General features: G+C 60.7%; 58 protein-coding genes and 1 pseudogene (1 of these 59 only partly in view). 26 read left to right on the forward strand and 33 right to left on the reverse strand.

Annotation, left to right across the window (positions count from 1 at the left end; translation table 11 throughout):
- Both ACFWW2_RS22665 and ACFWW2_RS22670 read left to right on the forward strand, forming a co-directional pair.
- A protein-coding gene (locus ACFWW2_RS22665; protein ID WP_393932150.1) for a hypothetical protein crosses the window boundary here: on the forward strand, positions 1-84 show its 3' end. It extends 435 nt beyond the left edge of the window; 84 of the gene's 519 nt are visible here — the last part of the coding sequence; the start codon falls outside the window, past its left edge; it ends in the stop codon at positions 82-84.
- Positions 85-143: 59 nt separating this feature from the next.
- Complete coding sequence (locus tag ACFWW2_RS22670; RefSeq protein ID WP_393932152.1) at positions 144-1,514, forward strand: glutamate--cysteine ligase; 1,371 nt, start codon at positions 144-146, stop codon at positions 1,512-1,514.
- A gap of 11 nt (positions 1,515-1,525) precedes the next feature.
- On the opposite strand, the gene ACFWW2_RS22675 is transcribed toward ACFWW2_RS22670, so the two are convergent.
- Positions 1,526-1,867 (reverse strand): hypothetical protein, encoded by a 342-nt coding sequence (locus ACFWW2_RS22675; RefSeq protein ID WP_393932153.1) that lies wholly within the window; start codon positions 1,865-1,867, stop codon positions 1,526-1,528.
- 14 nt (positions 1,868-1,881) lie between these two features.
- On the reverse strand, positions 1,882-2,322 hold the full coding sequence (locus ACFWW2_RS22680) for a hypothetical protein (RefSeq protein WP_393932155.1): 441 nt from the start codon (positions 2,320-2,322) through the stop codon (positions 1,882-1,884).
- Positions 2,323-2,520: 198 nt separating this feature from the next.
- On the opposite strand from ACFWW2_RS22680, the gene ACFWW2_RS22685 reads away from it, so the two are divergent.
- Positions 2,521-2,796, forward strand: coding sequence for a hypothetical protein (locus tag ACFWW2_RS22685; RefSeq protein WP_393932157.1), 276 nt, complete (start codon positions 2,521-2,523; stop codon positions 2,794-2,796).
- A 28-nt stretch (positions 2,797-2,824) separates the two neighbouring features.
- On the opposite strand, the gene plsY is transcribed toward ACFWW2_RS22685, so the two are convergent.
- The 7 genes from plsY to ACFWW2_RS22720 form a co-directional block, all read right to left on the reverse strand.
- A complete protein-coding gene (gene plsY, locus ACFWW2_RS22690) occupies positions 2,825-3,448 on the reverse strand; it encodes a glycerol-3-phosphate 1-O-acyltransferase PlsY (RefSeq protein WP_393932159.1) in 624 nt (207 codons plus the stop codon).
- Positions 3,449-4,732: a dihydroorotase gene (gene pyrC / locus ACFWW2_RS22695; protein WP_393932161.1), complete on the reverse strand. Its 1,284-nt coding sequence runs from the start codon at positions 4,730-4,732 to the stop codon at positions 3,449-3,451.
- Between the two features lie 92 nt (positions 4,733-4,824).
- A complete protein-coding gene (locus ACFWW2_RS22700) occupies positions 4,825-5,361 on the reverse strand; it encodes an aspartate carbamoyltransferase catalytic subunit (RefSeq protein ID WP_393932163.1) in 537 nt (178 codons plus the stop codon).
- Positions 5,358-5,882 (reverse strand): hypothetical protein, encoded by a 525-nt coding sequence (locus ACFWW2_RS22705; RefSeq protein WP_393932165.1) that lies wholly within the window; start codon positions 5,880-5,882, stop codon positions 5,358-5,360. The genes ACFWW2_RS22700 and ACFWW2_RS22705 overlap by 4 nt, the downstream gene beginning before the upstream one ends.
- Positions 5,879-6,451: a hypothetical protein gene (locus ACFWW2_RS22710; RefSeq protein ID WP_393932167.1), complete on the reverse strand. Its 573-nt coding sequence runs from the start codon at positions 6,449-6,451 to the stop codon at positions 5,879-5,881. The genes ACFWW2_RS22705 and ACFWW2_RS22710 overlap by 4 nt, the downstream gene beginning before the upstream one ends.
- A complete protein-coding gene (locus ACFWW2_RS22715) occupies positions 6,448-7,053 on the reverse strand; it encodes a hypothetical protein (protein WP_393932169.1) in 606 nt (201 codons plus the stop codon). Before ACFWW2_RS22715 ends, ACFWW2_RS22710 begins: the two co-directional genes overlap by 4 nt.
- Complete coding sequence (locus tag ACFWW2_RS22720) at positions 7,050-8,000, reverse strand: aspartate carbamoyltransferase catalytic subunit (RefSeq protein ID WP_393932171.1); 951 nt, start codon at positions 7,998-8,000, stop codon at positions 7,050-7,052. Before ACFWW2_RS22720 ends, ACFWW2_RS22715 begins: the two co-directional genes overlap by 4 nt.
- 103 nt (positions 8,001-8,103) lie before the next feature.
- Between ACFWW2_RS22720 and ACFWW2_RS22725 the strand changes: the two genes are divergently transcribed.
- The 6 genes and pseudogenes from ACFWW2_RS22725 to ACFWW2_RS22750 all read left to right on the forward strand — a co-directional run bounded on the left by ACFWW2_RS22725 (position 8,104) and on the right by ACFWW2_RS22750 (position 15,237).
- Positions 8,104-8,886, forward strand: coding sequence for a uracil-DNA glycosylase (locus ACFWW2_RS22725; RefSeq protein WP_393932173.1), 783 nt, complete (start codon positions 8,104-8,106; stop codon positions 8,884-8,886).
- The gene (locus tag ACFWW2_RS22730; protein WP_393932175.1) at positions 8,883-9,476 is read left to right on the forward strand and encodes a metallophosphoesterase; all 594 of its coding nucleotides are present in this window, start codon (positions 8,883-8,885) and stop codon (positions 9,474-9,476) included. Before ACFWW2_RS22725 ends, ACFWW2_RS22730 begins: the two co-directional genes overlap by 4 nt.
- 21 nt (positions 9,477-9,497) lie before the next feature.
- Positions 9,498-9,611 (forward strand): annotated as a pseudogene (locus tag ACFWW2_RS22735) (LysE family translocator); the annotation flags it as partial.
- Positions 9,612-9,775: 164 nt separating this feature from the next.
- Positions 9,776-10,318: a molybdenum cofactor biosynthesis protein B gene (moaB, locus tag ACFWW2_RS22740; RefSeq protein WP_393932177.1), complete on the forward strand. Its 543-nt coding sequence runs from the start codon at positions 9,776-9,778 to the stop codon at positions 10,316-10,318.
- Between the two features lie 72 nt (positions 10,319-10,390).
- Entirely contained in the window at positions 10,391-11,845 is a 1,455-nt protein-coding gene (locus tag ACFWW2_RS22745; protein WP_393932179.1) for an efflux RND transporter periplasmic adaptor subunit, read from the forward strand.
- Complete coding sequence (locus tag ACFWW2_RS22750; protein WP_393932181.1) at positions 11,845-15,237, forward strand: efflux RND transporter permease subunit; 3,393 nt, start codon at positions 11,845-11,847, stop codon at positions 15,235-15,237. Before ACFWW2_RS22745 ends, ACFWW2_RS22750 begins: the two co-directional genes overlap by 1 nt.
- Here ACFWW2_RS22750 and ACFWW2_RS22755 read toward each other — a convergent pair.
- Entirely contained in the window at positions 15,234-16,034 is an 801-nt protein-coding gene (locus tag ACFWW2_RS22755) for a protein-disulfide reductase DsbD domain-containing protein (protein WP_393932183.1), read from the reverse strand. The genes ACFWW2_RS22750 and ACFWW2_RS22755 overlap by 4 nt on opposite strands.
- A 105-nt stretch (positions 16,035-16,139) precedes the next feature.
- On the opposite strand from ACFWW2_RS22755, the gene ACFWW2_RS22760 reads away from it, so the two are divergent.
- Positions 16,140-16,709 carry a YqgE/AlgH family protein gene (locus ACFWW2_RS22760; protein WP_393932185.1) on the forward strand — a complete coding sequence of 190 codons (570 nt, stop codon included), beginning with the start codon at positions 16,140-16,142 and terminating at the stop codon, positions 16,707-16,709.
- Positions 16,710-16,747: 38 nt separating this feature from the next.
- Here ACFWW2_RS22760 and ACFWW2_RS22765 read toward each other — a convergent pair whose 3' ends face one another.
- Genes ACFWW2_RS22765 through ACFWW2_RS22775 form a run of 3 tightly spaced genes read right to left on the reverse strand, consistent with a single transcriptional unit; the run spans position 16,748 to position 18,339 of the window.
- On the reverse strand, positions 16,748-17,125 hold the full coding sequence (locus ACFWW2_RS22765; protein WP_393932187.1) for a nuclear transport factor 2 family protein: 378 nt from the start codon (positions 17,123-17,125) through the stop codon (positions 16,748-16,750).
- Complete coding sequence (locus tag ACFWW2_RS22770) at positions 17,122-17,754, reverse strand: glutathione S-transferase family protein (protein WP_393932189.1); 633 nt, start codon at positions 17,752-17,754, stop codon at positions 17,122-17,124. The genes ACFWW2_RS22765 and ACFWW2_RS22770 overlap by 4 nt, the downstream gene beginning before the upstream one ends.
- Positions 17,755-17,790: 36 nt before the next feature.
- Entirely contained in the window at positions 17,791-18,339 is a 549-nt protein-coding gene (locus tag ACFWW2_RS22775; protein WP_393932191.1) for a TlpA disulfide reductase family protein, read from the reverse strand.
- 14 nt (positions 18,340-18,353) lie between these two features.
- Here ACFWW2_RS22775 and argH point away from each other — a divergent pair, with 14 nt between their 5' ends.
- From argH to ACFWW2_RS22800, 5 genes are all read left to right on the forward strand, one after another.
- Positions 18,354-19,742 (forward strand): argininosuccinate lyase, encoded by a 1,389-nt coding sequence (gene argH, locus ACFWW2_RS22780; protein ID WP_393932193.1) that lies wholly within the window; start codon positions 18,354-18,356, stop codon positions 19,740-19,742.
- A complete protein-coding gene (locus tag ACFWW2_RS22785; RefSeq protein ID WP_393932195.1) occupies positions 19,739-19,912 on the forward strand; it encodes a hypothetical protein in 174 nt (57 codons plus the stop codon). Before argH ends, ACFWW2_RS22785 begins: the two co-directional genes overlap by 4 nt.
- On the forward strand, positions 19,912-20,247 hold the full coding sequence (locus tag ACFWW2_RS22790; protein WP_393932197.1) for a DUF2834 domain-containing protein: 336 nt from the start codon (positions 19,912-19,914) through the stop codon (positions 20,245-20,247). The genes ACFWW2_RS22785 and ACFWW2_RS22790 overlap by 1 nt, the downstream gene beginning before the upstream one ends.
- Before the next feature lie 76 nt (positions 20,248-20,323).
- Positions 20,324-21,592, forward strand: a complete 1,269-nt coding sequence (gene lysA / locus ACFWW2_RS22795) for a diaminopimelate decarboxylase (RefSeq protein WP_393932199.1) — start codon at positions 20,324-20,326, stop codon at positions 21,590-21,592.
- A 43-nt stretch (positions 21,593-21,635) separates the two neighbouring features.
- Complete coding sequence (locus ACFWW2_RS22800; protein ID WP_393932201.1) at positions 21,636-24,269, forward strand: DUF4175 domain-containing protein; 2,634 nt, start codon at positions 21,636-21,638, stop codon at positions 24,267-24,269.
- Here the strand turns inward: ACFWW2_RS22800 and ACFWW2_RS22805 are convergent, their stop codons facing one another.
- The gene (locus ACFWW2_RS22805) at positions 24,270-25,100 is read right to left on the reverse strand and encodes a zinc-ribbon domain-containing protein (protein ID WP_393932203.1); all 831 of its coding nucleotides are present in this window, start codon (positions 25,098-25,100) and stop codon (positions 24,270-24,272) included.
- A 167-nt stretch (positions 25,101-25,267) separates the two neighbouring features.
- Here ACFWW2_RS22805 and ACFWW2_RS22810 point away from each other — a divergent pair, with 167 nt between their 5' ends.
- Genes ACFWW2_RS22810 through ACFWW2_RS22825 form a run of 4 tightly spaced genes read left to right on the forward strand, consistent with a single transcriptional unit; the run spans position 25,268 to position 28,164 of the window.
- Positions 25,268-25,942 carry a cell division ATP-binding protein FtsE gene (locus ACFWW2_RS22810; RefSeq protein WP_393932205.1) on the forward strand — a complete coding sequence of 225 codons (675 nt, stop codon included), beginning with the start codon at positions 25,268-25,270 and terminating at the stop codon, positions 25,940-25,942.
- Entirely contained in the window at positions 25,939-26,838 is a 900-nt protein-coding gene (locus ACFWW2_RS22815; protein WP_393932207.1) for a cell division protein FtsX, read from the forward strand. The genes ACFWW2_RS22810 and ACFWW2_RS22815 overlap by 4 nt, the downstream gene beginning before the upstream one ends.
- Positions 26,835-27,566 (forward strand): lysophospholipid acyltransferase family protein, encoded by a 732-nt coding sequence (locus ACFWW2_RS22820; RefSeq protein WP_393932209.1) that lies wholly within the window; start codon positions 26,835-26,837, stop codon positions 27,564-27,566. Before ACFWW2_RS22815 ends, ACFWW2_RS22820 begins: the two co-directional genes overlap by 4 nt.
- Positions 27,538-28,164, forward strand: coding sequence for a pyridoxamine 5'-phosphate oxidase family protein (locus ACFWW2_RS22825; RefSeq protein ID WP_393932211.1), 627 nt, complete (start codon positions 27,538-27,540; stop codon positions 28,162-28,164). Before ACFWW2_RS22820 ends, ACFWW2_RS22825 begins: the two co-directional genes overlap by 29 nt.
- A gap of 6 nt (positions 28,165-28,170) precedes the next feature.
- Here the strand turns inward: ACFWW2_RS22825 and ACFWW2_RS22830 are convergent, their stop codons facing one another.
- The 3 genes from ACFWW2_RS22830 to ACFWW2_RS22840 all read right to left on the reverse strand — a co-directional run bounded on the left by ACFWW2_RS22830 (position 28,171) and on the right by ACFWW2_RS22840 (position 32,611).
- Positions 28,171-28,890 carry a M50 family metallopeptidase gene (locus ACFWW2_RS22830; RefSeq protein WP_393932213.1) on the reverse strand — a complete coding sequence of 240 codons (720 nt, stop codon included), beginning with the start codon at positions 28,888-28,890 and terminating at the stop codon, positions 28,171-28,173.
- 61 nt (positions 28,891-28,951) lie between these two features.
- Positions 28,952-31,483, reverse strand: coding sequence for a putative bifunctional diguanylate cyclase/phosphodiesterase (locus tag ACFWW2_RS22835; RefSeq protein ID WP_393932215.1), 2,532 nt, complete (start codon positions 31,481-31,483; stop codon positions 28,952-28,954).
- Between the two features lie 165 nt (positions 31,484-31,648).
- The gene (locus tag ACFWW2_RS22840) at positions 31,649-32,611 is read right to left on the reverse strand and encodes an acetyl-CoA carboxylase carboxyltransferase subunit alpha (RefSeq protein ID WP_393932217.1); all 963 of its coding nucleotides are present in this window, start codon (positions 32,609-32,611) and stop codon (positions 31,649-31,651) included.
- A gap of 151 nt (positions 32,612-32,762) precedes the next feature.
- On the opposite strand from ACFWW2_RS22840, the gene ACFWW2_RS22845 reads away from it, so the two are divergent.
- Entirely contained in the window at positions 32,763-33,386 is a 624-nt protein-coding gene (locus ACFWW2_RS22845) for a hypothetical protein (RefSeq protein ID WP_393932219.1), read from the forward strand.
- 11 nt (positions 33,387-33,397) lie between these two features.
- On the opposite strand, the gene ACFWW2_RS22850 is transcribed toward ACFWW2_RS22845, so the two are convergent.
- The 7 genes from ACFWW2_RS22850 to mutL form a co-directional block, all read right to left on the reverse strand.
- Positions 33,398-34,354 (reverse strand): L-malyl-CoA/beta-methylmalyl-CoA lyase, encoded by a 957-nt coding sequence (locus tag ACFWW2_RS22850; protein WP_393932221.1) that lies wholly within the window; start codon positions 34,352-34,354, stop codon positions 33,398-33,400.
- A gap of 119 nt (positions 34,355-34,473) precedes the next feature.
- Positions 34,474-35,031 (reverse strand): hypothetical protein, encoded by a 558-nt coding sequence (locus ACFWW2_RS22855; RefSeq protein WP_393932223.1) that lies wholly within the window; start codon positions 35,029-35,031, stop codon positions 34,474-34,476.
- 64 nt (positions 35,032-35,095) lie between these two features.
- Positions 35,096-36,280 carry an aromatic amino acid transaminase gene (locus ACFWW2_RS22860; protein WP_393932225.1) on the reverse strand — a complete coding sequence of 395 codons (1,185 nt, stop codon included), beginning with the start codon at positions 36,278-36,280 and terminating at the stop codon, positions 35,096-35,098.
- A complete protein-coding gene (sseA, locus tag ACFWW2_RS22865) occupies positions 36,280-37,140 on the reverse strand; it encodes a 3-mercaptopyruvate sulfurtransferase (protein WP_393932227.1) in 861 nt (286 codons plus the stop codon). Before sseA ends, ACFWW2_RS22860 begins: the two co-directional genes overlap by 1 nt.
- Positions 37,141-37,239: 99 nt before the next feature.
- Positions 37,240-37,782, reverse strand: coding sequence for a hypothetical protein (locus tag ACFWW2_RS22870; RefSeq protein WP_393932229.1), 543 nt, complete (start codon positions 37,780-37,782; stop codon positions 37,240-37,242).
- A gap of 64 nt (positions 37,783-37,846) precedes the next feature.
- Complete coding sequence (locus tag ACFWW2_RS22875) at positions 37,847-39,085, reverse strand: DNA recombination protein RmuC (protein WP_393932231.1); 1,239 nt, start codon at positions 39,083-39,085, stop codon at positions 37,847-37,849.
- Positions 39,082-40,893 carry a DNA mismatch repair endonuclease MutL gene (gene mutL / locus ACFWW2_RS22880; protein ID WP_393932233.1) on the reverse strand — a complete coding sequence of 604 codons (1,812 nt, stop codon included), beginning with the start codon at positions 40,891-40,893 and terminating at the stop codon, positions 39,082-39,084. Before mutL ends, ACFWW2_RS22875 begins: the two co-directional genes overlap by 4 nt.
- Before the next feature lie 111 nt (positions 40,894-41,004).
- On the opposite strand from mutL, the gene ACFWW2_RS22885 reads away from it, so the two are divergent.
- The 3 genes from ACFWW2_RS22885 (at position 41,005) to ACFWW2_RS22895 (ending at position 42,890) form a co-directional block, all read left to right on the forward strand.
- The gene (locus tag ACFWW2_RS22885; protein ID WP_393932235.1) at positions 41,005-41,334 is read left to right on the forward strand and encodes an ArsR/SmtB family transcription factor; all 330 of its coding nucleotides are present in this window, start codon (positions 41,005-41,007) and stop codon (positions 41,332-41,334) included.
- A complete protein-coding gene (locus tag ACFWW2_RS22890) occupies positions 41,331-41,813 on the forward strand; it encodes an SRPBCC domain-containing protein (RefSeq protein WP_393932237.1) in 483 nt (160 codons plus the stop codon). The genes ACFWW2_RS22885 and ACFWW2_RS22890 overlap by 4 nt, the downstream gene beginning before the upstream one ends.
- A gap of 72 nt (positions 41,814-41,885) precedes the next feature.
- Positions 41,886-42,890: an NAD-dependent epimerase/dehydratase family protein gene (locus ACFWW2_RS22895; RefSeq protein ID WP_393932239.1), complete on the forward strand. Its 1,005-nt coding sequence runs from the start codon at positions 41,886-41,888 to the stop codon at positions 42,888-42,890.
- Between the two features lie 65 nt (positions 42,891-42,955).
- Here the strand turns inward: ACFWW2_RS22895 and ACFWW2_RS22900 are convergent, their stop codons facing one another.
- The 7 genes from ACFWW2_RS22900 to ACFWW2_RS22930 form a co-directional block, all read right to left on the reverse strand.
- Positions 42,956-44,260, reverse strand: coding sequence for a M16 family metallopeptidase (locus ACFWW2_RS22900; protein ID WP_393932241.1), 1,305 nt, complete (start codon positions 44,258-44,260; stop codon positions 42,956-42,958).
- Positions 44,260-45,591 (reverse strand): M16 family metallopeptidase, encoded by a 1,332-nt coding sequence (locus ACFWW2_RS22905; protein ID WP_393932243.1) that lies wholly within the window; start codon positions 45,589-45,591, stop codon positions 44,260-44,262. Before ACFWW2_RS22905 ends, ACFWW2_RS22900 begins: the two co-directional genes overlap by 1 nt.
- Positions 45,592-45,675: 84 nt before the next feature.
- Complete coding sequence (locus tag ACFWW2_RS22910) at positions 45,676-46,413, reverse strand: DUF3035 domain-containing protein (RefSeq protein WP_393932245.1); 738 nt, start codon at positions 46,411-46,413, stop codon at positions 45,676-45,678.
- A 54-nt stretch (positions 46,414-46,467) separates the two neighbouring features.
- The gene (gene lspA, locus ACFWW2_RS22915) at positions 46,468-46,956 is read right to left on the reverse strand and encodes a signal peptidase II (RefSeq protein WP_393932247.1); all 489 of its coding nucleotides are present in this window, start codon (positions 46,954-46,956) and stop codon (positions 46,468-46,470) included.
- 10 nt (positions 46,957-46,966) lie between these two features.
- Positions 46,967-48,556, reverse strand: a complete 1,590-nt coding sequence (gene purH, locus ACFWW2_RS22920; protein ID WP_393932249.1) for a bifunctional phosphoribosylaminoimidazolecarboxamide formyltransferase/IMP cyclohydrolase — start codon at positions 48,554-48,556, stop codon at positions 46,967-46,969.
- A gap of 15 nt (positions 48,557-48,571) precedes the next feature.
- Entirely contained in the window at positions 48,572-50,278 is a 1,707-nt protein-coding gene (locus ACFWW2_RS22925; protein ID WP_393932442.1) for a heparinase II/III family protein, read from the reverse strand.
- A gap of 100 nt (positions 50,279-50,378) precedes the next feature.
- The gene (locus ACFWW2_RS22930; protein WP_393932444.1) at positions 50,379-51,647 is read right to left on the reverse strand and encodes an RsmB/NOP family class I SAM-dependent RNA methyltransferase; all 1,269 of its coding nucleotides are present in this window, start codon (positions 51,645-51,647) and stop codon (positions 50,379-50,381) included.
- A 70-nt stretch (positions 51,648-51,717) separates the two neighbouring features.
- Here ACFWW2_RS22930 and ACFWW2_RS22935 point away from each other — a divergent pair, with 70 nt between their 5' ends.
- Positions 51,718-51,894, forward strand: a complete 177-nt coding sequence (locus tag ACFWW2_RS22935) for a DUF1674 domain-containing protein (protein WP_393932251.1) — start codon at positions 51,718-51,720, stop codon at positions 51,892-51,894.
- A 27-nt stretch (positions 51,895-51,921) separates the two neighbouring features.
- Complete coding sequence (locus tag ACFWW2_RS22940) at positions 51,922-52,185, forward strand: hypothetical protein (RefSeq protein ID WP_393932253.1); 264 nt, start codon at positions 51,922-51,924, stop codon at positions 52,183-52,185.
- A gap of 139 nt (positions 52,186-52,324) precedes the next feature.
- On the opposite strand, the gene ACFWW2_RS22945 is transcribed toward ACFWW2_RS22940, so the two are convergent.
- Positions 52,325-52,789: a GNAT family N-acetyltransferase gene (locus tag ACFWW2_RS22945; RefSeq protein WP_393932255.1), complete on the reverse strand. Its 465-nt coding sequence runs from the start codon at positions 52,787-52,789 to the stop codon at positions 52,325-52,327.
- Positions 52,790-52,802: 13 nt separating this feature from the next.
- Positions 52,803-53,105, reverse strand: a complete 303-nt coding sequence (locus tag ACFWW2_RS22950; RefSeq protein ID WP_393932257.1) for a YjhX family toxin — start codon at positions 53,103-53,105, stop codon at positions 52,803-52,805.
- A 284-nt stretch (positions 53,106-53,389) separates the two neighbouring features.
- Here ACFWW2_RS22950 and ACFWW2_RS22955 point away from each other — a divergent pair, with 284 nt between their 5' ends.
- On the forward strand, positions 53,390-54,145 hold the full coding sequence (locus ACFWW2_RS22955; protein ID WP_393932259.1) for a GNAT family N-acetyltransferase: 756 nt from the start codon (positions 53,390-53,392) through the stop codon (positions 54,143-54,145).
- Positions 54,146-54,460: the final 315 nt, after the last annotated feature.

A 54,460-nucleotide genomic window follows, 5' to 3' on the forward strand; every position in this document is an offset into this window, starting at 1 on the left:
ACCGGCACCGTGTTGGACGTGCTTTCGCACACACCCGATGTGCGGGTGACGGTGTGGTCGCGGACCCGTCCGCTCTTGCATTGACGCCCCGGTTGGTTCAGGTCAGCCTGAAGACCTGATTTTCGCGAGACGGAGCACCCTTCATGTCAATCCCTCAGTCCGGTGGCGGCCCGATCGAGCATTACGATCAGTTGGTGGAGTTTCTGTCCAAAGGCTGCAAGCCCAAGGACCAATGGCGCATCGGCACCGAGCACGAGAAATTCGGCTATTGTCAGGATTCGCTGCGCCCGCTGCCTTATGACGGCCAGCGGTCGATCAAGGCCGTGCTGGAAGGGTTGCGTGACCGGTTCGACTGGTCCCCGGTGCACGAGGGCGAGCATATCATCGGACTGACCAAGGAGGGCGCCAATGTCAGCCTTGAACCGGGCGGGCAGCTGGAACTGTCAGGCGCCCCACTGGAAAATATCCACCAGACCTGTGACGAGGTGAACCACCACCTGGCCGAAGTAAAGGCCGTCGCTGACGCGATCGGGGTCAAGTTCATCGGGCTGGGTGCGGCCCCGGAATGGACCCACGAAGAAATGCCCCTGATGCCCAAGGGCCGGTACAAGCTGATGGATGCCTATATGCAAAAAGTCGGCACCCACGGCACCCAGATGATGCGCCGGACCTGCACCGTGCAGGTCAACCTTGATTTCGGATCAGAGGCCGACATGGTGCAGAAACTGCGCGTCGCACTGGCCTTGCAGCCGGTGGCGACCGCCCTGTTCGCCAATTCCCCATTCTTCGAAGGCAAGCCCAACGGCCATAAATCCTGGCGCTCGCGCATCTGGCGGTCACTGGATGATGCCCGCACCGGTACGCTGCCCTGGGTGTTCGAGGACGGGATGGGCTTTGAACGCTGGGTGGATTGGGTCTTAGATGTGCCGATGTACTTCGTCTACCGCGACGGCAAATATATCGACGCGCTGGGCATGTCGTTCCGCGATTTTCTGAAAGGTGAATTGCCTGCGCTGCCGGGGGAAAAGCCCTTGCTGTCCGACTGGGCCGATCATCTGACTACCGTGTTCCCAGAAGCACGCATCAAGCAGTTTATCGAAATGCGGGGTGCCGATGGTGGTCCATGGCGCAGGCTTTGCGCCTTGCCGGCGTTGTGGGTGGGTCTGATGTATGACCAGGCGGCGCTCGATGCCGCGTGGGACCTCTGTAAAGGCTGGTCCGCCGAACAGCGCGAGGCGCTGCGAGTGGCCGCGTCAATTGACGGGCTTCAGGCCAAGGTGGATGGCATCGACATGCACGATCTGGCCCGTGAGGTTGTCGCGATTTCAGAGGCTGGTTTGAAGGCCCGTGCCCGCCCGGGGGCCGGTGGCCTTGTCGGGGATGAAACCCATTTCCTGAATGCGCTGAAGGAAACTGTTGAAACGGGCCAGACACCTGCGGATGAGTTGCTGGCCCATTACAATGGCGATTGGGATGGCGACCTGAAACGGATTTACGCCGAATACAGTTATTGATGTCTGTGACCTTAGGCTTTCACTGCTGCGGCGGCTTGCGCGATTACATCACGCAGTGATGCCACGGCCTGTGTAAACCCCAGCCCGAGGCAGAGGAGCGACAAACCAAGCGCGCCCATCAGCCCTGCCAAGGTCAAACCGGGCACAAGAACCATTGCAAAGGCCGCTATCAGGATGATCCCGCCTGATCCGATGGCCGCAAAGCCGGACACGATTGTGAGCGCCCCGGCCCGTGCGGCCCGACCGGTGATCGGGCAATCGGTCAGCGCGGCCCCAATGCGAAAGATCATGACAGCGAGGGCAACCAGCGCGCAGGCGGCCAGCCCGAAATAAAGGATGAAATAGGTGAACATGGGATGTCCTTTCGTCAGGTTTGAAGAATACGGAAGTTGCGGTGGAACCGGGCGTAAAGCCATCCAAAGGTCCCGGCCCAAAGCGCGCCAAAGATCATGCCGAACCCGAATATGAACATCATTCCCGGCGCCATCTCGCGCGGGCCAAGATCCAACATGGTCATCAGGGCGAAGACCCCGAAGGGCACTAGGTTGGCACAAAAGCCGAGCGTCGCGTAGGTGCCAAAGCAAGGCGGGACGCGGCCGACGGCCCAGAGAAGCAGCGGGGTGCCGATGAGGAGATATGGGATGGCACCTATCAAAAGGGCGACGAGGCCGATGACCGTCCAGAAGCTCAGAAGTGTAGCGACAACCGGGGCCAGGATCAGCGCGCCGACAAAGGCGATGGGGTCAACGGCATAGCGTGGCGGGCCAGCAAGAGCAGCAGTGATTGTTTGGTCGATTGCTTTGGTCATCAGTCGTTCGATTGCATCACTCTATGTGTATATCGTTTCTTTCTGTATAAACAGAAATAACAGTATGTACGACATAGTCAAGTTGAGATAGGCGCCAATCAGTCAATACCGGCTCTCAAGTCTGGTTTTCCGGCGGTGCGTTCACGGGACTTGCCTGCTAACACTTGGCCCACGCAATCAACTTAAAGGAACGAGATTATGCGTGATTTCTTTATTCGGGCGCTTGAGGCGCTCATTGGTTTATTTGTGATTCTTCTTTTGCTGGGTGTTGTTGTGGGGGGAATCGGGGTGATGGTCACCGGTATGCCGCAAGCGGATGGCAGCACGATCAGCGGTGTTGTACCGGGTATCGGCATTCTGGTTGTTGGCGTGCTATATGTCGTGATGATCGCCGGGTTCATGTATCTGGGCTTGGGTATTTACCACAACACGAAACGCACCGCCGATGCCGTTGAACAGATGGCGGCAAAGTAGCAGGTATGGCTGCCGGGGGTGCCGTGCCTTAAGGCGCTTCCGGGGTCTTTTTCGCACCGATCTTGGTTTCCGTCCCGGCCTTCATCCGCTGGATATTACTCCAGTGCCGGGCATAGATCAGAAGGCCAAGCGCCATGCTGAGAAATGCCATGTACCCATAGCCGGTCAACATCATGACAACAGGCAACCAGCCTGCCATCACCAATGCCGCCGCTGAGGAGTAGCGGAACACGGCCGCGACGATCAGCCAGATCGCGCAGCCGGCCAGCAACATCGGCCAGGCCAGCACCCCGATAATCCCCAGATAGGTGGCAACCCCTTTGCCGCCCTTGAATTTGAGCCAGACCGGAAAACAGTGCCCGATAAAGGCCATCAGCCCCGCCAGCTGTGCGGCATCCAGCGCGGCAAGCGTGCCGGCCAGAAAGACGGCAATGGCCCCTTTGGCCGCATCGAAAAGGAGTGTCAGGGCGGCGGCTGTCTTGTTCCCCGTGCGCAGCACGTTGGTGGCCCCGATATTGCCTGACCCGATCTCGCGCAGGTTACCAAGCTTCATCACCCGTGCCAGGATCATGCCACTGGGGATCGACCCCAAAAGATAGCCGATCACCCCCCACAGGATCAGGACACTGGTCGCAGTTTCGATCGGTGGCATCTAAGCGCCCTCCCATATTCGTTGGCCGTCCACCCAGGTGCCCAGTACCTTGCCCTGCAGCTTGGCCCCGTCGAACGGTGTATTCTTGGATTTCGACAAGAGTTGCGTCCGATCCAGCTGGAACGGTGCATCGGGATCGAACAGCACCAGATCGGCGGGTGCTCCGGGCAGCAGACGCCCGCTGTTACGTCGCAAGATCCGCGACGGGTTCAGCGACAGCGCCCGGAACAGGCGCGGCAGGTCGATCATGTCCGCGTGGTAAAGGCGCAAGGCGGCAGGCAGCAGTGTTTCAAGGGCGACGGCCCCGCTGGCCGCTTCCTCAAACGGCAGGCGCTTACTTTCTTCGTCCTGTGGGGTGTGCATGGAGCTGATGATGTCGATCAACCCGTCGGCCACGGCCTGCACCACTGCCAGCCGGTCGTCTTCGCTGCGCAAGGGTGGTTTCAGTTTAAAGAACGTTCGGTAATCGGCCACGTCCAACTCGTTCAGGGTCAGATGGTGGATACCGACCCCGGCGGTAATGTTCAGCCCGTTCCGCTTGGCCCGTTCCAGCGCGGGCAGGGCGCGGGCGGTGGTGATCTGGTCGGCGTGATAGCGGGCGCCGGTCATTTCCAGCAGGCTGATATCGCGGTCCAGCGCCATACGTTCGGCCATAGGCGACACGCCGGGCAACCCCCGCAAGGACGCGAATTTACCAGATGTCACGGCGGCCCCATCGGACAAAATCGGTTCCTGGACATGGGCGATGACAAGTGCATCAAGGCTGCTTGCATAGGTCAGGGCACGGCTGAACACCTTGGTATTGCTGACCACCCGGTCGCAATCGGTAAAGGCGACGGCGCCTGCATCCTGCAGGAACCCGATTTCCGTCATCTCGCGCCCTTCGCGCCCTTTGGTCAGGGCGGCCATGGGCAGAACATGGACCGGCGCGTCGGCCTGAGCGCGGCGTTCGACGAATTCCAGCGTCTCGGGCGTGTCGATGGCAGGCAGGGTATCGGGGCGGGTAACAATTGTGGTGATCCCGCCAGCCGCCGCGGCCTGCCCGGCAGAGCGGAAGGATTCCTTGTGCCGTTCGCCCGGTTCACTAACCTTCACCCCGATATCGACAATGCCGGGGGCAAGGCACATGCCGCCGCAATCAATCACGTTGGCGTCTTTGGGGGACGGCATGTCAGCTTCATGGATCGCCACGATCTGACCATCGCTGATCAGTATCCCGCCCAGTCCGTCAGTCAGCGCCACCGGATCGATCAGGCGCGCATTGGCGAAAATGGTGGCGGTCATCGGGTTGTCCTGCGCGGTTTTTGTGTTTCACGCTTGTAGGCGGCAAATGACCGGCAGGACAAGGCAGAGCGGTGTGTCATGCCGTATATCATTTACTTTTCGATACCCTGCATCAGCTGGAACACATGCTGTGCTTCGACGATCCGTTCAAACCCGATAGGTTCGACCCTGGCACCATCATCGTTGTCGATTGTTTTCGCGGCGAAAATGACGCTGGGCCGATCGGGGTCAGACCGGTCGATGCGTATGCCCCTGTTGATCGGATAGGATGTCAGACTGCGGCCGAAGACCGGCAGGTCCGTTGCGACGAAGGCCCGCCTGTTAGTCAAGGTGTACCAAGTCCGGCGTCTGAGGAACGTTGGTTGAAACAGCGCATGAACCGTGATCCACAACCCGACCGCGATGAATAACAGCCCAAGGCCCCAAAATTCAATCCCTGCCCCTGCCAATACGGCCAGACCAAGCCAGATCGTGGCGAACGCGGCAAAACCGACCCCGAACAGCCCCGGCCGCAACATCCGCCGTTCCCAGACAAAGCGCCCGTCAGGACGCCCTTGCCACATGATTTTTTCATCCGGGTCGAGGATGCCGGCCCAATCGTCCCCATCCATGTTCGACGGATCGGTCACCCCGCCACCCAGATCATCAGCCCGACCAGCAGGAACATCGCGATCAGGGCATACATGGCGATCATGCCGCCGATCCGGGCGTCGGATTTGGCGGGTTTGGCCGGTGGGTCCGCAATGATGCCTTCGGCGGATTTGGCGGTCAGTGGTTGAACCGGGGTCAGCCGGGCGTCAGGCACATAGGTGGTGATATGCCGGACCCCGTTTGCGGGCCGCAAGGTAACCGCTTGACCGCCGGCGGCGCTGGACAGGATCAGGATGGCAAACCCCTCAATCCCGTTCACGGCCGCAAGGTCATGATCGGCGGTCGGGATGTCATAACCCTGGGCGATATAGTCGCTGAGTTGCATCGGGCCGAGATCATCGACCTTGACGATATCGATAAAGGTCGGGTCCAGCGCATCAGTGCCCAGAAGTTGGCGCAACCCGTCTGGCGTCTTGTCCAGAACGGGTTTGGACAAGGGACCGTCGATTGCAAACACGCGGATCTGGCCAAAGTCATTTTCGGGGATCTGGATCGTCATGATGCCTCTGCCTGGATTTTGCGGATCATTGCATAAACCTCGCGCCCATCGGTGATCCCGTCAAAGCCGATGGATTTCGTTCTCTTGTCGCCATCGCTGTCACGTTCATGCACCGTCTTGAATTTCACGTCATCATGGCGCCCCTGGATCAGGGTAATGATGTCATCGGGCCTGATCAGATAGGATTGCAGGCTGTGCCGAAAGAACGAATTGGCCACATAGGCGCGTTTGTTGCTGAGCGCGTAGCGGGTAAACCGATGGCCGTATATCGCGGCAAGCCAGCTGCCGATGGTTAGGCCCGCCCCCACGCATAGAAACGGAACGGAAAAGGCGACCATGACCAGACCCATGATGATCCCCACGCCGCCGCTTGTCAGCGATGCGACCGCACCGGTCGCAACAGCCACGCCGCCCGCAAAGAACGGAATGCCAAAAATGGACATAAACAATGTGCCAAGCGGGTTCTTGATCCCCGGAGCGGGCTGGCCATGCCACAACAACACCTCGCCCGGTTCGAAATAATCATCCCACCGGTCGTGTTTGGGGGGCTGAAAGAGCCGGTTGATCATGCGGCGGTTTCCTGTTTCTTAGCATGTCGGTCTTTGATCGCATCTTTGACCTGTTTGGCCACATCGTCCGAACCTATAATGAAGCGAAAACCCGCGGTGTTCAGCAACTGATTGAAGAATAGAAAATACCGCCCGAGCTTGGTGAAGCGGTGGTCGGTTTCGATGGGCATGATCGTTCGTTTTGTTTTGTTCTTGAAGCTCAGCAGGACACTGTCTGACTTGGCCACATGGTCAACGCGCAGACCGGGCTGAAGCTCATAGACAAAAACGCTGTTGATGGGCGAGCTGTCGATGATCATCGCCCGCTTGTTGGTCAGTTTGTATTGGGTCGCGGCCCGATGCTGGATGTCCAGATAGGGTACGCCAAAAAGAAACATGACGATAAGTGCCAGAAGATGGACCACCATGACCCCGATGATGACGCGGGCCCAGATTGGTTCCGGCAGTGTCACATCCATAAACACCGGCGGGGCGATCATCAGCAACATGAACCCGCCCACGAATGTAAAGACAAAGTGCAAACCGGAATAGCGAAAGCTCTGCGCCGGTCTGCCTTCCCATAAGGTGACCTCGCCCTGCCGGTAAGGAATGTTTCGGCTCACGCCATGACCTCTTGCCGCACTACTCGCAGGTTTTGTGCCAGCAGTTCCATCGCTGCCATCCGCACGGCGACGCCCATTTCGACCTGTTCCTGAATGACCGACCGGTTGATGTCGTCGGCGATGTTGCCGTCGATTTCAACGCCCCGGTTCATCGGGCCGGGATGCATGACGATGGCGTCGGGTTTGGCATGGCGCAGCTTGGCCGCGTCCAGCCCGAAGCGGTGGAAATATTCGCGTTCGGAGGGGATGAAGCCGCCGTCCATCCGTTCCTTCTGCAACCGTAGCATCATGACGACATCGACGTCCTTCAGACCCTCGGTCATGTCCTCGAACACCTCTACCCCGAAATCGGCGATGCCCGATGGCATCAGGGTCGGCGGCCCGATCAGCCGGATCCGGTTTTCCATCTTGCCAAGCAGCATGATGTTGGACCGGGCCACGCGGGAATGGGCGATGTCGCCGCAGATCGCGATGGAAAGCCGATGCAGTCGCCCCTTGGCCCGCCGGATCGTCAGCGCATCCAAGAGCGCCTGCGTGGGGTGTTCGTGCCGCCCGTCACCGGCGTTCAGCACAGCGCAGTTCACCTTTTGCGCCAGCAGATCGACGGCCCCCGAATGGGGATGCCGCACGACCAGCAAATCCGGCCGCATCGCGTTCAGCGTCAGGGCGGTGTCGATCAGCGTCTCGCCCTTTTTGATGGATGAGGCCTGCATCCCCATATTCATCACATCCGCGCCCAGCCGCTTGCCCGCCAGTTCGAAACTGGCCTGTGTCCGGGTCGAGTTTTCAAAGAACATGTTGATCTGGGTCAGCCCCGCCAGCACATCGCGATGGGCGATCCCTTTGCGATTATGATCGGCATAGCTGTCGGCGAGGTCGAGAAGGGTCGTGATTTCAGTGGGATGCAGCGGCTCAATGCCCAGAAGATGCTTGGCGCGGAATGTCATTTGCTGCTCTCCAACGGTTTTGCCGACTTATAGGCAGGCGGGGGGTCTCTATCAATGCCGGACCCACTGCACATCCCCGCCGATCCGGCGTAACCTCTGACGCATGGATTCGGGACAATCATATTGGGCGGACCGCGCGGCGCTGGAATGGCAGGTGGAACTGGGTGTCACTGATGCCATTCAGGATGCGCCGGTTGACCGCTATGCGCTTGAGGCGGTCAAGCCGAAGCCGAAGGAAGCCGCGCAACCTGTCGCGCCACCGCCTGTGCCGGTGGCCGAGGACGTAGACGCCGTCGCCATCGCCCGTGCAGCTGCGGCGGGTGCCGCTGATTTGCCCGCGCTTGCCACCGCGATGGAGGCGTTCGAGCATTGCGAACTGAAAAAGGGCGCGCGCAGTTTCGTGTTCTGTGATGGCCAGCCCACGGCCCGCGTGATGATCGTGGGCGAAGCCCCGGGGCGGGAAGAGGACCGGGCCGGCAAACCCTTTGTGGGGCGGGCCGGGCAGCTCTTGGACCGGATGCTGGATGCGGTCAACCTCGGGCGTGGGCATGATGATGCCGCGCGTGCGGTATATATCACCAACGTGTTGCCGTGGCGCCCGCCGTCCAACCGGACGCCTGACAAGGCCGAGATTGCGATGATGCTGCCGTTTCTGGAGCGCCATATCGCGCTGGCCGATCCTGATGTGCTGGTCCTGATGGGCAACACGCCCTGTCAGGCGCTTCTGGGACGCACCGGAATCACGCGGATGCGGGGGGCATGGGTTGACGTTCTGGGCAAACCGACCCTGCCGATGTTCCATCCCGCCTATCTGCTGCGCAACCCGATTGCCAAGCGCGAGGCGTGGGCCGACCTGCTGGAGCTAAACGCGAGGCTGCGGGGATGAAGATACTGGCGTTTTCCGACCTGCATCTGGCCCGCAACCGCGCGGCCGCGATTGTGGAGGCCAGCACAAGGGCCGATATCGTCATCGGGGCGGGCGATTTCTGTAATCATCGCGAGGGTCTGGACCAGGCGATGACCCTGCTGGATGGGATCAAATGCCCGTTTGTGGCCGTCCCCGGTAACGCCGAAAGCGCGGATGAACTGCGCGCCGCCGCCGGGCCGGACATTGATGTTCTGCATGGCCAATCGGCGCATGTGGATGGGCTGGATATTTTCGGTATCGGCTATGGTATCCCGGTGACCCCTTTCGGATCATGGTCCTGCGACATGACCGAAACGCAGGCCGAAACCATGCTGAAGCAGTGCAAACATGCCGACATCATCGTCAGCCATTCGCCCCCGAAAGGCGTGGTCGACCAGACCTCGGCGGGGATGTCCGTGGGGTCCACCGCCCTGCGTGATGCCATCGTGCGCCTGTCGCCGAAATACGTCTTTTGCGGCCATATCCATGACAGCTGGGGGCAAGGCGGGACAATCGGGCGGACCAAGGTGCACAACCTCGGCCCCACCGTGAACTGGTTTGAAGGATGATATTGAAGTGGAGAGCCTGTGATGCTTGTTGATCCGCTTGTTCTGCTGGCTTTACTGCCTGCCGCGCTTGCGCTGAACCTGACGCCCGGGGCGGATATGATGTTTTGCCTCGCACAGGGCATGCGGGGCGGGGCGGCCTTGTCGATCGGCGGTTTCGTGGTCAACGGGACGGTGGGCTATTTCGCTGGCGGGATCAGGCGGGCCATGGTGCGCGATATGCGGATCGAACGGGTCTTGCGTTATGTCTGCGAGTCGATCTTCATAGGACTGGCCGGCAAACTGGCATGGGACAGCCGCACATGAGCCGCATTGATGAAAGCATGGAATTCCTGCCGGTCCGCATTGCGGTGCTGACCGTCAGCGATACGCGCCAATTGGCGGATGACAAATCCGGGCAAACGCTTGTGGACCGGATCGAAGCTGCCGGTCACCATTTGGCGGATCGCAAGATCATCGCCGATGAACGGGACCAGATTGCGAGCCAGTTGCGGGCGTGGTGCGCCGATGACAGCGTGGATGTGGTGATTTCGACCGGGGGGACCGGGTTGACCGGGCGCGATGTCACGGTCGAGGCGCACAGGGACGTCTATGAAAAGGAAATCGATGCCTTCGGCACGGTTTTCACCATCGTCAGCATGCAAAAGATCGGGACCAGTGCTGTGCAAAGCCGGGCGACCGCAGGTGTGGCACAAGGCACTTATCTGTTTGCGCTGCCCGGCAGCCCCGGCGCGTGCAAGGATGCGTGGGATGAAATCCTTCTCAAACAGCTCGATTATCGCCACCGACCCTGCAATTTTGTTGAAATCATGCCACGTCTTGACGAACATTTGCGCCGGAAGTGACGACGATCTGCGTATAACTGGACGTAGATATCGCCGGGCCTAGGTTTAAGGGCTCAAACAAGGACCTCTGATATGCGTTTCCTGCGTCGCAGCCTGATGGGCGTTTTTCTACTGGCGGTCACTTTGGTGCTGATCGCCTGGGCGGGCAATATGGTGCGTGATGCCGTCACTGCGCGGATGAACGAAGAACCTCGTAGCTTCCCCCAGCGCGAGCGCGAATTTGCGGTCAATGTCGTCACGCTTGAAGCGCAGACCATCACCCCGGAACTGACGGTTTTCGGCGAATTGCGCAGCCAGCGCACGCTTGATCTGCGCAGTGCGACGGGTGGCACAGTGCTAGAGGCCAGCGAAGCACTGGTTGAAGGCGGCACCGTGACCCAAGGCCAGCTGTTGCTGCGCATCGACCCGGTCGAGGCTGAGGGCGCGCTGGACCGTGTTCGCGCTGATCTGCAGGATGCAGAGGCGGAATTGCGTGATGCCGAACGCTCGCTGCTGCTGGAACAGGATGAACTGACCGCGGCCCGCGCGCAGGCCACGCTGCGCGATCAGGCGCTGGCGCGGGCGCGCGATCTGCAGGAACGGGGCGTAGGCACGGCGGCTGCGGTTGAAACTGCGGAACTCGCCGCATCAACCGCGCAGGCGGCGGTACTCACGCGCCGGCAGGCCGTGGCATCGGCCGAGGCGCGGATTGATCAGGCCACGACCCGGCTTGCCCGTGAGCGTATCAGCCTGGCCGAGGCAGAACGCGACGTGACGGATACTGAAGTGCGCGCCGCCTTTGATGGCACGCTGGCGGACGTCACCATCAGCCCCGGTGGCCGGGTGACCGCCAATGAACGCTTTGCCCAACTGGTTGATCCGACCCGGTTGGAGGTCGCGTTCCGCGTCTCAACCTCGCAATATGCCCGGCTTCTGGATGGCAATGGCACCCTGATCAATGCCCCCGTCAGTGTGGCGTTGGATGTGTCCGGCGTGAACCTTGCCGCGACCGGCCAAATCACCCGCGAAGGGGCCGCCGTTGGTGCGGGCCAGACAGGCCGTCTGCTGTTTGCTCGTCTGGATGCGGCGCCGGGGTTTCGCCCCGGTGATTTCGTGACCGTCAGCATTGACGAACCACCTCTCGATAATGTCGCATTGGTGCCGTCCACCGCCGTGGCCCCGGATGAAACCGTGCTGATCGTGGATGCCGACAACCGGCTGCAGAGCGGTCAGGTCCGCCTGTTGCGCCGTCAGGGCGACGACGTGATCATCGCTGTGGGCGACCTGGAAGGGCAGACCATTGTCGCCGAACGCTCGCCCTTGTTGGGCGCAGGGATCAAGGTGCGTCCGATCCGCCCCGGCGGGGCAAAGGCACCGGCAGAGCCGGAAATGATCACGCTGGACGCCGACCGCCGGGCCAAGCTGATCACATTCGTCACCGAGGGCCGCATGCCGGAAGAGGTCAAGGCGCGCATCATCGGCCAGCTGGAACAGGAACAGGTGTCATCCGAAACGGTCGCCCGGCTTGAAAGCCGGATGGGCAGCTGATGGCAACCGGGGGCGACAAACTGACGGCAAGCGCAGGCGGCATCCTGTCCTATTTCACGCGGCACAAGACGGCGGCGAACCTGCTGCTGGTCCTGATGATCACGGCGGGGCTTTTCGCCTTTCCCAACATGCGGGCGCAGTTCTTTCCTGATGTGGTGGTTGATGATCTGACTGTTTCTGTCACTTGGCAGGGCGCTGGGGCCGAAGATGTGGACGCCGCCATCGTGCAGGTGCTGGAACCTGTTTTGCTGGGGGTCGAGGGTGTGACCTCATCCTCGGCCACCTCAACGGAAGGGCAAGCGCGCATCAGGCTGGAGTTTGAACCGGGCTATGACATCGACCGCGCGGCGGAGGATGTGCAACTGGCCGTGGATGGCACCAGCAACCTGCCCGAAGACGCCGAGGACCCCGGCGTGCGCCGCGGCGGCTGGTCTGACAGGGTCACCGATGTGGTGATCACCGGCCCGGTCAGCGTGGATCAACTGGGCCGGTTTGCCGATGAAATGTCGACACGGCTGTTCGCCGAAGGTGTCACTCGCGTCGTCATTCAGGGGGTGGCGGCCCCATCGACCATTGTCGAGGTTCCGTCGCTGTCGCTGATCGAACACGACATCGGCATGTCCGATATCGCCGCCCGCATCGCGGAAGAGGCCGAGGCCGATCCGGCGGGTGATGTGTCATCGAACGCGCGGGTGCGCACCGGGGTGGCCAAGCGGACGGCGGATGATATCGGCGCGATTGTGCTGCGGTCGAACCCCGATGGGTCGAAGCTGACCATCGCCGATGTGGCCACGATCCGGGTTGAAGGTGTGGATCGCGAACGCGCCTATTTTGTGGGCGAGGACCCGGCGATCAAGATCAGGGTGCTGCGATCCGCCCAGGGCGACGCCATCGGGATGCAGGAAACGGTCGAGGAGGTCGCAGATCAACTGACCGCATCCCTGCCTGCGGGTGTGTCGATCGCCCTGACCAATGGCCGGGCGGAATTCATCACAGGGCGTCTGGATATCCTGCTCGACAACGGGCTGACCGGTCTGATGCTGGTGGTCGCCCTGTTGTTTTTGTTCCTGAACGCGCGCACGGCGTTTTGGGTGGCCGCCGGTATCCCCGTTGCGATGCTGGCGGCGATTGCGTTGATGTATGCGGTGGGGATCACGATCAACATGATCTCGCTTTTTGCGCTGATCATCACGCTGGGGATCGTGGTGGATGACGCGATTGTGGTGGGTGAACATGCCGATTTCAGGGTCAGACAATTGGGCGAACATCCCACGGTCGCGGCTGAAAACGCGGCAAAGCGGATGTTCAGCCCGGTCTTTTCGGCAACGACGACGACGATCATCGCGTTTTTCGGTCTGGTGATCATCGGCGGGCGGTTTGGTGACCTGATCGCCGATATCCCGTTCACCGTCATCGTGGTTCTGACCGCCAGTCTGGTGGAATGCTTTATCATCCTGCCGAACCATCTGGCCCATTCGATGCTGCATTCGGCCAAGGATCACTGGTATGACTGGCCCTCGCGGACGGTCAATCGCGGCTTTGACTGGTTCCGCGACACGCTGTTCCGGCCCTTCATGGGGTTCGTGATCTGGGCGCGTTATCCGGTCTTTGCCTTCGCGCTTGTGGCGCTGGCCAGTCAGGTGGCCCTTTTCATCAAAGGCGACGTGAACTGGCGCTTTTTCAACGCGCCCGAACAATCGCAGGTGACCGGCAATTTCGCCATGCTGCCCGGTGCCACCCGCGAAGATACGCTGGAAATGATGCGCGAGATGCAGCGCGCGACCGAGGCGCTGGGCGCGCAATACCAGGAACAGCACGGGTTGAACCCGCTGAAATTCGTGGTGGCCGAGGTCGGCGGCAATTCGGGCCGCGCGATTGCCGGGTCTGAAACCAAGGACGCCGATCAGTTGGGGTCGATCACGATTGAACTGATCGATGCCGACAGCCGCCCCTATACCAGCTTTGCCTTTGTCAGCGAATTGCAGGATAGCATCCGCCAGCACCCGCTGGCCGAAACGGTCAGCTTTCGCAGTTGGGGGTCGGGGCCGGGGGGTGATAGCCTTGATATCCAGATGTTCGGTGCCGATAGCGAGACCCTGAAAGCCGCCGCCGAGGCCCTGAAAACCGAACTGCTGCAGTTCTCCGAAATTTCGGGGCTTGAGGACACGCTGGCCTACGACAAGGAAGAACTGATCCTCGAGTTGACCCCGCAGGGTCAGGCGTTGGGGCTGAGTATTGACGGGCTGGGCCGCGTGCTGCGCGACCGTCTGGGCGGGATCGAGGCCGCGACCTATCCCGATGGCGCACGCTCCGCCACAATCCGGGTGGAACTGCCGGATGGTGAATTGTCGGCGGATTTTCTGGACCGGACCCAGATCCGCACCGGCGAAGGCTTCTATGTCCCGCTGGCCGATGTGGTCACGGTGCAAAGCCGGACAGGGTTTTCCACCGTACGCCGTGAAAACGGGATCCAACTGATCTCGGTCCAAGGGGATCTGGATGATGAAAACGCGGACCGGGCGACGGAAATCCAGCAGATCATCAATGATGACATCCTGCCCCGGATCGAGACGAATTTCGGTATCGAAACCCAATTGGCCGGGCTGAGCGAGCAGGAGGACAGGTTCCTGGCCGATGCGCGCACTGGCCTGATCCTTGTTCTGCTTGGCATTTACTTGACGCTGGCGTGGATCTTCAGCAGTTGGACCCGGCCCGTGGTGGTCATGGCTATCATTCCGTTTGGCCTGATCGGAACGATCTATGGTCATTATGTCTGGGATGTCCCGCTGAGCATGTTCACCGTTGTCGGCATGATCGGGATGGTGGGGATCATCATCAATGACAGTATTGTGCTGGTCACGACCGTGGACGAATACGCACAGGATCGGGGGCTGGTGCCTGCAATCATCGATGGGGCCGCAGACAGGCTGCGCCCGGTGATGCTGACCACACTGACGACGGTGTTGGGCCTGATGCCGCTGCTTTACGAAGGATCCAATCAGGCCGAGTTCCTGAAACCCACGGTGATCACGCTGGTCTTTGGTCTGGGCGCTGGCATGTTCCTTGTGCTGCTGGTGGTGCCATCGCTGATGGCGATGCAGCAGGACATCCGCAAACAGGTGCAATCGGCCAAGCGGGCGCTGCGCGGGCGGCATTTTGGCATGTGGGCACCGGCGGGGCTGGGGGCTGCACTGGCGCTGGCGCTGTTCGCTGTGACCGTCGCACCGGTGCTTTTGACCGGTGCCGCATGGGGACCGGCCGCAGACCTGCTGCCGATGCTCAATGGCGGGTTTGTCCCGGCGTTCGGGGTGTTTGTCGCGGGGCTGGCGGTGATCCTGCTGGCGATCTATGTCAGCGCCGCGCTGACCATGGGCTTGCGGCGCCGGGCCTAGCCTGCACTGCAGCCGCGAATATCGACAGCGCTCTGGCTGCCCAGCACAGTGATGCGCATCGCCGACCGGTCCAGCGCAAAGGCAACGCCGCTGGTATGAACCATATCGACGGTTGCCAGCAGCCGGTCGCCGGTGCGGGCCACATCCGCCTCTGACACCCAGACCAGCGGATCGGCGGTTTCGATCACGACAACCTCTGACGTGCCCGTGGCAGGCAGGTCAATCGCCGTGGTCACGCGCAGCCCGTCACTGATTGGGGCAATGGCACAGGTGACAGCACCTACATTGGCCTCGTCCCGGTTCAGCGGGCGGTCGATCAATGCGGCGGCGATGGATGTATCGCGGCTGCCGGTGACGGGCAGCATGGCGTTGAAGCTGAGGCTGACAGGAATGCAGATATCTTCGCACACGCCGATATGCAGGTCGCCGCTGATCTGGATCGGGGCGTCAGTATCGGCGCTGGCCACGGTGATCGGCACCACGACACTGTCGGTATATCCGATGGACCGCATCCCGTTCTGGTCAAAAATCTGTGGCACCGGCCAGTGCGGTGTCACGCTGGTGATGTTGTCAGAACTGGCAAATGAAAACTGCGGCGGAATGCCCGCGTCGCCCGGCGCGCGCCAATAGGTTTTCCAGCCTTCCTCAAGGGTAATGCGCAGACCCGCGATGTGATCGCCATTGGCCGCCCGCCACCCCGGCAGCACCTCAACCGTAGCGAGATCATCAAAAGGCCCCGCAACCACAGCGACGGGCAAAGCAAGGAAAAACAGGGCTGTCAGCATCTTTTTGCGCATGAAAGCTTACTTAAGCATTGGCGATGTAATGGGAAGTCACGTTTGGGAGAGGCCCTATCAGGTTGCCTCTTGCGTCAGCCAAAGGGGAGGCTCATTTTAGTTAACATGAAAACGGAATCAACGAATCTTGCCGGGAAACTGCTGATCGCGATGCCGGATATGGGTGATCCCCGCTTTGCCCAGAGTGTGATTTACATGTGCGCCCATTCCGATGATGGCGGCATGGGTTTGATCGTGAACAAGCCGCAGGTGGACATCCAGTTTGGCGATCTTCTGGATCAGCTGGGCATCGACCGAGCACCGGGCGTACGTGATATCCGGGTCCATTTTGGTGGGCCTGTGGATCATGCGCGCGGCTTTGTTTTGCACAGCATCGATTACCGGTCCGAAATTGGCACGCTGCAGGTCGACGACCGGATCGGCATGACCGCGACCATGGACGTGCTAGAGGATATCGGGAAGGGCAAGGGCCCCAAAGCGTCGATGCTTGCACTGGGCTATGCCGGTTGGGGACCGGGCCAACTGGAATCCGAGATTGCCCAGAACGGCTGGCTCACCTGTGATCCACGCGACGACATCGTTTTTGGCAGGGCCAACGAACATAAATGGACCGCCGCGCTGAAAGTGCTGGGGATCGATCCGCTATTGCTGTCAGCGACAGCAGGTCGGGCCTGAAGCCGAAAGACCGGCTTGGGTCAAAATACCGATGACGTTCAGGCGCCAAAGGCGCTTGTGTCTGAATAAACACGCCAATCGGCGATCTTGTTGCCTTTGAACCGATAGATATCCGTGCACGGCACATCCAGCGATGCGCCATCCGCAATACGCGTGAAATGCGACGTGACCTCGAAAATCGCGGTATCATTGCGGCTGAACATCATATGGATCGTGTGCCCGTCCCAACGCACGCGCTGCGTCTGCCAGTCCATATAGTTGCGGATACCGTCGATGCCCGTGACAGGGGCGCGATGGCCGACGCGGTATTGAACATCGGGCGTGAAAAAATCGCGCGCGGCGTTCCAGTCGCCCCGACCTATTGCGGACTCCATCTTTTCCACCTGTTGGGTCAATGCGGAAGGTTCGTTGATCATGGCGCAATCCCCTGAGCCTGCATGGCTGATCTGACCGCCGGATGGTCACAAAGCTGCTGATAAAAGGCATCTGTGGCAGGCCATGGGGCCAGCCCATCTGGCAGGCTGTGTGCCGCCCATCGCAACATTGGCACGGCATAGAAATCCACAACCGTCAGTCCGTTTCCGACAAAGGTATTGCGGCCTGACAGATGTGTGTCGATCAGGCCGAGCCCGTTCTTCACAAGCTCCAATCCAGCGGCCTTCACATGTCGTTGTGCGTCGGCGCTCTGATCGGTGCTGTAACGTTTCGGTACGAAAACCGGAAAGAAGGCCGGGTGAAAGTCGCCCGTCAGGAATGCGCACCATTTCGTCACTTCGGCCTGTTGGCGGACATCATCGCCACCAGTCAGGTCAGACCGGTCATGGGTGGCGCAAATGAAATGAAGAATGGCGTCGCACTGGGTGAGTATATCCCCATCCCCAACGTCAACTGCAGGCACCGCGCCGGTCGGGTTGATCGCCCGGTAGCTGTCATCGCGTGGTGCTTCGGTCAGGGTGTAGTCCGCGCCGATATGTTCAAGCAGGATATGCGGGGCGAGAGAGCAAGCCCCAGGGCGATAATAAAGATGCAATGTGTTCTTGGCCATGCATCCAAGTTAGGCATCGGGACAGGGAATGCCAGTTCAGTTGTCCAGAAGCGCCTCGATAATCGCATATGCGCTGTCACTCGACCAATCGGCATCCCCCTGAAGCCGGGCAATTTCCTGACCTTCGGGATTCAGGATCAGCGTGACCGGCAGACCCAGAATGCCAAGACTGCGCGCCAGCGATTGCCGTGCATCCGTATGCAGCGGCAGATTGTCCACCTCGATTTCGGCAAAGAACCGTTCCATTGCGGGACGCGGATTCCGACCTGTCGCTATCGTGACCACTTCGAACGTGTCACCCCTCAGGTGCGCCTGCATGGCCGACAGCATCGGCATTTCCTTGCGGCAGGGCGCACACCAGGTGGCCCAGAAGTTCAGAACCACATATTTGCCTTCATAGGCGGCCAAGGTCATTTCGCTGCCATCCTCGGCTGTGAAAGGCACGTCAGACCCCGCAACCGGTGCGCTGTGTACGATCAGCTTGCGCATATCGCCTTCGCGCAATGCGGAGATATCATCGGCGTGGCCTGCGTTTGCAACGGCTGCGATGGCCGTATAAAGCAGGGCTGACAGTAACTTCCGCATGAGACGTATCCTTTATGACCAAATCCGCGAACACAATGTGGGGCGGGCGTTTTGCCGCCGGACCAGACGCGATTATGGAGGCAATCAACGCCTCGATCGGGTATGACCGACGCCTGGCACCGCAGGACATCGCAGGCTCACGCGCCCATGCCGCCATGTTGGCCGCCACAGGCATCATTAGCGATAACGATGCAAAGGCGATCCGGGAAGGTCTGCTCACTGTATTGTCAGAGATTGAAACCGGGGATTTTGCGTTTTCCACGGCGCTCGAAGACATCCACATGAATGTGGAGGCACGGCTGAAAGAACTGATCGGCGAACCGGCGGGCCGTTTGCACACGGCCCGGTCGCGCAACGATCAGGTGGCGGTTGATTTCCGGCTTTGGGTCCGCGATCAATGCGATCAGGCAGATGAGGCGCTCAGCGCGCTGCAAAAGGCGCTGCTTGGTCAGGCAGAGGCCGGGGCGGATTGGGTCATGCCTGGTTTCACCCATTTGCAAACCGCCCAGCCGGTGACATGGGGCCATCATATGCTGGCCTATGTCGAAATGTTCGCACGCGACCGGTCCCGCTTTGCGGATGCGCGCAAGCGGATGAACGTATCGCCCCTGGGCTGCGCGGCCCTCGCTGGCACCTCATTCCCGATTGATCGGGACATGACTGCGCAAGCGCTGGGCTTTGACGGACCCATGGCCAATTCGCTGGATGCGGTGGCGGACCGTGATTTCGCGCTGGAATTCCTAGCCAGCGCCAGCATCTGCGCGATGCACCTGTCGCGTCTGGCCGAAGAACTGGTGATCTGGTCCTCGGCCCAGTTCCGGTTCGTCAAGATGTCGGACAAATGGTCCACCGGGTCGTCCATCATGCCGCAAAAACGCAACCCCGACGCGGCGGAGCTGATCCGCGCCAAGATAGGGCGGATTTTCGGGGCCAATGTCGCCCTGATGACCGTGATGAAGGGGCTGCCGCTGACCTATTCCAAGGACATGCAGGAAGACAAGGAACAGACATTCGATGCCGCCGACAACCTGATGTTGGCGCTGGCCGCGATGACCGGGATGGTGGCGGATATGACCGCCAACCGCGCCAACTTGAAAGCCGCCGCCGCCAGCGGATTTTCGACAGCGACCGACCTTGCCGATTGGCTGGTCCGCGAACTTGGGCTACCGTTTCGGGACGCGCATCACGTGACCGGATCGCTGGTCGCGATGGCAGAAGGCAAGGGCTGTGACCTGCCCGATCTGACGCTGGAGGATATGCAAACCGTGCATGATGGCATCAGGGCGGATGTGTTTGATGCGCTGGGGGTTGAAAACTCTGTCGCGTCCCGCACAAGCTATGGGGGAACGGCCCCGTCGCAGGTCCGCGCCCGGGTGGCCCATTGGAAGGAAGCTTTGAAATGAAACGTATCGCGTTGATTTTGGGCCTGATTGGTCTGGCCGGATGTGGGGCCGATGGGGCCCCCTTTACCCCCAATGCCAGTGTCGGGGTCGGCATCGGATCGGGCGGGGTCAGCACCAGCACGACCGTGGGCGCCAGCAATGGCACCGTTTCTGTCGGGGTGGGCTTCTGATGCGCGCGGTTTTCCTGCTGCTCGCGATCTGGGGCACGATCCACCCGATGTATTATTTCATCAGCTGGTTTCAGGAAAACGGCTGGAACCTGATGGCTATGGTGGACGCCTGGCACGCCAATGCCGCGACCAGCGGGCTGGTCTGGGATCTGACGATTGCCGCAGTGGCGCTGACCCTGTGGATCATCACCGAAGCCTTCAAGAACAAAAACTACCTCAGCCTGATCGCCATACCGGCCACATTCTGCATTGGGGTGAGTTGCGGTCTGCCGCTTTACCTCTACCTGCGCGGTCGGATTGTCGTGATCCGTGATCCACACAGGGTGCGCGTTTAAGTCCAACACACAAGGGTTGGCGTTTGATCCCGATCTGCTATGTCCCGGGGTGGTTTATCGTTGAAGGTCATCACCCTTGGATCATTTTCTCTATCGTGACGGCGCGCTTTATGCCGAAGACGTGCCCGTCGCTGACATTGCGGCGGCTGTGGGCACGCCGTTTTATGTCTATTCCACCGCCACCCTGACCCGGCATTTCAAGCTGTTTGACGAGGCGCTGGATTGGGCCGACCATCTGGTCTGCTACGCGATGAAATCGCTGTCCAATCAGGCGGTGATCAAGGTGCTGGCCAATGCCGGGGCTGGCATGGATGTGGTGTCGGTCGGTGAATACATGCGCGCCCGTGCCGCTGGTGTGCCCGGCGACCGCATCGTGTTTTCGGGGGTCGGCAAAACGGCGGACGAAATGCGTACCGCATTGCAGGGCGGCATCCGCCAGTTCAACGTGGAAAGCGAGCCGGAGATGATCGTGCTGGATCAGGTTGCGCAATCGCTGGGCATGGTCGCCCCGATCACCGTACGGGTGAACCCGGATGTTGACGCCAAAACCCATGCCAAGATCGCGACCGGCAAGTCCGAAAACAAATTTGGCATCCCGATCAGCCGCGCCCGCGAGGTCTACGCGATGGCCGCCAAGATGCCGGGCCTGAAGGTGATCGGGATCGATGTGCATATCGGATCACAGCTGACCGAACTGGAACCGTTCGAGGCCGCCTACAAAAAGGTCGCCGAACTGACCGAACAGTTGCGCGCCGATGGGCACGAGATCAGCCGCCTTGATCTGGGTGGGGGCCTGGGCATTCCCTATGCCCGCTCGAACACCGCACCGCCGCTGCCCACCGATTACGGCGCGTTGATCCAGCGCACCGTCGGCCATCTGGGTTGCGAGATTGAGATTGAGCCGGGGCGGCTGATTTCCGGAAATGCCGGGCTGATGGTGTCAAAGGTGATCTATGTGAAATCCGGCGAAGACCGGGAATTTTTGATCATCGACGGCGCGATGAATGATCTGATCCGCCCTGCCATGTACGAAGCCTGGCATGATATCGTGCCAGTGATCGAACCGGCCCCCGGCACCGAACCCGCCAAATACGATATCGTCGGCCCTGTCTGCGAAAGCGGCGACACATTTGCCAAAGCGCGCGAAATGCCGCCGGTGCAGGCCGATGACCTGATCGCTTTTCGGTCTGCAGGGGCGTATGGTGCGGTTATGTCGTCTGAATACAACTCGCGCCCACTGATCCCAGAGGTGCTTGTGGACGGAGATCAATTTGCAGTTATTCGCGCACGCCCTACCTATGAAGACATGATCGCGCGCGATACACTGCCGCCATGGCTGACCTAGCCAGAACCGAGGGAGAGGCCCGCTGAAGGACCAACCTGACCAGATGCGCCATTTGCGCCTGCCGGTGGCAGTCACGCGGGCAGGCATGATCGCCGAGCAGGTGGTGCGGGCTTTCTGGCCGCTCTGGACGGTTGCGTTTCTGATTATGGCCCCTTTGATGATGGGTTGGCAGGATGATCTGCCGCTTGAGGTTTTCTGGGGCGCTGCGGTCGTGTCTGTGCTGGCGTTTCTGGCCGCCCTGATCTGGGGTGCGCGCAGGTTCCGTGTGCCCTCGCGCGTTGAGGCGGTTGAACGGGTCGATGCGGCCATGCCAGGCCGCCCCATTGCGGCCATCGCCGACACCCAGGCGATTGGCAGCGGCGATGCCGCGTCTGAAGCCGTGTGGCGCGCCCATGTGGCCCGCATGGCGGAACGGACCAAATCCGCCCGCGCTGTGGAGCCGGATTTACGGGTTTCGGACCGTGACCCTTACGGTTTGCGATTTATCGCATTGCTCTTCTTTGTCACCGCGTTGCTGTTTGGGTCGCTCTGGCGGGTCGGATCGGTTGGCGAAATCGTCACCGGCGGCGAACCGACATTGGCCAGCGGTCCGGTCTGGGAAGGCTGGGTCGAACCGCCTGCTTATACTGGCAAGCCGTCCATCTACCTTAACGATGTCCCTGAAGGCCCGTTGCGTGTGCCTGAGGGCAGCCAGGTCACCCTGCGTCTTTATGGTGAGGTTGGCGCGCTGACCGTGGCCGAAACAGTATCAGGCCGCGTGGGCGAGGTGGGGGCCGCATCTGAGGCGCAACAAAGCTTTGAAATCACCCAATCGGGCAGCCTGTCTGTTGAAGGGCCCAATGGGGTTAGCTGGGCAGTGACCGCTATCGCCGACCAGCCCCCGACCGTCGAGATGACTGGCCCGATTGAAGCGGATGCAGGCGGCGAGCTATCGCAGCCCTTTACCGCAACCGACGATTACGGTGTCGAATCCGGGACCGCGACCATCACACTCGATCTCGCATCGGTGGACCGGGCCCATGGGCTGGTCATCGACCCTGATCCGATGGAACCGCTGGTGCTCGACCTGCCGATGCCCTTTACCGGCGACCGCTCCGATTTCGAGGAATTCCTGATCGAGAACCTCAGCGAGCATCCATTGGCCAATCTGCCCGTGACCATGCAGCTTGCGGTGACGGATGCGTCCGATCAAACCGCGCAGACCCCGTCCGAACAGCTGATCCTGCCCGGTCGGCGGTTTTTCCAACCCTTCGCCAAGGCGGTCATCGAACAGCGGCGCGACCTGATGTGGTCCAAGGCTAATGCTCCACGCATCAACCAGATCCTGCGCGCCATGTCGCACAGACCCGAAGGCCTGTTTTCCAACGAAACCACCTATCTGCGGCTGCGCACGATCATCCGGCGACTGGATAACATGGCTGAATTCGGCATGAACGATGAAGGGCAGGCCGAGATTGTGCAGGCCCTCTGGGATCTTGCCATCCAACTTGAAGACGGGCGTCTGGCCGATGCCCGCGCGCGTCTGGAACGGGCACAGGAGCGGCTAGCCGAGGCGATGCGCAACGGCGCCTCGGACGAAGAAATCGCCGAACTGATGCAGGAATTGCGCGAGGCCACGAACGACTACATGCGCATGCTGGCCGAAGAGGCGGAGCCGGGCGAGGATGGCACCGATCAGCGCGACATGGCCGGCAACAGCACCGAAATGTCCATGGACGAATTGCAGGCGCTGATGGACCGGATCGAGGAGCTGATGCAGGAAGGCCGGATGGCCGAGGCGCAAGAGCTGATGGAACAGCTCAACGAGATGATGGAAAACATGCGCGTGACGCGCGGCGAAGGTGGCGACGGGCCGCAGACCCCGGGCCAGCAATCCATGCAGGACCTTGCCGAGACGCTGCGCGATCAGGAAGACCTGTCAGATGACGCCTTCCGCGATCTGCAGGAACAATTCAACCCCGGCCAGCAGGGCCAGCCCGGTCAACCGCAACAACCCGGTCAGCAAGGGCAACAGGGCCAGCAAGGGCAGCAGCCCGGCCAGAATCAGCCCGGCCAGCAAGGCCAGAACGGGCAGCAGCCCGGTCAGGATGGCAGACAGGGGCAGGGGCAGGGCGTCGGCCGTGACGGGCAAAGTGGCCAGCAGGGTGATAATGGGCGCGGCGGTGAAGGCGATGAACGCAGCCTTGCCGACCGTCAACGCGCCTTGCGCGACGAGCTGGAACGCCAACGCAACGGCCTGCCCAGCCTCGACGGTGAAGCAGGCGATATTGCCCGCCGGTCGCTGGAGCGCGCCGAAGGCGCGATGGAAGGGGCAGAGGACGCGCTGCGCGAGGGTGATCTGGCCGAAGCGATCGACAGACAAGCCGAAGCCATGGACGCATTGCGCAACGGGATGCGTCAACTGGGGCAGGCGCTTGCCGAAAACCAGACCGCCGAACCGGGGCAAGGGTCCGAACAGGGCGAAGCATCAGGGCGGCCCGTACCCGGCCAGCGCGACCCGCTGGGCCGCGAAATGGGCAATACCGGCCAGTTGGGCACTGATCAGGAAATGCTGGGCCGCGAGGAAATCAACCGCCGGGCCGAAGAACTCTTGGGTGAAATCCGCCGCCGGTCAGCCGAACAGGACCGGCCAGAGGTCGAACGGGATTACCTGCGGCGCTTGCTGGATCAGTTCTGATTATTCGGTCGCGGGTGCGTCGCCTTCGACGGCTGGCGCTGCCTCATCCGGGGCCATCATATCCTCGACCATACCCTGCAGTGCCTGAATCTGTTCATTCAGCCATAACCGCAACTGATCCACCGTTGCGACATAGCTGTTCATGATATCCTGCGTCTGGGGCAGGTTTTCGGTGATCTGATCGGCAAAGAAGTAAGGCGTGATCAGGATCGCCATCAATAACAGCACCATAAAGAATCCGCGGCGGAACCCCCGCCGCTTGACGACTTCGACATGTTCTTCTTCGGTCAGGCCGGATGTGTCACTGGCCTGGGCGCGGGCCTGCAGGGTTGCGTTGATCTCGTCAATACCGGGCATGGTGCGCACATTTGCCCCATGCACTGCCCCGGTTGACGCGGCGGCGACGGCGGCAGGGCTGATTTCGTCGCCAGTGGCGATCCGGGAAATGCGCTGGCGGGTCTGTTCGGCCCGCTCGCGGGCGGTCTGACCTGTTCGTTCATTGGGATGCGGCTGCGCCTCTTCGGTTGCCTGCACCTCTTTTTCGCGGGCGGCTTCTTCGCGCAGGATATCGGCGATGGACGAATCCAATGGCTTTCGCGGCATGTCTTCGACAGGCTTGTGTCGGGGGCCGTCGCTGACCGCCGGCCCTGTTGGTCCGGTCATGGGGCGCGGCTTCGGGGCCTGGGTCAGCGGACGGCCGGCGATCTTGGGCTTGTCCATCTGAAACCAGGTATGAGAGCAGCTGGAACATTGCACGTCCCGTCCGCCCTCGGGAATGACATCATCCGCGATGTCATACTGCGCATCACATTTAGGGCAAATCAGCCGCATCTCGTTATCCTTCTGCCCGTCAACCAACAGTTCTTATTGTTTTGTTAAACCACAATCTAACAATCAGCGCGGCAAACGCAAAGGATTTGCGTGCCCGCTCGGCGGGGGATGATTGAAACCTGTTGCAGATTTGGGCAGAACGGCAGCGTGATCAAAGGGTATAGGCCGTGATTGAACTGCAAAATGTGTCCTGCGGCTATGGGGGCAATCCGCTTTTTTCCCAGTTGTCACTGGAGCTTGCGCCGGGATCGTTCCACTTTCTGACAGGGCCGTCCGGGGCGGGCAAGACCACCCTGCTTCGGCTCTGCTATGCTGATCTGCGCGCCCAATCGGGTCAGGTTCTGCTGTTCGGGCGGGATGCAGCGACGCTGGACCGGGACGCGGTGGCAATGACCCGCCGACGCATCGGTGTGGTCCATCAGGATTGTCAGTTTCTGGATCACCTGCCGATTGCCGAAAACATCGCCTTGCCCCTGACGGTCGCTGATCGCGCGTCAGAGGCGGCGGGCAATCTGCCAGAATTGCTGGCCTGGGTCGGGCTGCAGGCGCAGGCCAACCAGTTGCCACCGGAACTGTCCGGGGGTGAACGCCAGCGGGCCGCACTGGCCCGCGCGGTGATCATATCACCCGATCTGATCATCGCCGATGAGCCCACCGGCAATGTCGATTGGGAGATGTCGCAGCGTCTCATGACCCTGCTGGTCGAACTGAACCGGATGGGCAAGACCATCCTGATCGCCACCCATGATCTGACCATGATCCGGTCGATGAAGGCTGAAATCAGTGCGCGGGTCCTGCGACTAAAGGACGGTGAGCTGCAGCAAGCGGGGTCAGAGCTGTGATCGCGCCATTGAAAGGTGCGCTGGACCTGATCGTCGGTGATCCGCAAGCCGACCGTGCCGTGCCACCCACCGGCATCACGGCACGCCTGACCGTTTTTGTTGCCGGTGCGATGGCGTTTCTGGCGGTGTTTGCCCTGGCCTTGTCGCTGACGGCGGGGCGCGTGGCGGATCGCTGGGCGAATGAGCTTGCCCAGGCCGCCACCTTACGCCTGCCCGCAGACGCACCCGACACCGATATCGAACTTGCACTGACCATCCTGTCCACCACCCCCGGTATCGCCAATGCCCGCGCGCTGACGGATGCGGAGCAACAGGCCCTGCTGTCACCGTGGTTCGGGCCTGATCTGGTGCTTGATACACTCCCCGTGCCTCGCCTGATCGAGGTGATCGCCGATGATGACAGCTATGATGATGCCGGTCTGCGCGCCCGGCTGACCGCCGAACTGCCGCAGGCGACATTGGATGATCACGGGCGCTGGCGTGCGCCGCTCATTGCGGCGGCATCGCGGCTGCGGCTGATCGGCTGGCTGGTGATCGGTCTGATCGGGGCCGCCATGGCCGCGATGATTGCGCTGGCCGCGCAGGCATCGCTCGCGGCGAACGCGCAGGTGATCCGGGTGCTGCGGCTGGTGGGCGCACGCGACATCTATATCGCCCGCGCCTTTGTGCGCCGCTTTGCGCTGCGCACCGGGGTCGGGGCCATGGTTGGCGTCGTGCTTGGCGTTGCAGTGCTCCAGCTTTTGCCGGGTGGTGATGGCACTGGCGGGTTCCTTGCCAATATCGGGTTTGAAGGGGCAGGGTGGCTCTGGCCTCTGGTCATTCCGCTGCTTGCGGCTATCGTGGCATTCGTCGCCACCCGCGCGGCGGCACTGGCAAGGCTGAGGGAACAGACATGAGCTATGCAATTCAATGGCTGCGGTCGCTGATCTTTAACGGGCAGATGTATCTGGCCATGCTGGTGATCGGTCTGATCTATCTTCCGGCGGCGATTGTATCGCGACGGGGGGCCATCGCGGGCTGTCACGCCTATTGCCGGTGGATCCGCTGGACGGCCTCCTGGATTATGGGGCTGAAAACCGAAATCAGGGGCGACCCACCCACGGACGAGGTGATGGTTGCGGCCAAACACCAGTCATTTCTTGATGTGCTGATGATCTACGGGGCGATCCCGCGCGGCAAATTCATCATGAAATCCATCCTGAAATACGCACCCATCATCGGGCAGTTCGGTCTGCGCATCGGCTGTATCCCCGTGGATCGGGGCAAGCGGGGGCAGGCGGTCAAAAAAATGCTGGCCGATGTGCGTGCTGGGCGCGCCCTGCCGGGACAGTTGATCATCTATCCGCAAGGCACGCGCACGCCACCGGGGGAAAAACGGGCCTACAAGATCGGGACCGGGGTGCTTTATCGCGAACTGGGGCAACCTTGTGTGCCCGTCGCCACCAATGTGGGCGTGTTCTGGCCCAAGCGCGGGGTCTACCGCAAACCGGGCACGGCCGTGTTCGAATTTCTGCCGCGGATCGAACCGGGGCTAGAGGTGGATGAATTCATGGCCCGGCTTGAAACTGACATCGAAACCGCATCAGACCGGCTGAATGCGGAGGCAGGGTTTCGCAGTGACTGATACGATCACCGATATCGCCACGCTCGAGTCGATCTATGGCACCCCGGCAGAGGCGTCGTTGATCAAGGTCGCCGACCGGCTGACCCCGCTTTATTCCAAATGGATCATGGCGTCGCGGCTTTGCGTGGTGTCCACCGTCGGCCCTGACGGGACCGATGGCAGCCCGCGCGGCGATGATGGCCCCGTGGTGCAGGCGCCGGATGCCAAAACGCTGCTGCTGCCGGACTGGCGCGGCAACAACCGTATCGACACGCTGCGCAATATCGTGGCCGACGGGCGGATCAGCCTGATGTTCATCGTGCCCGGCTCGCATAATGTGATCCGGGTTAACGGAACCGCCGTGGTGTCGGTCGCCCCCGACCTGCTGGGCCGGTTCGATCAGAAGGGGCGGCAACCACGCAGCGTCATCGTCATCACCGTGGCCGAGGTTTACAGCCAATGCGCGCGGGCGTTGATGCGCGCCCGTATCTGGGCTTCTGGCGACGAAAGCGCGGATTTACCCAGTATCGGCGCGCTGCTGGAAGAACAGAAAAACGACTTTGACGGTGCGGCCTATGATGCCGAATGGGCCGCGCGTGCGGTCAAAACCATGTGGTAGTCCGGGTCAGCGTAAGCGGCGTACAGGCCGACGCACGGAGGCTTCAACAGGTGGCTTGCGCCAATGCAGGTTGCTGTCCGGCCCCAACCCATAGCGCAGGCACAACCCAATCACACACAGGCTGATGACCAGCCAGATCCCGCCCCACATCACGGTCGCGCCGCCGAATTCCTCGGCCAGCATACGGGCGTCTGACCGCAACTCGGACCGGGCAATCGTGTCGCTGAAAATGTCGTAAGGGACGTACAACATACTGCTCAGCCCGATGACCCGCAGCACCAGATCATTGATCCCATGCCCCAGAAAACGCGACATGGCCAGCATCGCGACACCCGTGCCAATGCCAAATATCAACGCAAAACCGTCGCGGATATAGAGTGCCGTGACCAGCAACGTCACCCCACCGCAGACCGCCATGATGATGCGGTCTGCCTTGGTCCGCAGAGCGGCCACCAGCAAAGCGACCCCGATGATCAGTGACCCCAGATAGCCCGATGACAGCGACAGAAACCGGCTGCCGCCACGGGCGGTCACCATGCCCCCCTGATTGGTCGAGATTGTCAGGCTTTCAACCTGGCCCCCGGTCAGGACAACGGTCACCGCATGGGATAATTCGTGCAGGAACACGACCAGAATCTTCAGCGGGATCATCACGGGGGTGTTCCACAGGGCAAAAACGATGCCTGTCAGCACGATCAGCTGCCAATGTCCTTTGATCAGTTGCAAGGGCCTGTCCGGATGCGGTTTCTGCCACCAGATGGCCCGAAACCGACAGGTTTTGCCAGTGCTAACTTGCCTTGCGCAGACCGAATTCTTTCAGCGCCCCCGCCGACATCGGCCTGGCAAAGGCGTAGCCCTGCAGCGTGTCGCATCCCAGATCGCGCAGTAGATCGGCATGCGGCATGGTTTCCACACCCTCAGCCGTGACGCCAATATCCATCGACCGGGCAATATCCACAATGCCCTTGATCAATTGCGTATTCGCTTCGCGTTCGAGGATCGGTTGCACCAGATGACGGTCGATCTTGAGCCTCTCTGGCCCGATATTCATCAACGCCGAGATGGACGCACGCCCGCTGCCAAAATCATCAATCTGCACGCCGATGCCGCGTTCGCGCAACTGGTCCAGCATCCAGTGAAATTTATCGCCCTGCTCGTCGAAAAAGATTGATTCCAACAGTTCAAAGGACACCCGAAAATCGCCAGTCAGCCCATCCAGGCTGCGCAGTAGCATCGGGTCGAATAACCGCTGTTGACTGATATTGACCGACAGTTCGGGAATACGCAGCCCGTGATTGTTCCAAAGATCATTGAGAACACAGGTCGCCTTCCAAAGAACCTGCTGATCAATGTCATGCACGATCTTCATATCATTGGCGGCTGCCAGAAACTGGTCGGGGGTCAGCAGGCCCTTGGTCGGATGTTGCCAGCGCGCCAGCGCCTCAACTCCGGTCATTTCAAGAGTGTTGGCATCGTATTTAGGTTGGAAGAAGGGTATGAATTCGTCCCGTTCGACCGCCGCCAGCAGATCGTCGCGCAAGGACCGGCGTTGCGACAGCGCGGTGGCGATGCTTGCCGAAAATACCTGGGCCTGATTGCGCCCCGCCTCTTTCGCCTGATACAGCGCGATATCGGCGTCCACCACCAGACTGGACAGGTCCTGCGTTTCGGAGGTGCTGAAGGCAATCCCGACACTGGCCCCAAAACGGGCCTCCTCATCTTCGATCATCATTGGCTCCGCCAGCGCGCTGACAATGCCGTCACCCAGCACTTCGATCCGTTGTCTTTCAGACCGATCATAATCCAGCATGGGGCACAGCATGATGAATTCATCCCCGCCCACCCGGGCAACAAAATCGTCATTTCCGGACAGGCCGGTCAGCACTGCCGCCGCGCGTTCCAGCACCTGATCGCCAGCCGCGTGGCCCATCGTGTCATTGATCTCCTTGAACCGATCCAGATCGATATGCAGCACCGCCAATGGCATGTCACCAAAGGCCAAGAGCTTGGTATAGGCGGTCAGCCGATCCTCCAGGAAACGGCGATTGGGCAATTCGGTCAGCGCGTCATGCAAGGCGATATGGGTCAGCTGACCTGATTGATCGCGGATCTGAGCGGCAGTCTCGCGGACCTGTGTCATGATGTCTGCAAACGCGCCGGTAAATTCATGATCCTTCGCGGAGGCAAACTCGCCATTTGCCAGATCATGCATCGCTTTGCTGATGGCGCCAACGCTGTCATCAACACGGGTCACAAACCGGTTAATGTCATCAGCCAGCGCTTGCAGATTGTCGTCGGCGAAATGCGCCCCGACGCGTTGCGTGAAATCGCCGGCGCGGGCGGCGTTGATCACCCGACCGAACTCTGCCCTCAACTGCGTGGCCATTTCGCGCCGCTGCTGCTCTGCCTCCCTTTGGGTCTGGGCCAGCCTTTCGCGCTCGATAGCCAGTTCCGATGTGCGTGCCGCCACCTTGCGTTCCAGATTGCGGTTCAGATCGTCACGCTCTGACTCAAGGCGCCTGTTTCGTTGCAGGCTGGATTTGAACGTCTCCATCGCGCGCGCCACCTTGCCGATTTCATCCTGTCGCGATGTGGCGGGGATATCCGCATCAAGATTGCCACTTTCCAACGCCTCGACCGTATGTGCGATAGCCAGGATGGGGCGCGAGATCAGTCGCGCCGCCCACAATGCGCCCAGCGACAAGAGCGACCCAACCACGCCAACAGCCAGGAAGAAGGTCCAGATCAGGCGAACACTCCCCTGTTCAACCGCCGCAAGATCACGCAGCGCGAGGATCCGGGTCTGGGCCGCCATCGCCGCGAACAGGGTGGCCGTTGCGTCCAGTTCATGATCACTGCTTTCGACCTCCAGATCGGCATGGATCGTGAAGTCGATATCATTGGTTTGGGCTTCATTGACGACGCGATCCAACGCATCCATCCGGTATTCCAGATCAAGCTTTCGGACCCGAGGGTCCAGTTTTTGCCGCAAGGTGTTGATTCGGTCATAGGTATATTGAATGTCCTGACGCAGTTCCGCGATTTCGGCCGGGTCGGCCCCGTGTTCCAGCGTCTCTTCCAGCTCATGAAGTGTGCCGTGGATCTCCTCAACCAGAACCGGCAATTGCAGCGCGGTATGCTGGTAATTCAGGGATGTCTTGACTGTCTCTTGCAAGGCGGCAAGCCGTCTTTCGGCCATGTTCAGGCCTAACAGGACCATCAACATCACCACCAGAATGCCCGCTGCAGGGATCGTCACGACAATGCGGCGGATGGTCCAGTGACGGACGAAAAAACGATATGACCAGAGTGCTTTCATCCGGCGGGCTGGTCAGGCCGTGACCCGGCGACCGCTCTGATCGCGACCGCAAATCGCCCTGCTGTAAAAGCGGCAAGTCATCGTTGTCTCCGATCATGTCAGACCATGGTTCGGAGGTTTGATAGCAATCGGGCGTTAATAAACGATGTTCTGGACTGTCTAAACCTAAGCGGCCAGACCCTTTTCGCCCAGATGCAGGTATTTCTGGCGCCGATCCATGCGGACCTGATCGGCAGACTGACCATCAAGATCGGCCAGCATTTTTCCGATCGCCTTGCCAACCTCGTCAATGGCTGCATCCACATCGCGATGGGCGCCACCCAGCGGCTCCCTGATCACCACGTCGCAGACACCCAGCTCGCTCAGATCCTTGGATGTCAGGCGCAGGGCCTCTGCCGCTTCGCGCATCTTTTCGGCATCCTTCCACAGGATCGAGGCGCAGCCTTCGGGGCTGATCACCGAATAGATCGAATGTTCCAGCATGGCGACACGGTTGGCGGTGGCAAAGGCGACAGCGCCGCCTGATCCACCTTCACCGATAACCACGCTGATGACCGGAACCTTCAGATCAAGACATTTTTCGGTGGACCGGGCAATCGCCTCTGACTGGCCGCGTTCCTCGGCCCCTTTGCCCGGATAGGCGCCCGGGGTGTCGACAAGGGTAATGACAGGCAGACCAAACCGGTCCGCCAGACCCATCAGGCGAATGGCCTTGCGATAGCCTTCGGGGCGGGCCATGCCGAAATTCCGCTCGATCCGGGATTTGGTATCATTGCCCTTTTCATGGCCGATCACCATGACGGGCTTGCCATCGAACCGGGCAAGGCCCCCCATCACCGCGTGGTCATCGGCAAAGTTCCTGTCGCCGGCCAGCGGGGTATATTCGGTGAACAGGGCATCAATGTAATCCTTGCAATGCGGACGCTGCGGGTGGCGGGCAACGAGACATTTGCGCCATGGGCTGAGGTCCGCATAAAGACTGCGCAGCAGATCCTTGGCCTTCTTATCGAGGGCCGCAGCCTCTTTTTCCACGTCCATCTCGGCATTCTCGCGCGCCATGGCGCGCAGCTCTTCGGCTTTGCCTTCAATCTCGGCCAGCGGTTTTTCGAACTCGAGGTATTGGGTCATGGATCAGGGACCTTCTGGATGAACTCAATGATATATGGCGTAACGGTTGTAGCTTGGCAACGGCGGTTGGAAATCCGTTTCAGCCGTTTACAACGACGGCAAGCCGGGGCAAGACCTGCGGCGGGGGCAGATTGAAACATAGGAAAATCATATGCGTATATTGGGATTTGTCGGTGTTGTTGCATGTTTGCTGGCAGGGCCGGCCATGGCACAGGCCATTGATTTTGGCGATGACAGCAGTGAATGGGCCAATGACGGGGAATGCGATGATCCCCGGTTTCGCGGCCCAGGAATGACAAGCACACCCCTGTTGGATTCCGATATCCGCCGCGATGCTACTGACTGCCGGACAGCATTTGAGGCAGGACAGCTGAGACTGGCCGACGCCGGTGGTAAGCCGGTGAAGGTTGACGGCATCAACTTTGGTAACGACAGCAGCGAATGGGCCAATGACGGAGAGTGTGATGATGGCCGGTTTACCGGTCCCGGGCTGACATCAACGCCGCTTTTGCAAGAGGACGTGCTGGCAGATGCCACCGATTGCCGGAATGCCTACAATGCCGGTCAATTGCGGTTGCTTGGCGTGGCCGAGGATGGAACGATCGACTTTGGCAACGATAGTGGCGATTGGTCCAACGACGGCGAATGCGATGACATGCGCTTTGCCGGGTCGGGTATGACAGCAACGCCGCTTTTGCAGGCAGATATCATGCGCGATGCGACCGATTGCCGACAGGCTTACGATGCGGGTCGTCTGACCTTGGCTGGTCAATAAGGACCTTCGCGTCAGCCCGCGATCATCTCGGACTGGCGCACAATCACTTCGGCTTGCTTGATGGATGCAATATCCACCAGGCGGCCTTTGTAGACCGTGGCGCCCTCACCCCGTGCCTTTGCCTCTTCCATGGCGGCCAGAATTTCGCGGGCCTCGGCAACCGCTTCTTCTGATGGGGTGAACACCTCATTGGCCAAGGCGATCTGCTTGGGGTGGATCGCCCATTTCCCGACCATCCCCAGCGTCGCCGAACGGCGAGCCTGCGCGCGATAGCCTTCATCATCGCTGAAATCGCCAAACGGGCCGTCCACCGGCAGCACACCATGCGTCCGGCAGGCCGCCACGATGGCCGTTTGTGCCCAGTGCCACGGGTCAGAATAATGGCGGGTCTCACCATGCAGCATATAATACTGCTCCTGCGTGCCCCCGATGCCGGTGGTCTGCATGCCCATGGAGGCCGCAAAATCCGCCGCCCCAAGGCTCATCGCCGCCATGCGGGGTGAACTGGCGGCAATCTCTTCCACATGGGCGATACCGGCGGCGGACTCGATGATGACCTCAAAGCTGATCGGTTTCTTCCGACCCTTCGCCGTTTCAATGGCCGTCACCAGCGCATCGACCGCATAGACATCAGCGGCACAGCCCACCTTGGGGATCATGATCTGATCCAGCCGGTCGCCTGCCTGTTCCAGCACTTCCACCACATCGCGATACCAGTAGGGGGTATCCAGCCCATTGATGCGCACGCTCAGATATTTGGTGTTCCAGTCCACCTCATTGATCGCCTGAATGACATTCGCGCGGGCCGTGTCCTTGTCTGACGGGGACACGCTGTCCTCAAGGTCAAGGTTGATGACATCCGCCGCACTGGCCGCCATTTTCGCGAACAGCTTGGTGTTCGATCCGGGGCCAAACAACTGGCAGCGGTTCGGACGGGCAGGGGGTGTAGGTTGCAGGCGGAATGACATCTCTGATCCTTGAGTACGAAAGTTGCGCGATCAATCGTATTGGGGATTAGATTATTGCGCCATCAGGTGCAAGTCAGATTTAGCGTCCGCAGAAAATCATAGCTGCATTGCAGCAATGCCTATTTGATTTCGCCCCGATTATGGGGTGTGTAAGGTTTGATCGATCCGTTCGCACGGGGATAGGCGAATTGCGGCGTGACCGTTGCAATGCGCCCACCGAGTGGCACGGCTTTGACCAGTTTCCATTGTGGGACCATGTTTGAGCCCGGCGGATAATACTGGGCAACCGGTGTCATGGAGCGGTCATACAAGTTTGTACCGGCAGCAAAATCTTCGCGGGCCGTCATCATCTGATCGTGCTGTTCCGCCTCAAAGACTTTGCCATCGGGGAAGGCGGTTGAAAACTTGAATTCGACCTCATCCGGTGTTGGCACGCGCGCCAATGCATAGACATGGCACATGACCGCAAATTCATTCGGGCGCACACCAAGCAGCTTTTCGATCTCGCGCGAATTTTTGCCAAACAGGTATTTTTCCTGTGTGACGTAGCCCATGGCGGTTCCGTATTGCTGCAGCCCCAAATCTGCCGTGGGGCTGACGACTTTGACGATGCGATTGCCACCTGTCACGGTCCAGTGCCGCATCGAGGTTTCATGGATTGCGTCACCCAAATTCATGTCTCTACCTCTCAACCTGCACGGGAAATCTAAGGGCGCGGCAGGGACCTGTCGAGATACGTTTTCACACGCCAGCGGCAACAATTGCCTTGGCAAGGATCGGTACGGTTTGCGCATTCAGCCCCGCGATATTCATCCGGCTGTCGCCCACCATGTAAATGCCATGCTCCGCCCGCAGTTTCTCAACCAGTTCGGGGGTCGTGCCCAGCCGGCTGAACATGCCACGGTGATGGGCCAGAAAATCAAACCGGTCCGAATTGGTCAGTCGCTTCAACTCATCCGCGAGCTGTTGACGCAGAACCAGCATGCCCATGCGGGTTTCCTCCAACTCGGCCTCCCAATCGGCACGCAGCTCAGGATCAGTCAGAATGGTCGTGACCACCCGCGCCCCGTGATCAGGAGGAAAGGAATAATTCTGGCGGTTCAGATAGGCCAATGTCTGTTGGGCCAGTCCCTGCTGGGCACTGTCCTTTGCCACGGCCATCAGAATGCCGGTGCGCTCGCGATAGATGCCAAAATTCTTGGAACAGCTGGCCGCAATCAGACAATTGTCAAACGCGGATGCAATCTGGCGCGTGATCTTGGCGTCCTCATCCAACCCGTCGCCAAAGCCCTGATAGGCGATGTCGATCAGGGGAACGGCCCCTTTGTTCTGCATCAGCGTGATCACCTGTGCCATCTGATCAGCGGTCAGGTTCGCCCCGGTGGGGTTATGACAACAGCCATGCAGCAGCACCACGTCACCGGCGGCAATCTGATCCAGATCGGCCATCATGCCAGCGAAATCCACTTCGCGGGTCGCGCTGTCGAAATAGGTGTATTCGGCCATCTTCATGCCGAGATACTTGATGATTGACGGATGGTTTGGCCATGTGGGATTGGACAGCCAAACTGTGGCATCGGGGGCGGCCATCCTGATCAGTTCCAGCGCCTGCCGGATCGCACCTGTCCCGCCAGGGGTGGCGACTGCGGCAACCCGTTCTGAAGCCACGCTGTCAGCCAGCACCAGATCGCGCATTGCCGCGCCATAGGCCGGATCACCGGCCAGACCGGTATAGGCCTTGGTCGTCTGGTCGGCCAGAATACGGCGCTCTGCCTCTTTCACCGCACGCATGACCGGCGTGTTGCCCGACGCGTCCTTGTAGACACCCACGCCAAGGTCGATCTTGTCGTCGCGCGGGTCTTCGCGAAACGCGGCCACAAGGGCGAGGATCTTGTCGGCGGGTAGCGGTTGCAGGTGTTCCAGCATCAGGCGGCTCCGGTGGCAATAGGAAGGTCGGCATACATGCCCCATTCGGACCATGAGCCGTCGTAAAGCGAATAATCGGTCTTGCCGATCCGTTCCAGCGCAAGGGCGAGGATCGCGGCAGTCACGCCCGACCCGCATGTGGTAATGGCGGGTTTGCGCAGATCGACACCGGCATCCATGAAAACGGTGCGCAACGCGGTGGGCGGCTTCATCGTGCCGTCCGCGTTCAGCAAATCCTGATAATGCACATTCTTCGATCCGGGGATATGACCCTTGCGCATCCCCTCGCGGGGTTCATCAGCCTCGCCCTTGAACCGGGCGGGCGAACGGGCGTCGATAATCTCATGATCGCCCAGCTTGGCGGCGCGGGCCACTTCGGTCACATCACGGACCAGATCATCCCGGCGCTGCACGGTCATATGACGATCACGGATTGTAGGGGGAACGGTGGTCGTCTTGTGGCCGTCGGCGATCCATTTGGGCAGGCCGCCATCCAGCACGGCGATATTGGTCTGTCCCATCAGGCGGAACAGCCACCAGACACGGGCGGCTGAAAACAGGCCCATCCCGTCATAGACCACCACCTGATGCCCGTCGCCGACACCCATCGCCCGCATGCGCGACATGAACTTCTCCACCGGCGGGGCCATATGGGGCAGCTCGGACCGCAGATCGCTGATCTCGTCGATGTCAAAGAAACGGGTACCGGGGATATGCGCCTTTTCATACTCGGCCTTGGGGTCGCGCTGCATGTCGGGCAGATACCAGGACGCATCAAAGATCCGCAGATCAGGGTCCTTGAGATGGGCCGCCAGCCAATCGGTCCCGACAAGCGTTTTTGGATCATCAGCAGCAGACATCGGCCTTGCAATCCCCTTGGTGCGATTGGGTGCATGGGTATCCCGCACAGGCTGGCGTGGCAAGATCAGAAGGACAGGATAGAGCCTCCGAGAACGGCGTCAGAACCCGGCTTCGGCACCGGCGATCGGATCATCGCCCATATCATCCAGCCCGGCCAGCGGATCGCGGATAGTGACGTCATAGCGGCGGCCTGCCATCCGACGAAATGTCCACTTTTCAGGGTCGCGCATGTCGGCCGGGTCAAAATCGGCGGCGCGGGCATAATCATCCATGCTGTCCATCAGTTCATGGGTAAAGGCATCGGCGATATGGATCCGGTTATCGACGCGAAAGACAATGAAATAATGGTTGGGATAACGCTGGTCACCGTGACGGGTACTTTCGATCACGTCATGGCTGCAATTGGCCAGACCGTGCCCGATCCGGCCATAGGACACCGGTTGCCAGCGCCCGCGGGCGGAGATGTGGAATGTCGCTGAATTTGATCGGGTGCGGATTGGCCGCACATCATCAGAGTTCAGAAAATCCCCCAGCGCATCCGCCGTTTCAGGGCAGATAGCGGGGTTGTTGGTCCGGTTGGGGTTTATCTCGCGAAAAATGGCCATGGGGGTGCGCACAAGGCGGCGATAGGCTTCACACATCATTCAAACTCGCTTTATCAAATGCGGCGAGCCTAACAAAAAATGACGATTTTTTCAACTTTGCCTAGGGTTTCGTTGGTACCAGCGGCACCACTTTATCCTCAGGCTCTGGCGCCAGTTCTTCAAAATCGAAATTGTCCAGCCGGTCCGCCCGTTTGCCGGCCCGTGTCGCGGCGGTCAGCACGCCGGACACATCATCACCGGCCTGCCGCAGATGTATTTCCAGCTTGCCGGCCTTTTCGCCGATGATCTCCACATCGCGGTGCAACAGCCGCAGCGCCTTGCGGATCTCACCCGCCTGTTCGCGCATCCGCGCATCTTTGAGGATCGCGCGCATCGTGTTCAGCGTGGCCATGCAGGTCGTCGGCGATACGATCCACACACGCGCGTCAAAACCGGCGCGCACCACCTCTGGCAGGCGGGCGTGCAGCTCTGCATAAACCGCCTCTGACGGCAGAAACATGATCGCGCCATCCGCCGTCTCGCCCTCAATGATATAGCGTTCGCTGATATCCTTGATGTGCTTGCGCACCGCATTGCCCAGATCGCGCAGGGCCACCTGCTGCAATTGCGGGGTGTCAGCGGCGGCATAGCTTTCATAGGCCTCGAACGGGAATTTGGCGTCGATCACAATCGGCCCCGGCGGGTTCGGCAGATGCACCAGACAATCCGCGCGCCGGTTATTGGACAAGGTCGCCTGCAAGGCATAGCTATCCGCAGGCAGCGCCTTGGACACGATATCGGTCAGCTGGATTTCCCCGAACATCCCCCGTCGCTGCTTGTTTGACAGGATATCCTGCAGGGACAGCACGTCACCCGACAGTTTTTCGATATTGGTCTGGGCCTTGTCGATCGTGGCCAGCCGTTCCTGTAATTCCGTCAAGCTTTTGGTCGTCTTTTCCGAAGACCCTGTCAGGCTTTCCTTCATTCGTTCCTGCATTTCGGTCAGCGCGAGGGTCGACCGCCGCTGGCTTTCATGCAGTTGATCCGTCATCTGCTGGCGCACCTCCGCCAGCCGTTGTTCCATATTCTGCAAAACCTGCGCCTGCCCGTTGGCGGTTTGTTCACTGACCGTCTTAATACTGCCTGCCAGCGTATGCTGCCCTTGGTTCAGCACGCCGATATCCTGCGTCAGCCGCCCCACTTGCCCGGCCACGTATTCGACGGCTTGCGTTGATTTACCCGCGCGGCGGACCGTCATGATGAGCAGGATCAGGAACAGCAGAACGATGGCCGCACCAACCAGCCCCCCGATCACCATCGGGTCGTCAAAAGCATAGCTCTGATCGCCAATCTGGATCATGTACGTCCGAACAACCGCTCGATATCGGCCAGTTTCAGTTCCACATAGGTGGGCCGCCCATGGTTGCACTGGCCCGATAGCGGCGTCGCCTCCATCTCGCGCAAAAGCGCGTTCATCTCGGCCCCCTGCATCCGGCGGCCCGACCGGATGGAGCCATGGCAGGCCACCCGGCTCAGGATCGCCTCGATCCGGGCCTGCACCGATGCGCTATCGCCCTGATCGGCCAACTCGTCCAGAATATCGCGCAGCATCGCTTCGGCGCTGACCTCGCCAAGAATGGCCGGTGTTTCGCGAACCGCAATCGCGCCCCCCCCAAAGGGTTCCAGCGTCAGACCCAGCCTTGCAAGATCATCGGCAATCTCCATCAGTTGCGCGGCCTCGCTTTCCGTCATCTCTACAATCTCGGGGATCAGCAGGGCCTGCGCGGCAACGCCATTCTCGGCCATCTGGGCCTTCAGCTTTTCATAAACCAGCCGTTCATGCGCCGCATGTTGGTCGACAATGACAATGCCGGTTTCGGTCTGCGCGATGATGTAGTTCTCATGCACCTGCGCACGGGCAGCGCCCAGCGGCAGATGATCCGGCTCATCCTCCACCACGGGTTCGATCCGCGCCGATGGCGCCTCATGAAATCCGGGGGCCTGCGCCTGAAATGTCATCGACCGGGCGCTGAAACTTGGGCGGTCCATCTGGTAAACGCGCGGGCTTGCGGGCTCGGGCGTGATCGCGCCCAGCGTGGCATTGGCGACCGTGGTCGAGGCCCGATGGCCCGCCTCTGCCAACGCATGACGCAGCCCCGATACGATCAGCCCGCGCACTGTACCGGGATCGCGGAACCGGACCTCTGATTTTGCCGGATGCACATTCACATCCACCAGTGTCGGATCGCAATCGACAAACAGTGCCGCCACCGGGTGCCGATCACGCGACAGCACATCTATATAGGCGGCACGCAACGCGCCCAGCAGCATCTTGTCGCGCACGGGACGACCATTCACGAACAGGAACTGAGCCACTGCGGCCCCGCGCGAATAGGTGGGCAGGGCGGCATAGCCGGTCAGGTGAAACCCGTCACGCTCCGCGTCAATCGGCAGCGCATTTTCCGCAAAATCGCGGCCCAGCACCGACCGCAACCGCCCATGCAGCGCATCGAACAGATCACCGGTTTCGGCGTCCGCCCGAAAGATCGTGCGCTGATCGCCACCGGACGCATCGCGTAAAATGAACGTCACAAACGGCTCTGCCATCGCCAGCCGTTTGACCACATCACCCACCGCCTGCGCCTCGGCCCGGTCCGTGCGCAGAAACTTCAGCCGGGCAGGGGTGGCGTAGAACATATCGCGCAGCTCAACCACCGTGCCACCGGTCAGGGCCGCAGGGCGCACATCGCTCATCCGGCCGCCGGACACGGCAATACTATGCGCCCCATCCCCCGGCACACGGCTGGTGATCGTCAGCCGACCGACAGCGCCGAGCGACGGCAACGCCTCGCCCCGGAACCCGAAAGAATTGATGTTCAGCAGGTCCGATCCATCAATCTTTGACGTGGCATGGCGCGACAGGGCCAGCGGCAGATCACCCGCCGCCATTCCGCAACCATCATCGGTGACACGGATCAGCGTCTTGCCTCCATCTGCGACCACCACCTCGATCCGGGTCGCCCCCGCATCAATGGCATTCTCGACCAGTTCCTTTACGGCAGAGGCTGGACGTTCCAGCACCTCACCCGCCGCAATCCGGTTGATTGCGGCGTCATCCAGCTGCCGGATCACCGGGCGCGGCTGTATCTGGGGGTCTGCAATGGCCATGCCACAACTTATAGCATGGTGCGGCGATTCTGCGAGGGGGTTTGTCGGGCCGCCACAGCACGCCTTGCTCAGCATCTTTATATCAGCTATCATTTATATAAAGGATTCGTTATGCATATGACACCCGACAAATTCGCGGCCCTCGCCGACCCGACACGCCTTGCACTTCTGAGCGCGCTCGCGACTGGCGAAAAGACGGTGAACGAACTCACCGCGCCCTTTGATATGTCCCAGCCGGCCATCTCTCGGCATCTGAAAATCCTGCAAGAGGCCGGGCTGATCACGCGACGGATCGACGGAACCAAACGCCCTTGCCGATTGGCCCCCGACGGCCTCGAACAGATCGAAGCCTGGGCGAACATGATGCGCCGGACCTATACCGCCAATTACGACCGGTTGGATCAGGTGCTTGCCAGCCTACCGAAAGGAGACGCGGCATGACCAGACTGACCCTCACAACCGAAGGCGACCAGCATGTGATCGTGACCCGCCGTTTCGCGGCCAGCCCGGTGGACGTGTACCGCGCCCATGTGGAACCCGATCTGATCCGGCAATGGATGCTGGGCCCGGACGGGTGGGTCATGACAGACTGCCAGTCAGACCCGAAACCGGGCGGCAAGATTCGCTTTGCGTGGTCCGACGGCGGCGACGGCGGGTTTTCCCTGACGGGCGAATACCAGACGCTCGACCCCGGCAGACGGATTGTCCATGTCGAACGGATGCACCTGCCCGACCCCACGCCGGACAACCACATCGAAACAACCTTCGCTCCGGATGGGTCCGGCACGCTGCTGACTTTGCGCATGACCCTGCCCGATGCAGCGACGCGCGCTGCCATGCTGGAAACCGGGATGGAGGATGGCATGGAAGCCAGCTATGCCCGCATTGATCCATTACTGTTGGCGGTTGATGCCGGATAGCCGCCCGAACCCTCCCGCTTGAACTCTGGCCTCCCTTTATGTAAGTGATGACTTACATAAAGGGAGGCGAAGATGCGTATTCTGATTGTCGGCGGCACCGGGTTTCTGGGAGGAGCAACCGCGCGGGCCGCAATCGCGGCGGGGCACACTGTCACCATCATGACGCGCAGCGGCAAGGGCGTCGCGGACGGTGCCGCCACACTCATCGCGGACCGCACCCAAACACTGCCCGATCTGCATGGCCAATTCGACGCGGTGATCGACACCTGCGGCTACGCGCCCGACATGGTCAGCACACTGGCCCATGCGGTTGGCGATGTGCACTACGTCTTCGTCTCGTCCATTTCGGTCTATGACAATCTGTCGGAACCGGGACTGGACGAAATAGCGCCAGCATCTGCGGCCACCAGCGAACAGCGCGAAGAAGCCGCAAATGTGGACCCCGCGTTGCGTGGAACAGCAGAACCTTACGGCGCGGACTACGGCCCGCTCAAACGATCCTGCGAAGACGCGGCCATCGCCGCCTTTGGTGACAGGGCCACGCTGATCCGGCTGGGGCTGATCGTCGGGCCGGGGGATTACACCGACCGTTTCACATGGTGGGTCCGGCGCTGCGATACCGGCGGGGCGCTGCCGGTGCCAGACCCACCCGAGCGACCTATTCAACTGATCGACGTCGAAGACGCCGCGCAATTCATGCTGCATCTGGCCGAATGCGGCAGGGGTGGCACCTTCAACCTGACCGGCAAACTCATCACCTTTCAGGCGATGCTGGACGCCATCATCGCTGAAACCAAAGGCAAGCCTGACTTGACCTGGACACCGCTCAAAACCTTCACCGATGCGGGACTCGCACCATGGGCCGACCTGCCCCTGATCGTTCCGGATAAACCAACGGCCAGGCATATGCTGAATGTCAGCACGGGCGGCGCACAGGCCGCCGGGCTGAGCTGCCGGCCACTTCGCGAAACGATCCAAAGAACCCTGCAATGGGACCGCGCCCAGCGGGACACCCCCCTCAAATGCGGGATGTCGGCAGAGGCCGAACAGATGGTGATGATGGCGCAAGAGCCGTGATCATGAGGCCCCGGCACCACAAAACAACGCTGTCCCGGGCCTGACCCGGGACCTCTACGTCAGCCTCAATTTGTACTGTCCAGCCCCACAGGCTTGCCCACCACCACAAAATGCAACGCCTCGGGCTTCAGCAGTTCCGCCGCCACCCGGTTCACATCCTCAAGCGTCACCGCCTCGATATAATCATTGCGGTTGATCACATAATCCGGCGGCAGCCCGATCATCTGCATCCCCACCATGATCTTGGCAATCTCGCTATTGCCGTCAAAGCGCAGCGGATACTCGCCCGTCAGATAAGTCTTGGCAGTCTCCAACTCGTCCGGTGTCAAACCATCCTCCGCCATACGCGCCCATTCCGCGCGGATCACTTCAATCGCCTCGGCGATTGTCGCGTTGGATGACGCGACAGAGCCAAACACCATTTCAGAATGAAACTTCGGCACCAGATAACTGCGGATACCATAAGTCAGGCCGCGCTTTTCGCGCACCTCCGTCATCAGGCGGGATTCGAAACCACCGGCACCCAGCACCTGATTCATGATATAGGCAGCAAAGAAATCCGGATCGTCGCGCTTGATCCCGGCATGACCGAAATAGGCGACAGATTGCGGGGTATCGAATTCAACCACTGTGATCCCGCCATCCAATCCAAAGGCGACATCGCCGGGCAGGGGCGGACCCTCTGCAGGCAGACCGCCCAGCAGATCATCCAGCATCGGACCAACCTGATCGGCGGTGATATCCCCCACCACCGACACAAACACACGGTCGCGGGTCAGGGCGTTGCGGTGCGCCGCGAACATATCCTCGCGGGTCAGGGCGTTGACGGTCTCGACCGTACCATCAATGCTGCTGCCATAGGGATGATCGCCAAAGGCGGCGGCATCAAACGCCATGCCGGCAATATCATTGGGATCTTTTTCCGCACTCGCAATGCCCGACAAGACCTGCGCGCGCACCCGGTCAAGCGCATCCTGCTCGAATGTCGGATCGGTCAGGGCCTGCCGCAGCAGCGCCAGTGCCTCATCCCGGTTTTCGGTCAGAACACTGGCGGATATCGACAGCGTGTCGTCAAAGGCGCGGAAACTGAACCGGGCCGCCAATGCCTCGCGCGCGGTCTGGAATTCCTGCGCGGTCATCTCGCCCGATCCTTCCTCGATCAGGCCGGTCATCAGGTTGGTCGCACCCCGCTTGCCCGGCAGGTCTAGCGACGCGCTGCCCCGGAACCGGATTTCAATCGACACGAACGGAATGCTCGGTTCCTCGACCACCCAGGCGTCAATCCCGCCGGGGGATGTGACCTCTTTGATGTCACTTTCGGCATGTGCGGTGGTGGCAAACAGGCACAATGCCAACAGAATACGCAGCATCAGCGTGCCTCCTCTTCATTTCCAACAACCCAGCCTGTGACCGCCTGATCGCGGTTAAACACCTTGGCCGCGGCGGCCTTGATCTGGTCTTCGGTGACAGATTGCAGGATATCCGGCCAGGCCTGCACATCCTCAATCGTCAGGCTTTGCGTCAGGGCCGCGCCATAGCGGCGGGCCAGCCCTCCCACATCATCCAGCGCATAAACCTCAGACGCGCGCAGCTGCGTGCGGATGCTTTCCATTCTGGCATCATCAATATCGGCGTCCATAAAATCGGCGATCACGGCGTCCATGGCCGCCTCGGCCTCTGACAGAGACACGCCTGCAGTTGGGACCACCGTCACCGAAAATGTGGCGTCATCCAGCCAGTCGCCATTGTAAGAAGCGTTGGTATAGATCGCCGTTTGGGTATCGAACTGCAGGGCACGGCCCAGATCAGACGTGAACGATGACCCCCCCAACAACTCGGCCAGATAGACAAGGGCTGCGGCCTCTTCTTGCGCACCGGGGTCGCGTTCAGGGGCCAGATAGCTGCGAGTGACATAAGGCTGGCTGACACGCGGATCGACATAGGTGATCCTGCGCTCGGCCCGCTGCGGGGGTTCTTCGGGACGGACACGCTCGGGCAACTGATCCTCTGCCGGGATCACACCGTAATATTGCTCGGCCAGCGCCCGGACCTCATCAGGCTGTACGTCGCCGGCGACTACCAGAATGGCGTTATTGGGCGAATAATAAAGATCATAGAAATCCAGCGCGTCCTGCAGGTCCAACTGCTCCATCTCGTGCTTCCAGCCGATGATGGGCACGCCATAACGGTGGTTCTGATAAAGGGCCGCGCGGAATTGCTCGCGGGCCAGGGCGTTGGGGTTATTCTCGGTGCGCTGATTGCGCTCCTCCAGCACCACATTCCGCTCAGTCTCGATATCATCTGCCGTTATCGCCAGATTATTCATCCGGTTGCTTTCCATCTGCATCATCAGTTCCAGCCGGTCGGCGGCGATGCGCTGGAAATAGGCGGTATAGTCATAGCTGGTAAACGCATTGTCGCTGCCGCCATTGGCAGCAACGGTGGCGGAAAACTCGCCTGATTCCAGAACGTCGGTCGCCTTGAACAGCAGATGTTCCAGAAAATGGGCGACACCGGACGCGCCAACAGGTTCATCGGCTGATCCAACCCGATACCAGACCATATGCGTCACTGCAGGGGCGCGATGATCCTCGATCACCACAACCTCCATGCCGTTATCAAGGGTAAAGGCGGTCACCTCGGCGGCCTGCGCGCTGAACGCGGTCATCACAAAGGCCAAAGCGGCAATCAAGCGTGTCATGGGCATCCCTTTTGTTCGTCCTGCCCACGTAACTACGCCGGATGGGCCTGTGTTCAAGGGACCCTACGCGGATGTGAGGTGGGGTTATTCGGCGTCAGGCTCTACCGGTGTGCAGACGCGGCGCAATTCATTGCCAGGACCAGCGGTGGTGAAGACGCAGTTCTGCGGACCGCTTGCATCCTGCGCAGGCCCATCACGCCCCAAGATACGCTCGATCACCGGGTTCAACGTGCGCTGCAACAGCCCTGGCTCTGCCTCGGCTTCGGTCGTTCCGGTCTGCTGGGGTGCAACCGGTGTTCGGGCTTCTGGTTGCGGCTGCGCAATTACAGGCGTCGGCACCGCGATGCCCAGACCGCGCAAGCGGGCGAGCTCGGCGCGGGCATCCAGTGCCTGCCGCGCGTAGGCCGGGAAATAGCGGTCGCGACCCAAAGGGTTGAATACATTGGCCCGGCTGCGGCGCTGGCGAAATGCCTCGTCCTCGGCCGCCAACTGGGCGCGTACCGCCGGATCAACACCATAACGGCTGGCCTGCGCCACAAGGGCCGCATCGCCTGCAGGCACACCGCCCGCGCGCTGGGCCGCGGCATTGCCACCAAGGGCGGCAATCGCATCGGCATTCGGGTTCGGATCGGCCAGATTGGTGCCACCGGGCGTCGGCTCCGGCAGGGTCAGCGTCTGGGGGATCACCAGCGGGCGCTGCGGGATGACCGCAAACTCATCAGGACCGCCGCCAGACGACCGTAGATCGCGCAACGGGCGATCCGTATTGCCACAGGCAGTCATCAGGGCAAGGGCCAGAACGGAAAGCATGATCGCGCGCATGAAATGGGTTCCTTCAAACTCGTGGCGTCTGTTTAGCTGATGGGCGGGAGGAGGTCACGCCTTCTTCTTTCCCGATTTCGCCTTGCCATCATCGGCCAGAAACGCCAGCCCGATTGCGCCGATAAAGATCGCGATATCGGCCACGTTGAACGCATAAGGGTTGTTGATCCCGCAACAGGACATGTTCAGAAAATCCGCAACGGCACCGTAAAGGATACGGTCAATCACATTGCCCAAGGCCCCGCCGATCAAAAACCCCGCCGAGATATAAACCCATTTCGACCCGCCGGTCCGGTTCAGCCACCAGATCACACCGGCTGAAATGATCAGCGCCACTGCAATCAGCACCCAGCGCATATCGTAATCGGCAAACAGGCCGAAATTGACACCCCGGTTCCACGCCATGCGGAACTCAAGGAATGGCGGCCAGACTTCGATCAAGTCATCATCATCGTTAATCAGGCCCAGCCAGTGGACGACAAAAAACTTGCTGGCCTGATCCAGCAGAAAGATCCAGAAACCCGTCCAGAATACCAATCGCATCATTTGCCCCCTAGTGCCGGAAATGCCGCATGCCGGTAAACACCATGGCAATCCCGGCCTCATCGGCGGCCGCAATCACCTCATCATCGCGCATCGACCCGCCCGGCTGGATGACACAGGTCGCCCCGGCGGCGGCGGCTTCCATCAGACCATCCGCAAACGGAAAAAACGCATCCGACGCGACAGCCGATCCGATGGTCAGCGGCTGGGGCAGGCCCATCGCCTCTGCCATACGCTCTGCCTTCTTCGCGGCGATCAGTGCTGAATCAAGCCGCGACATCTGCCCGGCCCCCACACCCACCGTCGCCTTGTCCTTCACATAGACAATCGCGTTGGATTTCACATGTTTCGCAACCTTCCAGGCGAACAGCAAATCCGCCATCTGCGCCTCAGTCGGGGCAACCTTCGTCACCACCTTCAGATCATCCATGCCCACATAGCCAGTATCCTTGTCCTGCACCAACATGCCACCGGCCACCTGACGATAGGTGGTGATCGGCGCCTTGGGGTCAGGCAGGCCATCGGTGGTCAGCAAGCGCAGGTTCTTCTTGGCGGCAAACACCGCCTTGGCGGCATCGGACGCGCCGGGGGCAATCACGACCTCGGTAAAAATCTCGACAATCGCCTTGGCCGTCTCTTCATCCAAAGGCTGGTTCAGTGCGACAATCCCGCCAAAGGCGCTGGTGCGGTCGCAGTCAAAGGCATTCCGATAGGCCTCAACCAGCGTCGCCCCCCGCGCCACACCACAGGGGTTGGCGTGTTTGATGATCGCCACCGCCGGGCCGTCAGCCGGGTCAAACTCCGCCACCAGTTCAAACGCCGCATCGGTGTCGTTGATATTGTTGTACGACAGTTCCTTGCCCTGATGCTGCACCGCCGTCGCCACACCGGGGCGGTGGGTGCCGTCCGTATAAAACGCCGCCTTCTGGTGGCTGTTCTCACCATAACGCATGGTCTGTTTGAACGTCCCGGCAAAGGACCGGCGGCGCGGCGTCTCCTCACCAATCGCGCCCGCCATCCAGGTGCTGACGGCTGTGTCATAGGCAGCGGTGCGGGCATAGGCCGTCTGCGCCAACCGCTGACGCAGCGCCAGCGTGGTCTGGCCGTCATTTGCGTCCAACTCAGCCAGTACAGCCTCATAATCCGCAACATCCGTGACGACCGTGACAAAGGCATGGTTCTTGGCGGCAGACCGGATCATCGCAGGGCCGCCAATGTCGATATTCTCGATACAGGTGGCGAAATCGGCGCCCTTCGCGACGGTTTCCTCAAACGGGTACAGATTCACCACCAGCAAATCGATCGGACCGATATTGTGTTCGACCATCGCATCCACATGGCTGTCCAGATCGCGACGGGCCAGCAAACCGCCATGGACCACCGGATGCAGCGTCTTGACGCGGCCATCCATCATCTCGGGGAAGCCTGTGACATCAGCGACATCGCGCACCTCGAGGCCCGCATCGCGGATCGCTTTTGCCGACCCGCCGGTCGACAGCAGTTCCACCCCACGGTCAGCCAGCGCGCGGGCCAGATCAACCAGCCCGGTCTTGTCAGATACAGAAAGCAGCGCGCGGCGCAGTGGTGCAAGGTCGGTCATGTCATCCCCAATGGCTTAGTCAGTCAGGTCCACCGGATCGGCCTGCACCAGATCGCGGACAACATCGGGGGTGTCCTGCGTCTTGGCCAGCGACCAGCGGATGCGCGTCGCATAGGCCATCGCGCGCCCGGATAAAACCACCTGTTGTGTCGCACGGGGCTTCAAGCGGCCATTTTGCAGATAAACCGACGGGGCAAGGGACAGCGCGGCGGCACCATCATGCCGAAACACCCAGGTTTCCCCCGATTTCAGGGTCAGGGCCACGGCCCGGTCGCCCATATCAAGGCTGGCCTGCACATCCGGGTCCAGATGAAACCGGATCGAAAACGCGATACCCTGCAGGCTTGTCGTATCAAGGACCACGTCGAACAGCGCTTCATCTTCGGGGTTCAGCGCGACCAGCAGGTCCTCGCCTTCTAGCGTGCGGCCATCGACAGACAGGTCCAGCAGGCGGGCATGGGTCAGACCATGGGAGGCGCGATAACCGTCATGGGACAATTCATGCTGGCGCGACCCGTCGGCGTCAGCGGGTTTGCAACGCACATCACCGGGCACGTCAGACAGGTATTCCTCGACCGTGCCAAGTTTCGACCCGCGCGCCAGATGTGACGACGACACGCCTTCAATCCCCAGCGTGGCATGGCTGGGTGTGGCACGGCTGGCGCGGCGCCATTCATCGCCAAACCGGGCACCCGATCCGCAATTGACGATCAAGGGGCGGCGGCCCGATGTCAGCTCAAACGCCAGCGTGCTGGCATGGGCATTGGCCGATGCCGGGCCGGTCGGCGGTGGGGCGGCATCCACGATGACCGTGCTGCGCCCGCCGGTCATGCGCAGATATCCCATATGCAGCCCCGGTTCGGGCAGGGTCTTGATGCCGGACGCGGCCAATGCCTCGTCCAGCCGGCCATCCAGACCGCGCCCGCCCCCATGAAACCGGGCCAGGCCACCATCGGCATGGCGCAAGGCGCGCAGTGTCGGGGCGATGCGTTCGACCGCCTCCAGCATTGCGGGAGGGACACGGCGGCCGGTTTCGGACAAGGCCTGCAAAGTCCAGTTCAACAGGCTGAGGATCTCCAGCAATTCCTCCGGGTTGCGGCTGGCAATGGCCCCGTCAGGATCGATCTGTTCGGCGCAATCCGCGGCAAGGGCCGCCACCGCGCGGTCCACATGCGGCCCCATCCCTTCAAGCGACAACCCGGCATAGATCGTGCCTGCCAGCGCCTCGAACCGGGACAGACCGGGCGGGGTGACCGACCAGCGGCGGGACAGGAACACCAGTTGTTGACCCAGACTGCGGAAAAACTGGTCGCTGGCATCCTTGTCCTGCTTGTGCAGTAGGAAAAACCCGTGATTGATCCAGCGGATCAGGCGGCGACCGACCAGATCAGGAGTCCAGCCCGGGCCGGTGCCCTTGCCATAGCGGGCGATCCAGTCAAACACCCAGGTCTGTGCCTTCTTGCGGGCGCGATCCGTGCCGACAGCGGCCAGATCATCCAGCCAGGCGCAGCCCTGCACCTCTGCCGCGACGGCGTCAGCCGGGCTGGCAATATCCCAGATCGACATTTGCGGCCCTTCGACCAGCAACCCCGAAAACAGGAAATTGCCCGCAATCAGTTGGCGGCCACGGGCCACACTGCCGATGGTGCGCGGTTCGGGGGCCGAGACAAACGCGGTGGCAGGGGCGGTGCGGGCCGCCCGCCTGGCATGCACACGGTGCATGAAACTGATCCGGCGGGCACGCCATGTGGTGGATTGTGCCAAAGTCCTGCTGCCTCGCGTCGCGCTTTTGCGCAAACCATAGGAAAGGTTAACGGACCTGTCACGCAGGCTTTGTCAGAACCGCCATATAAAACCCGTCCATGCCGCCCAGATCGGGCCAATAGTCGGGACGCAGGCGCAATCCACCCTCATCAGTCTGCCACTCCGGATCCAGTCCGGGCAGGTCAATAGGTGCAACCGTCAGGCCCGGATGACGGGCCAACGCCTCTTCCACCTGCACCTCGCCCTCATCTGGCAGCAGCGAACAGGTGCAAAACACCAGCCGCCCTCCGGGTTTCAGCAAGGTCAGCGCATGATCGATCAGACGTTCCTGCTGATCAATCAGCGCCCCAAATTCCGACCCGTCCTTGGCATAGGGCAGATCGGGATGGCGGCGTATCGTGCCGGTGGCGGAACAGGGGGCATCCAGCAGAACCGCATCAAAACCGCCCTGATCAAACGCAAACGCATCCGCAACAACCGTCTTCGCGGCCAATCCGACACGGGCCAGGTTTTCCGCCACCCGCGCCATCCGGCGCTCGGACAGATCAACGGCGGTCACATCGGCACCACGCGCCGCCAGTTGCAATGTCTTGCCGCCAGGTGCTGCGCACAAATCAAGCACCGTCAGACCGGCCACATCCCCCAGCAGTTTCACAGGGATCGCCGCGGCGGCATCCTGCACCCACCAGTCCCCGCTGTCATAACCGGGCAGGGTTGAGACCTGGTGGCCCCCCGAAAGCCGCACTGACCCTGTCCGCAACACCGTTCCCCCTGCGGCATCGGCCACGGTTTGCGGATCACCCTTCGCGGTCAGATCAAGCGGGGCACCGGCGAAATGCGCGGCCTCCATGGCGCTGACGGCCTCGCGGCCCCAGGCGGCCACCAGCGGCTGGCGCAACCAACCGGGCGTCAGCGGCACCGGGCGCGCGGCCCACCCGTCCGACCCTTCATCGGCCACCTTGCGCAGCACCGCATTGGCCAGACCCTTCATCGACTGGGTGCGCTTGTTGCGGGCCACAATCTCCACATAGGCGTTCACCACACCATGCGCGGCCTCACCTGAACACAACTCGATCACACCCAGACGCAACGCATTCATCACATAGGGCGGGGGTGCTTTCTTCAGATAGGGCTTCAACATCCGGTCCGCCCGGTCCAACCCGCGCAGGGCATCAGACGCCAGACGCTGCGCCCGGGCGCGATCCTCCGGCGGCAGATCGGCCAGCGCCCCGGCAGCCACCAATTCGGCCATCAAACGGCCCTCGCCGGTGATCTGCATCAGCAGGTGATGGGCGGCACGGCGGGCAGGCAGACCGGTTTGACGCATGAACATGTCCCTTGAAGGCGTATGCGCGCGGGGTATATCAAAGCCATGGCACCCACAAGGATACGGCCCCATGAGCAACGACACCAACAAACTGCCCGACGCCGCACAGCGTGCGCTTGCCGAGGCCGAGGAACGGCGCAAAAAGGCCGACACCGAAAAACTTCCCCCCGAACTGGGTGGGCGTGACGGGCCGGAACCGGTACGCTATGGTGACTGGGAAAAAAAGGGACTGGCCATCGATTTCTGAGGGCCGGTCAAGAAAAGGAACACGAGCATGAAATACCTTGCCATCATCTGCGCCGCGACCCTTGGTCTGGCCACCACAGCCCAGGCCCAGAACGCCTGCACGCCCGAGGCGATCCAGACCAAATCAGGCGAAGTCAGCGTCGCACTGCAAACCATCGGTGCGAAAGATCCCGACCGGGTGCAGGTGCTATCAGGCGAAATCGAAGAGCTGATGACAGCCATCCAAAGCGGGGCGGATATCAGCACCGTCTGCACCTTCTTCGACGAAGTGATCGCAGAAGCGGCCAGCTAGGGCAGGGCCGCGACGGTCGCCTTAATGGACGATATCGGGTGCGATGTCTGGTCTGGGCCCAAAGTGCCACGAACTGCAGAGTGGACCAACGGCGGCAATAGGATGCCCTCCGCCGATGAGATGGCGGAGGGCACTTTGGTCAGAGCGCCTTTCGGAAGATTACCTTGTCATCTCCGTCAGCCCAGAAATCGCGGATGCGCGCTTCTTCTTCATAGCCATTCTGAGCATAGAACTTGCGCGTGAGTGCGAAGTCGTCAGTACCGGACGTCTCTACGATCAAGATACGCTGCCCATTGTCTTTCAGGTGCTGTTCCGCCGCGCTGACAAGTGCAGCACCAAGACCTTTGCCTTGCAGGTCCGGACGCACTGCAAGGGCGAGCATGTTCCAGGTTCCGGTCGCCAGCTCTTCTGGAACCGTGTAGCACAGGCCAACCGCTTGGCCGCCATGGTGGCAGCTAAGCCAGAAGGCCTCTGTCTCACCTGCCAAGGCGGGTGCCAGCATGTCGGAGAGCATATCGCTAGGGAAAAGCTTGGTCCCGTCTAGCACGGCAGTAAGCCCTGCGACGTCATCTGACGTTGTGGGTTTGATGATCGGATTTGTCATGTTCTGAGTGTCCTTATCGGTTGTCGTATTGTGGGTTCACGGAACGGATGCCGAGCCTTGTGGCGCGGTAGGGTCGTCCGTTCACGGATTTGATGAATCGCCGTTTCTTCAGGCGATCGAAAAGCTCCAACGAGCAATCGGCCAGCAAATGGCCGTCGCGCGTGAAGCAGGAAACGTCGCGCACTTTGCCGTTCTTCATGCGCTCAAAGTGGATCGCGCCACCCTGCGCCAGAACGTGCAAAACACGCTGTTCGTGTTTTGAGATATTCAATGGATTGTCTCTAGACTTTATGTCAGCCGAAAAGGCTTCCGGCATCACGCTCGGAAGTCTTTTGATTCAAGCTGGTCCACGTTAAAGGACCTTAGCGGCGGGCCGCAATCGTAGACATAAAATCTCCATTGGTCGGCACCAGCGCCAACCTGCGAACCGTGTAGCGATTGGTGCGCGTTTCAGCAAGCGGGCTTTAATCGAACAACCAGCAAGGTCGGTTTTATCCGGGCAAGCAGACATCGACAGAAAGGCGCGGTCCTGCCCAATGTCTGGTGTGAACCCATTACCGACATGTTGCAGGTCCCAACCCGTAGACGCTACGATTGCACATGAGCGCTTTTTTGCGAGTTGCGGACTTGCCCATTTCACTGCGGAGCCAGTACCTGGCATCCCTGCCAGAGCCGCAGGAGTGGTTCCTTGAGGAACTCGTCAGAACAGGTGAAGTTTGGGAATTCCCCTGCGGCGGATATGCCATCTTTCATGGAGACACTCTTGTAGAGTTCTACGCATTGGACAGCACCAACGCGCACCGCCACCTATCCAACCTTATCCAGCAGCGACCTTTCCGGAAGGTTCTTTGCAAGTCATTTGATCGTGTCCTGATTGATGCTGCCCAAAAACTCGGTTGGGCTTTGGTCGAAACCGGATTTCTGTTTCGCAAACGCAACCCGGTTATTCTGACCAAAAGTGATACTTTCCACTTGGAAAGGGCAAGGGCGATCGATCTGCCAGATGCATGGATGAACGGACGTGATTTCTATGACAGCAAGGATGAAGTCGCGCAAATCTTTCGGTCAGGCGACCTTTGGATCGCGTTCAACGAAGGGCAAATGGTTGGAAGCGGGATCATGATACCGATTGACGGCTCAGGCGACGTTGTCGATATCGGAATGGTCACACGACCTGATCAGCGCAATAGAGGGTTCGCCAGTCTGATTGTCTCTGATCTCGCGAACCTTCTGGAAAGTGAGGGGAAGAGGCCGATTTGTGGATGCGCTGAAACCAATCTTGCATCGAAGGCCGCATTGGAGAAGGCAGGCTTCGTTTCTGAGCATCGGCTTGTTGAGATTTATATCCCGGATTGATCCAGTGTCTGCTTCGTTCGCGGCGCTGAACATCGCATGCCGTGGCCCATACCGGGCATTCCAATCAGGAACCAAAGCGGCCCCTGTCGTACCAGATGGGCAGCTTCGTTCTGCGACAATGGCAACGGATATCAGGGGCCCATCCACCCCCCGCCCGAAACCGCATCAAAGGTTAACGCCGCCTTCACTTTTGCCCCGCACGGTCCGTTACTGACGCAATTGTCCGTCAGGGGCCCGACGCTTTGCCGACGCAAGTCCGACGCGATGCCGACCGCGCGAAACCCCGCAAAACCTGCGAATTTACCATGATTCGTG

The sequence above is a fragment of the Yoonia sp. R2-816 genome (assembly GCF_046762905.1).
In the GTDB taxonomy this organism is placed as follows: Bacteria; Pseudomonadota; Alphaproteobacteria; order Rhodobacterales; family Rhodobacteraceae; genus Yoonia.

Bases quoted from the DNA above. Each gene is read 5' to 3' on its own strand.
- ACFWW2_RS22675 (WP_393932153.1), bottom strand. From the start codon at position 1,867: ATGTTCACCTATTTCATCCTTTATTTCGGGCTGGCCGCCTGCGCGCTG.
- ACFWW2_RS22930 (WP_393932444.1), bottom strand. From the start codon at position 51,647: ATGCGTCAAACCGGTCTGCCTGCCCGCCGTGCCGCCCATCACCTGCTG.
- ACFWW2_RS22955 (WP_393932259.1), top strand. From the start codon at position 53,390: ATGAGCGCTTTTTTGCGAGTTGCGGACTTGCCCATTTCACTGCGGAGC.
- ACFWW2_RS22910 (WP_393932245.1), bottom strand. From the start codon at position 46,413: ATGCGCGCGATCATGCTTTCCGTTCTGGCCCTTGCCCTGATGACTGCC.
- ACFWW2_RS22680 (WP_393932155.1), bottom strand. From the start codon at position 2,322: ATGACCAAAGCAATCGACCAAACAATCACTGCTGCTCTTGCTGGCCCG.
- ACFWW2_RS22725 (WP_393932173.1), top strand. From the start codon at position 8,104: ATGGATTCGGGACAATCATATTGGGCGGACCGCGCGGCGCTGGAATGG.
- ACFWW2_RS22925 (WP_393932442.1), bottom strand. From the start codon at position 50,278: ATGCACCGTGTGCATGCCAGGCGGGCGGCCCGCACCGCCCCTGCCACC.
- ACFWW2_RS22875 (WP_393932231.1), bottom strand. From the start codon at position 39,085: ATGATCCAGATTGGCGATCAGAGCTATGCTTTTGACGACCCGATGGTG.
- ACFWW2_RS22705 (WP_393932165.1), bottom strand. From the start codon at position 5,882: ATGACGATCCAGATCCCCGAAAATGACTTTGGCCAGATCCGCGTGTTT.
- ACFWW2_RS22750 (WP_393932181.1), top strand. From the start codon at position 11,845: ATGGCAACCGGGGGCGACAAACTGACGGCAAGCGCAGGCGGCATCCTG.
- ACFWW2_RS22835 (WP_393932215.1), bottom strand. From the start codon at position 31,483: ATGAAAGCACTCTGGTCATATCGTTTTTTCGTCCGTCACTGGACCATC.
- lspA (WP_393932247.1), bottom strand. From the start codon at position 46,956: ATGCGATTGGTATTCTGGACGGGTTTCTGGATCTTTCTGCTGGATCAG.
- pyrC (WP_393932161.1), bottom strand. From the start codon at position 4,732: ATGACCGCCACCATTTTCGCCAATGCGCGCCTGATCGATCCGGTGGCG.
- moaB (WP_393932177.1), top strand. From the start codon at position 9,776: ATGAGCCGCATTGATGAAAGCATGGAATTCCTGCCGGTCCGCATTGCG.
- ACFWW2_RS22710 (WP_393932167.1), bottom strand. From the start codon at position 6,451: ATGATCAACCGGCTCTTTCAGCCCCCCAAACACGACCGGTGGGATGAT.
- ACFWW2_RS22785 (WP_393932195.1), top strand. From the start codon at position 19,739: ATGAAACGTATCGCGTTGATTTTGGGCCTGATTGGTCTGGCCGGATGT.
- ACFWW2_RS22935 (WP_393932251.1), top strand. From the start codon at position 51,718: ATGAGCAACGACACCAACAAACTGCCCGACGCCGCACAGCGTGCGCTT.
- ACFWW2_RS22670 (WP_393932152.1), top strand. From the start codon at position 144: ATGTCAATCCCTCAGTCCGGTGGCGGCCCGATCGAGCATTACGATCAG.
- ACFWW2_RS22855 (WP_393932223.1), bottom strand. From the start codon at position 35,031: ATGAATTTGGGTGACGCAATCCATGAAACCTCGATGCGGCACTGGACC.
- ACFWW2_RS22850 (WP_393932221.1), bottom strand. From the start codon at position 34,354: ATGTCATTCCGCCTGCAACCTACACCCCCTGCCCGTCCGAACCGCTGC.
- ACFWW2_RS22790 (WP_393932197.1), top strand. From the start codon at position 19,912: ATGCGCGCGGTTTTCCTGCTGCTCGCGATCTGGGGCACGATCCACCCG.
- ACFWW2_RS22685 (WP_393932157.1), top strand. From the start codon at position 2,521: ATGCGTGATTTCTTTATTCGGGCGCTTGAGGCGCTCATTGGTTTATTT.
- ACFWW2_RS22870 (WP_393932229.1), bottom strand. From the start codon at position 37,782: ATGTGTGAAGCCTATCGCCGCCTTGTGCGCACCCCCATGGCCATTTTT.
- ACFWW2_RS22745 (WP_393932179.1), top strand. From the start codon at position 10,391: ATGCGTTTCCTGCGTCGCAGCCTGATGGGCGTTTTTCTACTGGCGGTC.
- ACFWW2_RS22840 (WP_393932217.1), bottom strand. From the start codon at position 32,611: ATGACCCAATACCTCGAGTTCGAAAAACCGCTGGCCGAGATTGAAGGC.
- ACFWW2_RS22945 (WP_393932255.1), bottom strand. From the start codon at position 52,789: ATGACAAATCCGATCATCAAACCCACAACGTCAGATGACGTCGCAGGG.
- purH (WP_393932249.1), bottom strand. From the start codon at position 48,556: ATGACCGACCTTGCACCACTGCGCCGCGCGCTGCTTTCTGTATCTGAC.
- ACFWW2_RS22860 (WP_393932225.1), bottom strand. From the start codon at position 36,280: ATGCTGGAACACCTGCAACCGCTACCCGCCGACAAGATCCTCGCCCTT.
- ACFWW2_RS22770 (WP_393932189.1), bottom strand. From the start codon at position 17,754: ATGGCCAAGAACACATTGCATCTTTATTATCGCCCTGGGGCTTGCTCT.
- ACFWW2_RS22885 (WP_393932235.1), top strand. From the start codon at position 41,005: ATGCATATGACACCCGACAAATTCGCGGCCCTCGCCGACCCGACACGC.
- ACFWW2_RS22730 (WP_393932175.1), top strand. From the start codon at position 8,883: ATGAAGATACTGGCGTTTTCCGACCTGCATCTGGCCCGCAACCGCGCG.
- ACFWW2_RS22905 (WP_393932243.1), bottom strand. From the start codon at position 45,591: ATGACACGCTTGATTGCCGCTTTGGCCTTTGTGATGACCGCGTTCAGC.
- ACFWW2_RS22760 (WP_393932185.1), top strand. From the start codon at position 16,140: ATGAAAACGGAATCAACGAATCTTGCCGGGAAACTGCTGATCGCGATG.
- ACFWW2_RS22820 (WP_393932209.1), top strand. From the start codon at position 26,835: ATGAGCTATGCAATTCAATGGCTGCGGTCGCTGATCTTTAACGGGCAG.
- ACFWW2_RS22845 (WP_393932219.1), top strand. From the start codon at position 32,763: ATGCGTATATTGGGATTTGTCGGTGTTGTTGCATGTTTGCTGGCAGGG.
- ACFWW2_RS22825 (WP_393932211.1), top strand. From the start codon at position 27,538: ATGCGGAGGCAGGGTTTCGCAGTGACTGATACGATCACCGATATCGCC.
- ACFWW2_RS22775 (WP_393932191.1), bottom strand. From the start codon at position 18,339: ATGCGGAAGTTACTGTCAGCCCTGCTTTATACGGCCATCGCAGCCGTT.
- ACFWW2_RS22940 (WP_393932253.1), top strand. From the start codon at position 51,922: ATGAAATACCTTGCCATCATCTGCGCCGCGACCCTTGGTCTGGCCACC.
- sseA (WP_393932227.1), bottom strand. From the start codon at position 37,140: ATGTCTGCTGCTGATGATCCAAAAACGCTTGTCGGGACCGATTGGCTG.
- ACFWW2_RS22890 (WP_393932237.1), top strand. From the start codon at position 41,331: ATGACCAGACTGACCCTCACAACCGAAGGCGACCAGCATGTGATCGTG.
- ACFWW2_RS22950 (WP_393932257.1), bottom strand. From the start codon at position 53,105: ATGCCGGAAGCCTTTTCGGCTGACATAAAGTCTAGAGACAATCCATTG.
- ACFWW2_RS22720 (WP_393932171.1), bottom strand. From the start codon at position 8,000: ATGACATTCCGCGCCAAGCATCTTCTGGGCATTGAGCCGCTGCATCCC.
- mutL (WP_393932233.1), bottom strand. From the start codon at position 40,893: ATGGCCATTGCAGACCCCCAGATACAGCCGCGCCCGGTGATCCGGCAG.
- ACFWW2_RS22765 (WP_393932187.1), bottom strand. From the start codon at position 17,125: ATGATCAACGAACCTTCCGCATTGACCCAACAGGTGGAAAAGATGGAG.
- plsY (WP_393932159.1), bottom strand. From the start codon at position 3,448: ATGCCACCGATCGAAACTGCGACCAGTGTCCTGATCCTGTGGGGGGTG.
- ACFWW2_RS22800 (WP_393932201.1), top strand. From the start codon at position 21,636: ATGCGCCATTTGCGCCTGCCGGTGGCAGTCACGCGGGCAGGCATGATC.
- ACFWW2_RS22900 (WP_393932241.1), bottom strand. From the start codon at position 44,260: ATGCTGCGTATTCTGTTGGCATTGTGCCTGTTTGCCACCACCGCACAT.
- ACFWW2_RS22895 (WP_393932239.1), top strand. From the start codon at position 41,886: ATGCGTATTCTGATTGTCGGCGGCACCGGGTTTCTGGGAGGAGCAACC.
- ACFWW2_RS22755 (WP_393932183.1), bottom strand. From the start codon at position 16,034: ATGCGCAAAAAGATGCTGACAGCCCTGTTTTTCCTTGCTTTGCCCGTC.
- argH (WP_393932193.1), top strand. From the start codon at position 18,354: ATGACCAAATCCGCGAACACAATGTGGGGCGGGCGTTTTGCCGCCGGA.
- ACFWW2_RS22805 (WP_393932203.1), bottom strand. From the start codon at position 25,100: ATGCGGCTGATTTGCCCTAAATGTGATGCGCAGTATGACATCGCGGAT.